Source organism: Sphingorhabdus sp. Alg231-15, assembly GCF_900149705.1.
GTDB lineage: Bacteria > Pseudomonadota > Alphaproteobacteria > Sphingomonadales > Sphingomonadaceae > Parasphingorhabdus.
This window is the reverse complement of sequence record NZ_LT703001.1, coordinates 1-57,671: the sequence shown is the minus strand read 5'-3', so window position 1 is coordinate 57,671 and position 57,671 is coordinate 1. Positions and strand designations below refer to the sequence as shown.

Annotated in this window: 54 protein-coding genes; 20 read left to right on the top strand and 34 right to left on the bottom strand. The window is 52.9% G+C overall.

Annotated elements, in window-relative coordinates; translation table 11 throughout:
• Positions 1 to 128: 128 nt before the first annotated feature.
• Positions 129 to 842 (top strand): metallophosphoesterase family protein, encoded by a 714-nt coding sequence (locus DG177_RS00275; protein WP_337658312.1) that lies wholly within the window; start codon positions 129 to 131, stop codon positions 840 to 842.
• A 58-nt stretch (positions 843 to 900) separates the two neighbouring features.
• On the opposite strand, the gene ctrA is transcribed toward DG177_RS00275, so the two are convergent.
• Positions 901 to 1,608, bottom strand: coding sequence for a response regulator transcription factor CtrA (ctrA, locus tag DG177_RS00270; protein WP_108809659.1), 708 nt, complete (start codon positions 1,606 to 1,608; stop codon positions 901 to 903).
• A 362-nt stretch (positions 1,609 to 1,970) separates the two neighbouring features.
• Here ctrA and arfB point away from each other — a divergent pair, with 362 nt between their 5' ends.
• Positions 1,971 to 2,372 (top strand): alternative ribosome rescue aminoacyl-tRNA hydrolase ArfB, encoded by a 402-nt coding sequence (gene arfB, locus DG177_RS00265; protein ID WP_108809658.1) that lies wholly within the window; start codon positions 1,971 to 1,973, stop codon positions 2,370 to 2,372.
• Positions 2,373 to 2,429: 57 nt separating this feature from the next.
• On the opposite strand, the gene DG177_RS00260 is transcribed toward arfB, so the two are convergent.
• Positions 2,430 to 3,068, bottom strand: a complete 639-nt coding sequence (locus tag DG177_RS00260; RefSeq protein ID WP_108809657.1) for a TetR family transcriptional regulator — start codon at positions 3,066 to 3,068, stop codon at positions 2,430 to 2,432.
• Between the two features lie 68 nt (positions 3,069 to 3,136).
• Positions 3,137 to 5,068, bottom strand: coding sequence for a DUF3604 domain-containing protein (locus tag DG177_RS00255; RefSeq protein ID WP_337658309.1), 1,932 nt, complete (start codon positions 5,066 to 5,068; stop codon positions 3,137 to 3,139).
• 233 nt (positions 5,069 to 5,301) lie between these two features.
• Here DG177_RS00255 and DG177_RS00250 point away from each other — a divergent pair, with 233 nt between their 5' ends.
• From DG177_RS00250 to DG177_RS17610, 3 genes are all read left to right on the top strand, one after another.
• Positions 5,302 to 7,479, top strand: a complete 2,178-nt coding sequence (locus tag DG177_RS00250; protein WP_337658307.1) for a TonB-dependent receptor — start codon at positions 5,302 to 5,304, stop codon at positions 7,477 to 7,479.
• 178 nt (positions 7,480 to 7,657) lie between these two features.
• The gene (locus DG177_RS00245; protein WP_108809655.1) at positions 7,658 to 8,143 is read left to right on the top strand and encodes a GAF domain-containing protein; all 486 of its coding nucleotides are present in this window, start codon (positions 7,658 to 7,660) and stop codon (positions 8,141 to 8,143) included.
• A gap of 160 nt (positions 8,144 to 8,303) precedes the next feature.
• Entirely contained in the window at positions 8,304 to 9,722 is a 1,419-nt protein-coding gene (locus DG177_RS17610; protein ID WP_337658305.1) for an RcnB family protein, read from the top strand.
• 106 nt (positions 9,723 to 9,828) lie between these two features.
• Here DG177_RS17610 and DG177_RS00230 read toward each other — a convergent pair whose 3' ends face one another.
• The 4 genes from DG177_RS00230 to DG177_RS00215 all read right to left on the bottom strand — a co-directional run bounded on the left by DG177_RS00230 (position 9,829) and on the right by DG177_RS00215 (position 13,801).
• Complete coding sequence (locus tag DG177_RS00230; RefSeq protein ID WP_108809654.1) at positions 9,829 to 10,587, bottom strand: arginyltransferase; 759 nt, start codon at positions 10,585 to 10,587, stop codon at positions 9,829 to 9,831.
• Positions 10,588 to 10,767: 180 nt separating this feature from the next.
• Positions 10,768 to 11,010, bottom strand: a complete 243-nt coding sequence (locus tag DG177_RS00225; protein WP_108809653.1) for a hypothetical protein — start codon at positions 11,008 to 11,010, stop codon at positions 10,768 to 10,770.
• Positions 11,011 to 11,212: 202 nt separating this feature from the next.
• Positions 11,213 to 12,880, bottom strand: a complete 1,668-nt coding sequence (locus tag DG177_RS00220) for an amidohydrolase (protein WP_337658303.1) — start codon at positions 12,878 to 12,880, stop codon at positions 11,213 to 11,215.
• Positions 12,881 to 12,925: 45 nt separating this feature from the next.
• Positions 12,926 to 13,801 (bottom strand): NAD(P)-binding domain-containing protein, encoded by an 876-nt coding sequence (locus DG177_RS00215; protein ID WP_108809652.1) that lies wholly within the window; start codon positions 13,799 to 13,801, stop codon positions 12,926 to 12,928.
• Between the two features lie 60 nt (positions 13,802 to 13,861).
• Between DG177_RS00215 and DG177_RS00210 the strand changes: the two genes are divergently transcribed.
• Positions 13,862 to 15,103: a threonine ammonia-lyase gene (locus DG177_RS00210; protein ID WP_108809651.1), complete on the top strand. Its 1,242-nt coding sequence runs from the start codon at positions 13,862 to 13,864 to the stop codon at positions 15,101 to 15,103.
• 20 nt (positions 15,104 to 15,123) lie between these two features.
• On the opposite strand, the gene DG177_RS00205 is transcribed toward DG177_RS00210, so the two are convergent.
• Positions 15,124 to 16,056, bottom strand: a complete 933-nt coding sequence (locus tag DG177_RS00205) for a hypothetical protein (protein WP_108809650.1) — start codon at positions 16,054 to 16,056, stop codon at positions 15,124 to 15,126.
• Positions 16,057 to 16,124: 68 nt separating this feature from the next.
• A complete protein-coding gene (locus tag DG177_RS00200) occupies positions 16,125 to 16,862 on the bottom strand; it encodes a hypothetical protein (protein ID WP_337658299.1) in 738 nt (245 codons plus the stop codon).
• 297 nt (positions 16,863 to 17,159) lie between these two features.
• On the opposite strand from DG177_RS00200, the gene DG177_RS00195 reads away from it, so the two are divergent.
• A complete protein-coding gene (locus DG177_RS00195; RefSeq protein WP_108809648.1) occupies positions 17,160 to 19,544 on the top strand; it encodes a molybdopterin cofactor-binding domain-containing protein in 2,385 nt (794 codons plus the stop codon).
• A 14-nt stretch (positions 19,545 to 19,558) separates the two neighbouring features.
• A complete protein-coding gene (locus tag DG177_RS00190; RefSeq protein WP_108809647.1) occupies positions 19,559 to 20,014 on the top strand; it encodes a 2Fe-2S iron-sulfur cluster-binding protein in 456 nt (151 codons plus the stop codon).
• A gap of 49 nt (positions 20,015 to 20,063) precedes the next feature.
• Here the strand turns inward: DG177_RS00190 and folP are convergent, their stop codons facing one another.
• Together folP and DG177_RS00180 are read right to left on the bottom strand one after the other, a co-directional pair.
• A complete protein-coding gene (folP, locus tag DG177_RS00185) occupies positions 20,064 to 21,182 on the bottom strand; it encodes a dihydropteroate synthase (RefSeq protein WP_108809646.1) in 1,119 nt (372 codons plus the stop codon).
• Positions 21,183 to 21,192: 10 nt separating this feature from the next.
• Complete coding sequence (locus DG177_RS00180; protein ID WP_108809645.1) at positions 21,193 to 22,341, bottom strand: DNA methyltransferase; 1,149 nt, start codon at positions 22,339 to 22,341, stop codon at positions 21,193 to 21,195.
• 364 nt (positions 22,342 to 22,705) lie between these two features.
• On the opposite strand from DG177_RS00180, the gene DG177_RS00175 reads away from it, so the two are divergent.
• The gene (locus DG177_RS00175) at positions 22,706 to 23,785 is read left to right on the top strand and encodes an acyl-CoA desaturase (RefSeq protein WP_337658295.1); all 1,080 of its coding nucleotides are present in this window, start codon (positions 22,706 to 22,708) and stop codon (positions 23,783 to 23,785) included.
• Here the strand turns inward: DG177_RS00175 and DG177_RS00170 are convergent.
• From DG177_RS00170 to glmM, 5 genes are read right to left on the bottom strand one after another with little or no spacing between them, the layout of a single operon-like run.
• The gene (locus DG177_RS00170) at positions 23,782 to 24,351 is read right to left on the bottom strand and encodes a ribonuclease HII (protein ID WP_108809643.1); all 570 of its coding nucleotides are present in this window, start codon (positions 24,349 to 24,351) and stop codon (positions 23,782 to 23,784) included. The two genes, DG177_RS00175 and DG177_RS00170, sit on opposite strands and share 4 nt — an antisense overlap.
• Complete coding sequence (gene thiD, locus DG177_RS00165; protein WP_108809642.1) at positions 24,348 to 25,100, bottom strand: bifunctional hydroxymethylpyrimidine kinase/phosphomethylpyrimidine kinase; 753 nt, start codon at positions 25,098 to 25,100, stop codon at positions 24,348 to 24,350. Before thiD ends, DG177_RS00170 begins: the two co-directional genes overlap by 4 nt.
• Complete coding sequence (locus DG177_RS00160; protein WP_337658292.1) at positions 25,097 to 25,279, bottom strand: hypothetical protein; 183 nt, start codon at positions 25,277 to 25,279, stop codon at positions 25,097 to 25,099. Before DG177_RS00160 ends, thiD begins: the two co-directional genes overlap by 4 nt.
• A gap of 2 nt (positions 25,280 to 25,281) precedes the next feature.
• Positions 25,282 to 25,509: a DUF1272 domain-containing protein gene (locus DG177_RS00155; protein ID WP_108809640.1), complete on the bottom strand. Its 228-nt coding sequence runs from the start codon at positions 25,507 to 25,509 to the stop codon at positions 25,282 to 25,284.
• On the bottom strand, positions 25,509 to 26,849 hold the full coding sequence (gene glmM, locus DG177_RS00150) for a phosphoglucosamine mutase (RefSeq protein WP_108809639.1): 1,341 nt from the start codon (positions 26,847 to 26,849) through the stop codon (positions 25,509 to 25,511). Before glmM ends, DG177_RS00155 begins: the two co-directional genes overlap by 1 nt.
• Positions 26,850 to 26,947: 98 nt before the next feature.
• Between glmM and DG177_RS00145 the strand changes: the two genes are divergently transcribed.
• Entirely contained in the window at positions 26,948 to 28,375 is a 1,428-nt protein-coding gene (locus DG177_RS00145) for an amino acid carrier protein (protein ID WP_108809638.1), read from the top strand.
• Positions 28,353 to 29,345 carry an aldo/keto reductase gene (locus DG177_RS00140; protein WP_108809637.1) on the top strand — a complete coding sequence of 331 codons (993 nt, stop codon included), beginning with the start codon at positions 28,353 to 28,355 and terminating at the stop codon, positions 29,343 to 29,345. Before DG177_RS00145 ends, DG177_RS00140 begins: the two co-directional genes overlap by 23 nt.
• A 195-nt stretch (positions 29,346 to 29,540) precedes the next feature.
• Here the strand turns inward: DG177_RS00140 and DG177_RS00135 are convergent, their stop codons facing one another.
• The 3 genes from DG177_RS00135 to DG177_RS00125 are packed head-to-tail and all read right to left on the bottom strand — an operon-like array spanning position 29,541 to position 33,858.
• Positions 29,541 to 30,836 (bottom strand): amidohydrolase family protein, encoded by a 1,296-nt coding sequence (locus DG177_RS00135; RefSeq protein ID WP_108809636.1) that lies wholly within the window; start codon positions 30,834 to 30,836, stop codon positions 29,541 to 29,543.
• On the bottom strand, positions 30,833 to 32,233 hold the full coding sequence (locus DG177_RS00130) for an amidohydrolase family protein (protein ID WP_108809635.1): 1,401 nt from the start codon (positions 32,231 to 32,233) through the stop codon (positions 30,833 to 30,835). Before DG177_RS00130 ends, DG177_RS00135 begins: the two co-directional genes overlap by 4 nt.
• 29 nt (positions 32,234 to 32,262) lie before the next feature.
• Positions 32,263 to 33,858 carry an oligopeptide:H+ symporter gene (locus DG177_RS00125; protein WP_108809634.1) on the bottom strand — a complete coding sequence of 532 codons (1,596 nt, stop codon included), beginning with the start codon at positions 33,856 to 33,858 and terminating at the stop codon, positions 32,263 to 32,265.
• Positions 33,859 to 34,019: 161 nt separating this feature from the next.
• Here DG177_RS00125 and DG177_RS00120 point away from each other — a divergent pair, with 161 nt between their 5' ends.
• Positions 34,020 to 34,610 carry a nitroreductase family protein gene (locus DG177_RS00120; protein ID WP_108812680.1) on the top strand — a complete coding sequence of 197 codons (591 nt, stop codon included), beginning with the start codon at positions 34,020 to 34,022 and terminating at the stop codon, positions 34,608 to 34,610.
• A 77-nt stretch (positions 34,611 to 34,687) separates the two neighbouring features.
• Positions 34,688 to 35,032 (top strand): GntR family transcriptional regulator, encoded by a 345-nt coding sequence (locus DG177_RS00115; RefSeq protein ID WP_108809633.1) that lies wholly within the window; start codon positions 34,688 to 34,690, stop codon positions 35,030 to 35,032.
• 8 nt (positions 35,033 to 35,040) lie between these two features.
• Here the strand turns inward: DG177_RS00115 and DG177_RS00110 are convergent, their stop codons facing one another.
• From DG177_RS00110 to DG177_RS00090, 5 genes are all read right to left on the bottom strand, one after another.
• Positions 35,041 to 37,044, bottom strand: a complete 2,004-nt coding sequence (locus DG177_RS00110) for a tetratricopeptide repeat protein (protein WP_108809632.1) — start codon at positions 37,042 to 37,044, stop codon at positions 35,041 to 35,043.
• A 4-nt stretch (positions 37,045 to 37,048) separates the two neighbouring features.
• On the bottom strand, positions 37,049 to 38,431 hold the full coding sequence (prsR, locus tag DG177_RS00105) for a PEP-CTERM-box response regulator transcription factor (RefSeq protein WP_108809631.1): 1,383 nt from the start codon (positions 38,429 to 38,431) through the stop codon (positions 37,049 to 37,051).
• A complete protein-coding gene (gene prsK, locus DG177_RS00100) occupies positions 38,424 to 40,538 on the bottom strand; it encodes an XrtA/PEP-CTERM system histidine kinase PrsK (protein ID WP_108809630.1) in 2,115 nt (704 codons plus the stop codon). The genes prsR and prsK overlap by 8 nt, the downstream gene beginning before the upstream one ends.
• A gap of 1 nt (position 40,539) precedes the next feature.
• Complete coding sequence (locus DG177_RS00095) at positions 40,540 to 41,928, bottom strand: TIGR03013 family XrtA/PEP-CTERM system glycosyltransferase (RefSeq protein ID WP_108809629.1); 1,389 nt, start codon at positions 41,926 to 41,928, stop codon at positions 40,540 to 40,542.
• 133 nt (positions 41,929 to 42,061) lie between these two features.
• Positions 42,062 to 43,453, bottom strand: coding sequence for a short-chain fatty acyl-CoA regulator family protein (locus DG177_RS00090; protein WP_108809628.1), 1,392 nt, complete (start codon positions 43,451 to 43,453; stop codon positions 42,062 to 42,064).
• A gap of 274 nt (positions 43,454 to 43,727) precedes the next feature.
• Between DG177_RS00090 and DG177_RS00085 the strand changes: the two genes are divergently transcribed.
• A complete protein-coding gene (locus DG177_RS00085; RefSeq protein WP_108809627.1) occupies positions 43,728 to 44,150 on the top strand; it encodes a hypothetical protein in 423 nt (140 codons plus the stop codon).
• A 28-nt stretch (positions 44,151 to 44,178) separates the two neighbouring features.
• On the opposite strand, the gene DG177_RS00080 is transcribed toward DG177_RS00085, so the two are convergent.
• The 4 genes from DG177_RS00080 to DG177_RS00065 all read right to left on the bottom strand — a co-directional run bounded on the left by DG177_RS00080 (position 44,179) and on the right by DG177_RS00065 (position 47,370).
• Positions 44,179 to 44,562 carry a hypothetical protein gene (locus DG177_RS00080; RefSeq protein WP_108809626.1) on the bottom strand — a complete coding sequence of 128 codons (384 nt, stop codon included), beginning with the start codon at positions 44,560 to 44,562 and terminating at the stop codon, positions 44,179 to 44,181.
• A gap of 3 nt (positions 44,563 to 44,565) precedes the next feature.
• Positions 44,566 to 45,894: an amidohydrolase gene (locus tag DG177_RS00075; RefSeq protein ID WP_108809625.1), complete on the bottom strand. Its 1,329-nt coding sequence runs from the start codon at positions 45,892 to 45,894 to the stop codon at positions 44,566 to 44,568.
• Between the two features lie 67 nt (positions 45,895 to 45,961).
• Positions 45,962 to 46,582, bottom strand: coding sequence for a DUF4893 domain-containing protein (locus tag DG177_RS00070; RefSeq protein WP_108809624.1), 621 nt, complete (start codon positions 46,580 to 46,582; stop codon positions 45,962 to 45,964).
• Positions 46,583 to 46,584: 2 nt separating this feature from the next.
• Positions 46,585 to 47,370: a 3-hydroxybutyrate dehydrogenase gene (locus DG177_RS00065; RefSeq protein WP_108809623.1), complete on the bottom strand. Its 786-nt coding sequence runs from the start codon at positions 47,368 to 47,370 to the stop codon at positions 46,585 to 46,587.
• Positions 47,371 to 47,497: 127 nt separating this feature from the next.
• On the opposite strand from DG177_RS00065, the gene ypfJ reads away from it, so the two are divergent.
• A complete protein-coding gene (gene ypfJ / locus DG177_RS00060) occupies positions 47,498 to 48,409 on the top strand; it encodes a KPN_02809 family neutral zinc metallopeptidase (protein WP_108809622.1) in 912 nt (303 codons plus the stop codon).
• 9 nt (positions 48,410 to 48,418) lie between these two features.
• Here the strand turns inward: ypfJ and creD are convergent, their stop codons facing one another.
• Positions 48,419 to 49,834, bottom strand: a complete 1,416-nt coding sequence (gene creD, locus DG177_RS00055; RefSeq protein WP_108809621.1) for a cell envelope integrity protein CreD — start codon at positions 49,832 to 49,834, stop codon at positions 48,419 to 48,421.
• A gap of 152 nt (positions 49,835 to 49,986) precedes the next feature.
• Between creD and DG177_RS00050 the strand changes: the two genes are divergently transcribed.
• Together DG177_RS00050 and DG177_RS00045 are read left to right on the top strand one after the other, a co-directional pair.
• Positions 49,987 to 51,114 (top strand): alpha-hydroxy acid oxidase, encoded by a 1,128-nt coding sequence (locus tag DG177_RS00050; RefSeq protein ID WP_337658281.1) that lies wholly within the window; start codon positions 49,987 to 49,989, stop codon positions 51,112 to 51,114.
• Positions 51,115 to 51,128: 14 nt separating this feature from the next.
• The gene (locus DG177_RS00045) at positions 51,129 to 51,644 is read left to right on the top strand and encodes a hypothetical protein (protein ID WP_337658280.1); all 516 of its coding nucleotides are present in this window, start codon (positions 51,129 to 51,131) and stop codon (positions 51,642 to 51,644) included.
• A 58-nt stretch (positions 51,645 to 51,702) separates the two neighbouring features.
• Here the strand turns inward: DG177_RS00045 and DG177_RS00040 are convergent, their stop codons facing one another.
• From DG177_RS00040 to sdhC, 4 genes are all read right to left on the bottom strand, one after another.
• Positions 51,703 to 52,518, bottom strand: coding sequence for a methyltransferase domain-containing protein (locus DG177_RS00040; RefSeq protein WP_108809619.1), 816 nt, complete (start codon positions 52,516 to 52,518; stop codon positions 51,703 to 51,705).
• Positions 52,519 to 52,590: 72 nt separating this feature from the next.
• Positions 52,591 to 54,423 carry a succinate dehydrogenase flavoprotein subunit gene (sdhA, locus tag DG177_RS00035; RefSeq protein ID WP_108809618.1) on the bottom strand — a complete coding sequence of 611 codons (1,833 nt, stop codon included), beginning with the start codon at positions 54,421 to 54,423 and terminating at the stop codon, positions 52,591 to 52,593.
• A complete protein-coding gene (sdhD, locus tag DG177_RS00030) occupies positions 54,423 to 54,812 on the bottom strand; it encodes a succinate dehydrogenase, hydrophobic membrane anchor protein (protein ID WP_108809617.1) in 390 nt (129 codons plus the stop codon). The genes sdhA and sdhD overlap by 1 nt, the downstream gene beginning before the upstream one ends.
• Positions 54,813 to 54,816: 4 nt before the next feature.
• Positions 54,817 to 55,215, bottom strand: a complete 399-nt coding sequence (gene sdhC, locus DG177_RS00025; RefSeq protein WP_108812678.1) for a succinate dehydrogenase, cytochrome b556 subunit — start codon at positions 55,213 to 55,215, stop codon at positions 54,817 to 54,819.
• Positions 55,216 to 55,455: 240 nt separating this feature from the next.
• Here sdhC and DG177_RS00020 point away from each other — a divergent pair, with 240 nt between their 5' ends.
• From DG177_RS00020 to DG177_RS00010, 3 genes are all read left to right on the top strand, one after another.
• Positions 55,456 to 56,175, top strand: coding sequence for an SDR family oxidoreductase (locus DG177_RS00020; protein WP_108809616.1), 720 nt, complete (start codon positions 55,456 to 55,458; stop codon positions 56,173 to 56,175).
• Positions 56,172 to 56,843, top strand: a complete 672-nt coding sequence (locus DG177_RS00015) for an MnmC family methyltransferase (protein WP_108809615.1) — start codon at positions 56,172 to 56,174, stop codon at positions 56,841 to 56,843. The genes DG177_RS00020 and DG177_RS00015 overlap by 4 nt, the downstream gene beginning before the upstream one ends.
• A gap of 133 nt (positions 56,844 to 56,976) precedes the next feature.
• A complete protein-coding gene (locus tag DG177_RS00010; RefSeq protein ID WP_337658275.1) occupies positions 56,977 to 57,360 on the top strand; it encodes a hypothetical protein in 384 nt (127 codons plus the stop codon).
• Positions 57,361 to 57,472: 112 nt separating this feature from the next.
• On the opposite strand, the gene DG177_RS00005 is transcribed toward DG177_RS00010, so the two are convergent.
• A partial coding sequence (locus DG177_RS00005) for a hypothetical protein (RefSeq protein ID WP_337658273.1) occupies positions 57,473 to 57,671 on the bottom strand: 199 nt, incomplete at its 5' end.

The following is a 57,671-nucleotide window of genomic DNA, read 5'->3' as shown; positions in this document are numbered from 1 at the left end:
AAAGAGGCAGGCGCCGATAATGGCGTCCGACTCTTGAACTATGAGCAAATGAAACGAAATACGCCGGCACGATGTTGAAGCGCCTATTTAGCAAAAAAACTCCCCCCCGCCCCCTGGACAGCGCAGCTGTGCCAGAAGGCCGTCGCATCTATGCCATTGGCGACATCCATGGCCGCAATGATTTGCTGCAACAGCTGATCGAGAAAATCATCGATGATGATGCGAAACGCGGTGATATCAACAGTGAGATTATCTTTCTCGGCGATCTGATCGATCGCGGACCGGACAGCGCTGGCGTCCTCGAAACTGCGATTCAGCTCAAGAATGAATTGGGCGATGTCCGTTTCCTGATGGGCAATCACGAGGAAGTCTATCTGGCCGCCGCTACTGGCAGCGAAAAGGCCACGCGCTTTTTCAATCGCATCGGGGGTAAGGAAACCATTCTCAGCTACGAAATCAGCATGCGGGAATATATGGATCTCGACAACGCCGCATTGGCGGAGCGATTACCGGATCTCATACCGTCGCATCATATCGATTTTGTCAAAGCCTTTGAAAATCAAATTGTCATCGGTGACTATGCTTTTGTGCATGCTGGCATTCGTCCAGGCGTGTCTCTTGATGAGCAAAAGCCAAAGGATTTGCGATGGATACGGGACGAGTTTCTGTCAATTGATGAACCGCATGAAAAAGTGATTGTCTATGGTCACACGATTAATGATGACGTGGTCGAAAAGGGGAACCGTATCGGGATTGATACCGGAGCCTATTATACCGAAAAGCTGACAGCCCTTGCGCTAGAAGGGGAACAGCGCTGGTATCTGGACACTGCCATAGCATAAAAAAACGGCGGAACCCGCGGGTCCCGCCGATATTTTTCTGGGTAGTGAACTAAAAGTCTTAAGCGACCTGTACCTCATGTCCGGCTTCTTCTTCCATATCACGAAGAACATAGCCACGGCCCCATACGGTTTCGATGTAGTTCTCGCCACCGCAAGCAAGAGCCAGTTTCTTACGCAACTTACAAATAAACACGTCGATAATCTTGAGTTCGGGCTCATCCATGCCACCATAAAGATGGTTGAGGAACATTTCCTTGGTGAGCGTCGTGCCTTTGCGCAGTGAAAGCAGCTCAAGCATCGCATATTCCTTGCCGGTCAGATGCACGCGGTTACCATCGACTTCAACAGTCTTGGCATCCAGGTTCACCGCAAGCTTGCCGGTACGAATGACCGACTGCGAATGGCCCTTCGAACGGCGCACAACAGCGTGAATACGAGCAACCAGCTCTTCCCGGTGGAAAGGCTTGGTCACATAATCATCGGCACCAAATCCAAATGAACGCACTTTGCTGTCCATTTCGCTGATACCGGAAAGAATGAGAACCGGTGTCTGCACCTTGGCGACACGCAGTTTTTTGAGGACATCATAACCATGCATGTCGGGCAGGTTCAGATCGAGACATATAATGTCATAATCATATAGCTTACCCAGATCGAGGCCTTCTTCACCCAGATCCGTTGTGTATACATTAAAGCCTTCGGTCGTCAGCATCAGCTCAATAGCCTTTGCAGTTGTTGGCTCATCTTCAATCAGCAGCACACGCATTGGGCAGCCCCTTTTCTTAGTTTACGCATTAGCATCGAGTACACTCCCGAAGCCCCTCGATCATTTATTAACCATAAGACAGATGAACGTAAAAGGTTAATTTTAGATTAATCTAGGATTCAGCACGAGTCGCGGGAGGCCTCTGACTCTGTAAGCCGCAGAAATGAGTCGTTTCAAGACTCTGATAAGCGACGAAAAAAATTTAACTTTTTGTCATGCAAATAGCCCAAAAATGATGCTCGCATGGTTTTTCAAACCATTTTTTCCATCAAAATTTCAGAACTGCGCTTATCATGACAAACGATTTGAGACTGAGCGAACAGCCTCTATGCCGTTCCTTTTTCATCGACTAAAGATATCTTATGACCTTCAACATTCCCGTTAGCGCGATCAGCGAGACATTTCTGGCGGCCTCTGGTCCCGGCGGTCAGAATGTTAACAAAGTCGAGACGGCCGTTCAGATGCGCGTTAACATTTATGCGCTGCGTCTGCCTCCTTTTGCGTTTCGTAAACTCCGCTCGCTGGCCGGGCGCAAAATGACCAGCAATGGGGAACTAATCATAACGGTTCGGGAACATCGCACCCGTGAAGCCAATCGTGCAGAAGCGCGCAAACGGATCGAGGACATGCTAGTCGAGGCCCATCAGCGCGACGCCCGCCGGATCAAGACCAAGCCGAGCCGAGCCGCCAAAGCGCGGCGAGTGGATTCAAAGAAGAAGAAATCTAATGTCAAAAAGATGCGCGGCAAGCCAAGCCTGGATTGAACACGCAGAACGCCGAATGCGAAAGAACAACTCGAACTTCCTTACAAAGAATTGATACTAGCGCTTCGTTCCAAGCAACGTTTTGACGGAATCGATAATCGGCCCCATGTTATCCAGCGACGGATGATAAAATGAGACTGTGTTCATCGCACCTGCTGTTATCGCCATCAACAGGTCGCCGGTTATGGCAATGTCTGTATCTTCCGGCAGATCACCGCAATCCACGCCTTCGGCAACAAGCGATCGGAATATTTTCGCAGATTCGTCGCGCAAATCACGGATCTCCTGGAATTTATCGGGTTCCCGCTGCAACCGATTTATGACGACGCTGCCGATCATAGGAAAACCGTAGGAAGCACGCCGCATCGGAGTAACGGCATCAACCAATCGATTGAACTTGTCTTTCCACGAACCAGAGCCAGAGACAGCATCAGCGATGGTTTCGTTGTAGAGGCGAATCCGGCTTGCAATGGTTTCTTGGAACAGCTCATCTTTCGAGCTGAAATAATTATAAATAGCCGCGCCGGTCATGCCTGCAGATTTGGCAACCTTCGCCATACTCACATCCGCATAGGCGTTGTCATTAAAATGTTTCTCGGCTGCCTGAAGTAAACGCCTGCGCGTGTCCTCAGCATTGCTGCCGAAAGGGCGTCCCCTTTTGACGGCCGGCTTTGGGTTATCTTGTCTCGTATTCATCGGTTACTGTTCGCAATTACGAACACATTGGTCAACAAAGACAATTGCCTGTGAACAAATGAACATCCTTATGATGGACTATACCAGATCGGAGAACTATAGGCCCGCTCCTGAGTGATCAATGGAACTTCCTTTGGCGGTTTCACCTTGTATCGAACGGCATCGTAAAGAGTCCAACGAGGCGTTGGAATTTCCAGTACACGGACATAATAGAACGCGGCAACTTTGGGATTGAAATCGGGATCACTCCAGACCGTGGCCAAAAACGGCTCACCGATATCGTTGGTATAAGTGGCATCGGTCAAGTTAACCGTTGAACCGATGGCCGGAATTTTACCCGTTGCAGGATCAACTATGCGTTCCCCGGCGAAACGGACTTCATAGATTTTTTCGTGCAGTTGGCCATCGCTACTGCGCCAGCCTTTTATCACCTGGACGCGATCAAGATTGGCACCGTTGGGATCTTTGGCCGCTGTAACCATGAAGCTAGGCGAACCTGCTCCCGGTTTCAGGATACCGCCCATGGGAACACCCTTGGCATATCCAAGGCCGGCAAAATCTGATTTTTCTATATCGCTTTTTTTGTAATCCCATCCGCCAAAGAAACGGACCGCCATGCGTGGTCCCGTGGTTGCATAAACCTCCTTGCGTTTGAAAGCGGCAAACAATTCTGCGCGGGTATTCGCGCGTGCCCACGCACCGACATATCCGGAACTGGTCAGCCGCCAGTTATCCCATAGTCGCCCGCCCATTTTTGATGTGATCCGCTCCTTGCCTGGCTCTGATTCAACAAACTTGCCCCAAAAATTATCATCATCGGCGGTCGCCAGGCCAGTATGGGTGTCGGTGCTGCCAATTAATCCATATTGATATGGATTGACGCCAAAACGTTCTTGCAATTCGAGACCCTGCTTCAGGCCTTCACGCGCATACTCACCACGCATGACCTCCCGCTTTTTATCCGGATCAGTGGGCCGGGGTACCATAGAAATATTGGTATCATCCCATGTTTCAAAATCAGCAAACTCATCGTCAGGGGAGAGTAACGGATGGGCCTCACCATCTCCTTTAACCTGAGTCGTTTCGTAAAGCGGCTCCCAGCGCGCACGCAGATCGACATATTCCTGATCAAAGGGTGTCCCATCACTTTGGATGTCGCCGAACATGTTGCCGTTGGACACATTACCATTATGGGCAATCGCCAGCACCTCACCGCCTGTAGTTTCCTCATAATTTGCCAGATAACGCCACAGGTCGAGCGGATTATTGCTGTCAGCGGCAGAAAATGGGATGGTTTGGAGCGTCTTGTCTTTGTCATCTTTGAAAACAACGACCCGATGCTGGTTGCCACCGCCGGGCATGGACGTCCATTCATAGCCGGCAAAAGTTGTGAACTTTCCGGGCTTATTATGCCGCTCTGCGGCTTCCACAAGTTCCGACCAGATTGTTCTCCGGAACTTTTCAGGCGGCTGTCTTTTGGCATTTCCTTCCTGTAACGATGCCACAACCTCGTTCATCGGGCCAACCGTATCCCCGGCTTCATTCATGGCGGCCCAGGCTTTGCCCAAAGGCGTGTCGGCAATGTCCGGATTACCCTTTTCCATTCCAAGAAACACGCCGGTAAACTCGGCATGGTCGGAGACCATTAGAAAATCCAGTGGCTGTTCCAGCTTCGCCTTCCTGCCCCCATGGGCATCGACTTCTTCACCCTGTGCAAAGCGATAGGCCTCGTCCGGCCCCAGTGTTTTGTTACCAAAATTATAGCTATCAAATGAATAAAGCGTGTGGAGGTGCAAATCGCCCCAATAGACCTGTTCGGGATATTCAGTGAGCGTAACGGAACTGTCGTCACCCCTTTCATTGTCAGATGAAGGCGCTCCGGAACAGCCAGTGATAAGAACCGCAGATGCCAATAGGAAGCTCGCTGAAATGCGAACCCAGATTCTTTTCAATCTGGCGGCATGTGGTCCATTTTCATTGGATAAGTAGTTCATTTTCATATTCTTTCTTTCACCCGATGCCCAGGGGTATTTGTCAGAAACATGCCTGAGCCAGCCATAGTTTGCAGCCTGTCAGTTTTGACTATGGAGTACAAATTTATTTAAACGTATGTTCATTTAATTAAAAAAGCAAACGGCCAAATTCAATAGGCCGGCAACTGGGGAGGAACATGATGGGACAGGTGTGTCTAAGATTCAGACGACAACTTGCAATAGGGACGGCGATTGGGATCTTGGGCGGATTTACCGTACCAGCGATGGCACAATCCGGTGATGAAGATTCAAGGATAAGTTCCGGTAATGCGGAAATCGTTGTTACCGCCCGAAAAAAAACGGAACGATTGCAAGAAGCACCAGTTGCGGTGACAGCCCTCGGCGGCGAAAGTCTCGAGCGGATCAATGCCACTGACCTTTCCGATCTGAGTGGCCGGGCGCCCAATGTGACCATCAACACTATCGGTAATTTTGGAAGTTCCGTCTCGGTCTTCATTCGGGGCATCGGCAATGGCGACCCCGACTCCACTGTGGACCCATCGGTCGGCATTTATGTCGACGGTGTCTATATTCCGCGAACCGCAAACAGTTCACTCGATCTGTTTGACGTTGAGCAAGTCGAGATACTGCGTGGTCCCCAGGGCACATTATTTGGCCGGAACACAACCGGTGGTGCAGTAAATTATCGCACGAAGCGACCCACTGGCGATTTCGATATTCGCGGAGCCGTGACACTTGGCGATTATGGCCAAAGAGATATCCGCTTCGCAGCCGAAGCCCCGCTGATCGATGATGTTCTGGCGTTCAAGGTAGCCGCGTTTTCGCAGCATCTTGATGGCTTCTACACCAACACATTTACCGGAATTCCTGGCAGAAGAGGATCTACTTCCGCTGGTGAGAGCAATACATTTACGTTTCGTCCTTCGCTGCTTTTCACACCGACAGACAATTTCGAGCTGACGATAATCGGCGAATATAGCCGTGAGCGGAGCGAAAATCTCCCGTCGATCAACGTTTCGCCACCAAACCAGCTTTTGCAGGTTTTCTACGATGTTCCTTCCTTCGGAAGGGATGAAAATGTCCGGTCATTTGCCTTTAATGTGCCGGGTCGCAGCGATATTGATGTCTGGGGTGTGACTGCAGAGGCAAACTGGCAAATTGGGCCAGGCACCCTGACGTCAGTATCCAACTATCGGGAGACGACAAAAGATATCAACAATAACGACACGGACGGAACAACGGCTCCGTTTTTCGAGACATTACGTGATCAACCACATGAGCAATATTCGAGTGAACTTCGGTATAATGCTGACGTCACAGACGATCTGAACGTCATTGCCGGTCTCTATTATTTCCGTCAGAAATATTTCCTCCGCAGGGACACGTTTCTGAACATTACCAATGGTCCTGTAACCGCAAGAAACAACGCCATTACTGGCCAGACCCACAAGAATTTCGCGATTTTCGGTCAGGCGGAATATAATATTACTCCCGAATTGCGGATTTCGCTTGGCGGACGCTTTACGACAGAAAAGAAAGACTTTTTTGCGACTCTGTTCACACCTTTCCCCAATCTTGGCCCTGTGTTTGAGCTGGATGAAAGCTGGTCAAATTTTGGACCATCCGTGGGTATCGACTATCAGGCCAGCGATGATATTCTGATCTATGCCAAATATTCGAAAGGTTTCAAAAGCGGTGGATTCAACGGACGCGGAGGCACTCCGGGTGCTCTGGGACCATTTGATGAAGAAAGCGTCGATGCATTTGAAGGTGGCATCAAGGCGGACTGGTTTGACAACCGTTTGCGGACCAATCTCGCAGTATATTATAACAAATATGATGATCTCCAGCGCACGGTCATTCGGACGCTAGAGAACCAAACGGGCGGCAATAACCAAGAGACTGTGACCGACAATGCCGCCAGCGCGACCGTCAGAGGGTTTGAGCTGGAAGTTTCCGCAGTTCCGATCGATGGTTTGAACCTCGATTTTTCAGCCGGGTATAATAATGCCAGCTATGATGAATATTCAGCCGACCTGAATGGTGATGGTATAATCACAGACAATGCGGATCGCGATATATCAAGGGCGCCAAAGTGGACCTTGGGTGGAGGCATCAGCTACGCCGCCGACCTCGGTGATGCCGGACTTTTGACCTTCCGGGGCGACTGGACCCATGTTGGCAAGCAAAATCTGCTGACCGCCGGCACGCCGAATGGCCGTATCTCATCCTATGATGTGATCGATGCCAGCGTGAAATGGGATGTTCCGGGAGATCAATTCTATGTCTCGGTCTTCGTCAAGAACCTCAACAATGAACTATATGAGGTATCCTTCACACCGGTTGGCGGATTGTTCAGCTTCCATAATATCAGTCCACCTCGACGCTGGGGGATCACATTGGGCTTTGACATGTAATCAAGTCTTCTTCGCGAAGAGAAGGGGCGTTCTCCCAACGCCCTTTTTTTTGACATTACCAACACCTGCTTTTGCGCCCTTTACGTTTCCTAGCGCAAACATATGCCCACCTCTTTTGGATCGATCTGCAAAGAAATCGGCTTGAACGTCGCCCCTAAGAACTGGTAGCGGGCTTATTATGTATGATTTCTCAATCTCAACCGATCAGTCTCCGGATATCTTATATGGCGACCTCATCACAGCTGCACTTGCGCTGACCGATGGCGAGCCTGATGCTATAGCCAATATGGCCAATATTTCGGCCTTGATCTGGCAATATATCCCAGATCTTAACTGGGCGGGATTTTACCGGGTGATGGATGATGAACTGGTTCTCGGCCCGTTTCAGGGCAAGAGTGCCTGTATCCGGATCGCAATGGGCAAAGGGGTTTGCGGAGCCGCTGCGGCAACCAATCAGGTACAACGTGTGGCTGATGTTCATGCTTTCCCGGGGCACATCGCCTGCGACGCTGATAGTCGGAGCGAACTGGTGGCCCCGGTTTGCGCGGATCAACGGGTCATAGCCGTGCTTGATCTCGACAGCCCCCTGCCCAATCGTTTCTCAGCCGACGATGAAGCCGGCATGACGAAACTGGTCGCAGCCATTGCGAACAAGCTTGGTTAACAGGCCGTAAACCAGATTGCCCCATTTCGAGACAGTCCTCGGAAACTCCCCTATTTTACAAGCTGCTAATGGCCAATCACCCCTCAAAATGATAACTATTGGTTAACCATTACACGGTGACCGTGCCTGGCGCACGGGTCATAACAGGGAGTTGTTAACCATGAAGACCCTTTTACTTGCTGGCTTGACTGGCGCTTTGGCGATGATGCCGGCAGCGGCATCCGCAGCCATCGACTCGGTGCCGGGCAGCGCTGCAGACCAGACACTGGTAGATATGTCTTTTGTTTCCGCAGCAGCGCTCGTGTCTGGTGTGGAAGGCGCAAAAAAGATGACGCGCATGGGTGGCCAAAAGATACACCGCATGGGCGGTAAACATATGCGCCATGCAATGCGCGGCGGGCGGCACTTCCGTGATGGCGCCAGAGTTCGCATGGGGCGCATTCACAATCGGCGCGGTTACAAGCGGCCGCACCGGGGTTTCCGTCTGCCCCGCACCTTTATCCAGCCGAGCTTCTTCATCGCGAACTATGGCAATTACGGCCTGAGCCGACCCTCCGTCGGCTATGGCTGGTCCCGCTATTATAATGACGCTGTGCTGACCGACCGCCGTGGCGTGGTTTACGACAGCGTCAATAATCTCGATTGGGATCGTTATAATCAGGGCTATAATGACGGTTATCGCGCTGGTCAGGCCAAATATGATGACAGCGTGTTCATGGAAGATGACCAGGTTATCGCTACCCCCTCGGGAGCACATGGCGGTTCATCAACCTATCAGGGCGACTGGAACGGTGCCTATCGTGAAGATGGCAGCTATAAAGGCGATTGGCAGGGCACCTATCGCGATGCCGAAGGCAAAGTTTATGAAGGCCAATATTCGGGCACTTTCATCGGCGACGGCAATGCGTCTCAGGTCGGTGCCAGCTATGCCGACAGCGCACCACATTGGAGCAATGAAGCCCCGGTGCGCGAGGCCCCACGCTACCAAGATCGACGCTATAGCGAACGCGACGAAGAGCTCGCCTATCTGGAACGCTGCAAGAAAAGCAGCGGCATTGGCGGCGCCGTTGTCGGTGGTGCCATTGGTACATTGGCTGGCAATCGGATTGCAGGACGCGGAAACCGGTTGGGCGGCTCTCTGATCGGCGGCGGCGTTGGCGCCCTGGCCGGAGCAGCAATTGACCAAGGCACCGACCGGTGTCGCAAATTGCTCAAAAAATACGGCCAGAATGAGCGGGCACATGGCGACTACACCCAAGCACCAGGCGTGGACTATCGCGCACCAGCTCCGCGCCGCCACTATCGGACTCAGCAAAGATATCCGAGCGGGTGGCAAGGCGGATATTACTATCCTGCCTATTACCAGCCGGCTGTGACAACCATTGTCATTCAGTCAGCGCCAGTAACGACGACCACCACGACGACATATATTGATGAGGAGGTCATCTACACCAAAGCGAAACCGGCCAAAAAACGCTGGAAGCCAGCTCCGAAGAGAGTCTGGAAGCCAAAGCCGAAACGGCATGCTCCGGCACCGGTCAAGGGCTGCCAACAGGAATGCTGCCTCTATTGCGATTGAGTAGCAGAGACACTTAATAAAACCCGCTGATCGGAGATGATCGGCGGGCTTTTTGTTTGTGATTTGGTCTCGGCTGGTCTGGGTCGGACAAGGACCGTGAGGGAAATTACTCCGGCGTTTTCAGATCAACTTTCGGATCAAATCGCCGCCATCCTTCTGGCCCCAATTGTTCGAGCGGCTGAAAACGGATTTTATATTCCATCCTGCTCGATCCATTGACCCAATAGCCGAGATAGACATAAGGCAATCCGGCTTTGCGCGCGCGCAGGATGTGATCCATAATGATGAAATTGCCAAGACCGGCCCGATTGGGGTGATCGGCATCAAAAAAACTGTAAATCATCGACAGACCGTCACCTTGCTGGTCGGTTAAACATGCACCAACCAAGCGGCCCTTAACACCGTTGACAGACGGTTCACGATATTCAACCACATAGCTCTTGACCGGCGATTGCTCGATCATGTCGGAATAGTCCATCTCGTCCATCTCGGTCATACCGCCGCCGGGATGCCGTTTGGAGAGATATTTCTGCAGCAATGAAAACTGCTCCTCTGTCGCCCAAGGCTCGCAAGCTTCGACGACTAGGTCCTGATTGCGCCGCAACAATTTGCGCTGGGTGGCATTGGGCTTGAATTCGTCGACCATAACGCGGACCGACACGCAGGCTTTGCAGTCGAGGCAACTTGGCCGATAGGCCACATTTTGACTGCGACGAAACCCTATGCGCCCCAGTGCATCATTCAGTTCATCCGTATGCGGACCGCTTAGTTCCGTGAAAACCTTTCGCTCGCTCTTACCTGGCAAATAAGGGCACGGACTTGGATTTGTCACAAAAAATCTTGGAAAACGGACCGGTGCAGTCACAGATGAACGCCTTATATTTGATAACTAAGAATCAGTAAACGCAATATGCCTCTTGTCAGCAGTAATGAAAAGTCAATTTACCACGATGTAAAAGTGCTACGATTTTCATCACAAATCATTTGTTCAGGCAAAAAAAACGGGACGATAAACGCCCCGCTCTTTTTAATATCTCTTCAAACCTCAAGGGCTTGTAGGCTCGTCATCGTCATCATCAGCAATGATGATAATACCAGCGATAACTGCTGCTGCAGCCAATACACCGATGATGATACCGGTGCTGCCTTCGAGCTTCTCAGCTTCTGTATCGACTGTCGCGCCAATGCGATCTGCAACTGGAGCTGTGCTCTGAACGGCTTGCGCCATTGCAGGGGCAGTCATGAGGGAAACGGCTGCTACGGAGGCGGCCAACTTGTTGAACTTCATTATATACTCCAATCAGAATATTAATCGATATCAAGGAACAAGCTAAAATTAGCTTTACCCCCCTGACAGGGCAATAACGCCGCGCGACTCTTTATGGTTGCATCCGCTATTGTCAATTCAATACGTTTGACGAGCGCTAAACGCAAGTATTAAACGGTAAATCTCGACTAACTGTTTTGGCCGCAAGATATTCAGACGGTCATCAATCCGCCTTTACATAGACCGGTCGTCCGGCAATCCATGTCTGCTCCACAATGAGTTCGCGAAGCGCTTGCGGTGATGCAAGCATGATATCAGCATCAATGATCAAGAAATCCGCCCGTTTTCCCTTTGTCAGACTGCCAATTCTGTCCTCGGCAAAGGAGGCATAAGCGGCACCTATGGTATAAGCCTGCCACGCCTCCTCACGGGTCAGACGTTCGCCGGGGAGCCAACCACCAAATGGTTCTCCATTCGCATCTTCTCGCGTTACAGCCGCGGCCAATCCGGCGAAAGGATTGGACGATTCGACGGGAACATCCGTTCCAAAGGCCAATTTCGCGCCCGATTCGAGTATCGACTTCCATGCATAAGCACCATCCAGACGATCAGGACCCAGCCTTGCTTCAGCCATCAGGCGATCTGATGTCTGATGGACCGGCTGCATTGATGCAATCGTTCCCGTCTGCGCAATTCTGGGCAAGTCTGCTGGATCAACAATTTGCGCATGCTCTATCCGCCAGCGCCGATCGCCCTTGAACGTATATTGCAGTTCTTCCACAGCGGATAGAATCTCGTCATTGGCCTTATCACCGATCGCATGAACCGCGGTTTGAAAACCATCCATCGCCGCTCGGCTCATCTTGTTCTTCAGTTGTGCAGAAGTCAGCAGAGCCAGCCCCTTCTCACCTGGCCTATCGGCATAGGGCTCTTTCAAAAGCGCACCGCGTGATCCCAATGCCCCATCAATGTAAAGCTTCACACCAGCCAGCTTGAGGCGATCATCATAGAGCCATGGCGAAGGCCCGGGTCCACCAATGGCAATCATATTATCTATTTCACCGGCATAGGAAATGATCCGGACTTTCAACTGTCCCTTATCGCCGGCCCGACGAAAGCTCTGCCATTGTTCAATGGACGTTCCCATGTCGGCTATGGTCGTCACGCCTTGCGACAACAATATTTCCTGCGCTTTCATCAGTGCAAGATCATTTTCTACCGGGCGTGGTGCTGGAATTGCCTTGGCAAACAGACCTTGCGCCTTGTCGACAAAGATGCCGCTCGGTTTGCCACCGCTCTTCTCAATTGCTCCGCCTGATGGAGCCTTTGTTGCAGCAGTGATACCTGCGGTTTTCATTGCAACGCTATTGACCCACGCAGCATGACCATCAACCCGCTCCAGATATACCGGGCGGTCAGGGATAACCGCATCCAGTTCAGCCGCAGTCGGAAAACGACCGAGCCCCCAGATTTCCTGATTCCATCCGCCGCCGATAATCCATGGGCGATTGGGATATTTTGCAGCATATGCGCTTAGTGCCGCTTGCGCTTCAGCGAGCGACTTTGTCCCGGATAGATCCAGGGTTAGTGCAGAGAAACCCAATCCCATAACGTGACCATGTGCATCAACGAACCCGGGTATCAGCGTCTTGCCTTTACCATCAAATTGGAATTCGACACCTTCTGGCCGCTTGTCTTTGCGATCCAGAAGCTTCTTTACCCGACCTTCATCATCAATAACCATGGCGGTGAAGCGGACAAGCTTGCCCCCATCATTAAGGGTCATGCCGTTGACATTCTCAATCAGGCTATCAGCGGCGGCGGGCATCTCGACAAACAGCAATGCCGCCCCAAGAACCATCGCCGCTTTCATCGTTGAAAAAATACGCATCACTATCCCCTAAACTCTCTTTACTTCAGACTTCCGCAAAGCGCCCTATGTTTTGCTCTTGGGCAATCGCGACACCAGCGAGCTGGTGTCATTGCGGCCGCCCCCGGCTGCTTGCACTTCTGCGTAAAACTGATCGACCAGAGCGGCTACCGGCAAGGTTGATCCATTGGTCCGTGCTTCTTCGAGCGCCAACCCCAGATCCTTGCGCATCCAGTCCACCGCAAAACCGAAATCAAACTCATCCTTTGCCATGGTGGCCCAGCGATTATCCATTTGCCAGCTTTGCGCTGCCCCTCCGGAAATCGATTCGTAGACTCTATCAAGGTCCAATCGACTGGCCTGCGCAAAGCGCAGGGCTTCAGACAATCCTTCCAATACTCCTGCAATTGCAATCTGATTGCACATCTTTGTCGTTTGCCCTGCCCCGGGTCCGCCAACATGCACAATACGTGCAGCATAGACATCCATGATGATCTCTGCAGCGGCAAAGGCCTCCTTGCTACCGCCACACATGATCGACAGCTTGCCATTTTCGGCACCGGCCTGTCCGCCCGATACCGGCGCATCGACGACATGGATACCGCGCGCCTGCGCCTCCACCGACAATTGCCGCGCAATCTGGGCCGACACGGTTGTATGATCGATGAAAAGACTCCCGCTCTGCATCGCTCCAAAAGCACCATCGCGGCCCATTGTCACCGCACTCAAGTCATCATCATTGCCGACACAGGTGATAACAATTTGCGCGTCTTTGGCCGCCTCTGCAGGACTAGGTGCAAATGTTCCGCCATGTTCAGACACCCAATTCTCAGCTTTTGATCTGGTCCGATTATAGACTGTCAGATCATGCCCAGCCCGGGCGAGATGCGCCGCGATAGGCCCACCCATTACGCCAATTCCGATAAATGCAATTTTTGCCATAGCTTACTCGCATAATCATTGTTTCCCTGAAAGACCAGATGGGTTAGGGCCTCTGGCATTATGACAGACCAAGATACCAGCTCGCTTCCATCCTTCACCTATGCCGATGTCCGTGCTGCACACGCCCGCATTCGCGACCGCGTTGTGCAAACGCCGACATTGAAGAGTATTACCTTGTCCGAGATGGCGGGTGCGGAAGTTTTCCTAAAGTTCGAAAACCTTCAGTTTACTGCGGCCTATAAAGAGCGCGGTGCGCTAAACGCGTTGCTGTTGATGGATGAAGACAAACGGTCTGCCGGCGTGATCGCGGCCTCGGCTGGCAACCATGCACAGGGCCTTGCTTATAATGCGAGAAATCTGAACATTCCCGCGACCATCGTAATGCCGACCACAACTCCGATGGTAAAAGTAGAGCAGACACGCGGTCATGGGGCGGAGATTGTCATGGCAGGCGGCAATTATGATGAAGCCTATTCGCACGCCATGGAACTCGCTAGCCAGCGGGGCCTCACCTATATCCACGCGTTTGACGATCCGCATGTGGCGGCCGGGCAAGGTACGGTCGCGATCGAGATGCTCGAAGCTGTGCCGGATCTCAATCGCCTGATCATACCCATTGGCGGCGGTGGTCTATTCTCCGGTATGGCAACGGCGGCGCATGCGATGAAGCCGGACATCAAAATGACCGGCGTGCAAGCCGCACTTTATCCGAGCATGTATGGCAAGCTCAATGGCAAGGATGTTACGCCTGGCGGTGACACTTTGGCCGAAGGTATTGCGGTGCGTAACCCGTCCGAGTTTACCGCAGCGATCATCCAGCAATATGTCGACGAGATTCTGCTGGTTGGCGAAGCACAGCTTGAAGGCGCGGTTAGCCTGTTGCTTCAAATAGAGAAAACTGTCGTTGAAGGTGCCGGCGCTGCTGGTCTCGCGGCTCTGCTCGGTAACAAGGATAAATTTGCCGGAGAAAAAGTCGGGCTAGTCCTATGTGGCGGCAATATCGACACGCGGCTATTGGCCAATGTGCTTCTGCGTGATCTGGCACGGTCCGGTCGCCTCGCCCGTCTCAGACTGCATCTGCGCGATCAGCCAGGCGCACTTTATAATGTCGTGAAGCAGTTTGCCGAGCATGAAGTCAATATTATCGAAGTCTACCATCAACGGGTGTTCACCAATTTGCCGGCAAAAGGTTTGATCACAGATATTGAGTGTGAAGCGAAGGACAAAGCACAACTGGATGGCCTGATCGCTGACCTCAATGAAGAAGGCTATGATGTCCGGCAGGTGGAATTGGCGGACTAGAAGACTGGGCCGCGTTTATTCTAGTCCTTCACCTTGCCGCTGATTTCTGACGCAATGCGGCTTGCCATTGCCGATGTTTGAGCGGATGCTGAGACATCGCTGATGGTGTGGTAGAGTGAACTTAACAGCATCAGATCCATCTCGCTCACCGATTGCGGCGCCAGATCGTCATCATCCGGCTGGTCAAATAGTGTCAAGATTGAATTGACCGGAATTTTTTTGTTTGCACCATCACGCGTGTCCAGGAGCGTCCGCATGGCCGCGTAGTCTGCAATCTGCACCGTAGTGAGATCTTTCAGCTTCTCCTTTTCGAGCAACAGAAAACTGTGGGTAACGTTCATGCGGATGGTGCGCTTCACCTTGGAATTGACCTGCGAATACATGACTGGCACCTCAGTATTCGAAGTGATTTTTGTTGTTTGATCCGAGTTTTGCAACGCTCCGGTCTCAGCAGACCCAGTTTGGATGCGTTTCCAAGCATATGCAGGTCCGTCGCTTTCGGCGAGACGGGCTCTCTCATATTTCGTCATATTCCCAAACAATCGCGGTCGCTTTTGGCGTAACGAGGAAATTGCATCCTCGCCGTTTTCTACAACCATCACCAGTATGTTGGGTTCACACATCTCACCCGCCAGCTTCAGTTCGGCAGCCAGCGCGACACCGCGCATCCGTTTTTCAACCTGACGCTTATTTTCGTCGGAAAGCCCTACGATCTTCGGGCAAACTGGTGCTGTCAGGCGCGCATGCTGACCGACAAAGCGCCCACCCGCCGGACGCGCTATAGTGATATTGATGATATCGGCAATGGCGGCCTTGGTTGTCTTATTACCGGTGACGATGATCTCTTCATTGTCCGTTCGCGGATCAGTGAAGGTTGCAAGCGCTGTTGCTGGTAGCAGTACCGCCACACTTATCGCGCCGCAGAGTTTTGCCATATGCCATTTTTGGATCATCTTCGTCTCCTTTAGCAGGCTAAGCTGGCACATGATCTCCAAAGAGTAAAGCTGGCCGGTCTAACGGATCATGACCCAGCTTGATATTTTAGCGTCACATTCGCGCACAGCCGATCTGCCTGTTGAATCGCCATCGAGACCGTATTGTCCGATCGGTCCTGCTGCTCCAGCTCGATAAGAAACGGGTGTCCCAGTTCGACATAGCGCTTGAATTGCATTTCACCGCCACTGACCGTCAGCGATTCTGCGCCAGTCAAGAGATGGACAAATTGTCGTGCGACGTCGGCAAGATGGGTGGAATTCACATGATCACCGGAGCCACTGAGATTGGGGTGCACGGGCGGAAAGCCGCTTTCCTTTGTGATCAAAGCCAGCGCGCAGGGATTATCATGGCCGATCAACGGAGAGAGAAAGCTCTGTCCCTGCGTCGCCACACCGACCGCACTTGCAGGCGCAAACTGGAAATCACTGGTGTCAGGCAGCTCCGCCATCCCCTTCTTTGCTTTCTCCCGCCAGGCTTCAAAATCTCTGGTCTGAAACACCACGCCTACACCGCTCATGCTATAGACCAGCGCGCCATCGCTATCGAAAAAGGTCAGTCCGAAACGGGGCGCACCCTCTTCGCCCATCACACTAGCGACGCCATGGGTTGCATGACCCGCTCCCGGCTCTCCGCAGGTCCATTCGGTCTGAGTCAGAGCGGACCATTTCGTGGGATCAAATGTGCCGCGCGCCGCGCCGGTCTCCACCGAGGTCCAGAAATTTATCGTCTGGACCACAATCGGATCAAATGCAGGCAGCGCCAACCACGGCCATAGATCTTTATCCGACGAACATCTGAAAGCGACCGTCCCGTCCTTCAATACGATATGGGAATGCGTGAAGGAATTTGCGGAGGCTTGCGACATACGACTGTGATTGCAGAAGTTAGCTGCTTTGACAATTGCCCCGCGATGTTATTGCTTCGGAGCTCCCGATGGGCATTGCTGCCATTTAGTCTGTGTTGTGAATCATGGTGATATGTTATCGGGCCATGTCACCTTCGATTGCTTCTCGATCAAAACTGAGGCAATCATGCCAAACAAGCGATTGGGAGATTATTGATGTTTCTGCATGATATTGGGATCATTCCTGGTGGAGATAATAAATCGGAACCCAATCCGGATGCTTCCAAAATCACCAATTTGACACGGCGCGGTTTTGTAGTGGGATCAAGCCTGTTTGTGGTTGGTGTTACACTTGCCGGTTGTTCCCGATATGAAGAACCCAAGATCGATCCTGATAGTCTCGATTTGCCCGCTGCTGGACCCAGCCCACTGACCGAGGTGAAGGGCGGTGATGCGACTCCCGCCTTGTGGATAGCTATTGAAGAAGATGGCACGGTCAAGATCACCTGCCATCGCTCCGAAATGGGCCAGCAGGTTTGGACCTCCATGGCCCAGATCGTGGCCGATGAGTTGGACGCCGATTGGGAAAATGTCGAGATTGTCCAAGCGGTTGGCCATGAACGTTATGGCGATCAGAATACCGATGGATCGCGATCCGTGCGTTATAACTTCCATCGTTTGCGTCTGGCCGGCGCCGCGATGAAACAAATGTTGGAACAAGCCGCTGCAATTTACTGGAAGATGGAGCCATCCGAATGCGAAGCGTCACTCGGCAAAGTTGGCAACAGCCAGAATAGCGATACGTTATCCTATGGCAATCTGGCAAAGGTAGCAGCGAAACTGCAAGTTCCCGAAGAAAAAGATATTGCGGTCAAAGATCCCAAAGACTGGCGCTACATCAACAAGGAAATCGCCTCTCTCACCATCCCCAAGATCACCCGCGGCGAAGGCACGTTCGGCATTGATGTCGATATCCCAGAAATGGTCTACGCCGTCATCGCCAGACCGCCGCAGTTGTTCGGCAAGACAGGAGCGGTGCGTGACGAGAAGGCACTGGCCATTCCGGGTGTCATGCAAACCGTAAAATTGCCGGATGCAACCCCACCTGCCCTGTTCAAGGCACTGGGCGGCGTGGCGGTCATTGGATCTGATACCTGGGCCGCCATTCAGGGGCGCAATGCTCTGGAGATTGATTGGGTCGACGGCCCCAATGCCGGCTATGATTCCGAGACATTTGCCGACCAGATGATCCAAACGGCCAAACGGTCTGGAACGGTCAGACGGAAGCGTGGAGACGTCGCTGCCGGATTATCCGGCGCCGACAGCCGTGTGGAGGCGGAATATTATGCGCCGCACCTATCGCAATCACCGATGGAGCCACCAGCCGCCACGGCTCGTTGGGATGGTGACAAGCTTGAATGCTGGGCCTGCGTACAGGACCCTCAGGCAACGCGGCAAACCCTGTCGGACTTGCTCGAGATCGACAAGGAAAATATCACCGTAAACGCGACCTGGCTGGGCGGCGCTTTTGGTCGCAAGTCAAAACCGGATTTCGTGGTGGAGGCGGCAATTATCGCCAAGGAAGTGGGCCGCCCGGTCAAGGTGACCTGGACCCGCGAAGACGAGGTTCGCCACGGCTATTATCACTCGGTTAGCGCACAACGAATGGAAGCCGGACTGGATGCAGATGGCAAATGCACATCCTATCTTCATCGCACGGTCTTTCCGCCAATAGCGTCGACATTCGCGCCGGGAATGGATGTTCCGACCGATGGCGAAATGGGACTGGGCGCGACCGATGTGCCATTCAACATGCCGAACCTGCAGGTTGAGTCCGGCAATGCCAAGGGCCATTTGCGGATCGGCTGGCTGCGATCGGTTTCCAACATCTATCACGCATTTGCGGTGCAGAGCTTTGCCGCAGAAATGGCGCATGCTGCTGGCCGGGATCAGAAAGACTATTTGCTAGAGCTGATCGGTAACGCGCGCAACATAGACCCCGCTGACGAAGGGGCAACATATCCCAATTATGATGCATCAATCGAGGAATATCCGATTGAAACGGCGCGGCTTTCCAATGTCGTCAATGTCGCTTCGGAAATGGCCAAATGGGGCCGATCCATGCCTTCGGGTCATGGATTGGGCATCGCCGTCCATCGATCATTTCTATCCTATATTGCCACGGTGGTCGAAGTAGCGGTCAGCCCGGAAGGAGCGTTGACTATCCCGGGCGTCTGGCTGGCCGTCGATGCTGGAACGGTTATAAATCCGCGCCACACACGGGCGCAGATGGAAGGCGGAACAATTTATGGCCTCTCCAACGCCCTATTTGGCGAAATCACCGCGAAAAATGGCGCTGTTGTGCAAGATAATTTCCCGTCATGGCGGGTATTGCGCATGGGCGAAGCACCGCGCGCTTTCGAAGTACAGATTGTCCCGTCAAACAGTGCCCCTGCCGGCGTTGGCGAACCCGCCACACCGCCTGCAGCGCCGGCGCTCACCAACGCGATATTCAATGCAACCGGTCACCGGATCCGGAAGCTACCGATAATCGGGGCATCGGGAAGCCGGTTGTCTTTGCCCACTGAAGAAACCGCATAAGTCAGGAACAGGTCATGACCATAACACTTAATATCAATGGAAAAGACGAAACCGTGGATGCGGCTGCCGGCACGCCGCTGCTCTGGGTTTTGCGTGATCATCTGAAAATGACCGGGACCAAATTTGGCTGCGGTATTGCGCAATGCGGCGCATGTACGGTCCATGTTGATGATGCACCAACCCGTGCCTGTATTACCCCGCACGACACGCTGGAAGGTTCAAAAATCACAACCATCGAAGGGGTGACGGGCGGCGCAGCAGACGCGATCCGTTCGGCGTGGATTAAAAATGACGTACCGCAATGTGGCTATTGCCAGTCAGGCCAGATCATGGCGGCAACGGCATTGCTGGATGAAAACTCCAACCCAAGCGATGAGGATATCGATGCAGCGATGAGCGGGAATATCTGCCGCTGTGCCACTTATATGAGCATACGCCGCGCCATCAAGGAAGCGGCCGGAGATCTCTAGATCGAGGCTTTTCTCTAGCTTGCTTGTAAGATAGCGCCGACCAGTTGGTTTAAACCCGCGCCGTCACTCCGGCATCACGCATACCGCGCCAGATTTGCGCCGCCTGAACAGTTTCTGGCACATCATGCACTCGCACAATCTGTGCGCCCTGCTGGATCGCGTGATGTGCAAAGGCAATCGAACCACCAAGCCGTTCATCCACCGGCGCTTCCTTGGACAACGCCCCGATCATTCGCTTGCGGCTGGCACCGATAAGCAAAGGTTGCCCCAGGGCGTGGAACACCGCGATATTGTTCATCAATGCCAGATTGTCGGACAGTGACTTACCGAAACCAAGACCGGGATCGACGATAATTTTCTCCCGTTCAAAACCTGCTTCAACAACATCAGAAATACGCTGTTCCAGCCAGTCAAATGTATCGGTAACGACATTTCCATAACCGTTACCCTTATGCGGATCCTTGCCACTTGATGGGGCGTGCATCAGCACCACTGGCCTGCCCGACACGCCAGCCACTTCCAACGCGCGTTTGTCATGCAGCAGCGCCGATACATCATTGATAATATGCGCGCCCGCTGCAATTGCAGCCTCCATCACCGCTGCCTTGCGCGTGTCGATCGACAAGGCTGCACCACATTGCGTGAGTTTCTCAATCACCGGCACAACCCGTTTGATCTCATCGCCTTCCCATACGGCCTCGGCACCCGGGCGCGTTGACTCGCCACCTATGTCGATGATCGATGCCCCTGCTGTCGCCATATTAAAACCGGCATCCGCCGCGATTTGTGGGTCGCCCTCATGTTTGCCGCCATCGGAGAAACTGTCCGGCGTCATGTTGAGGATACCCATCACATGGGGTTGATCAAAACGAAGCACCCGGTCGCCACATTGCAGTGGCGCATGGTCCTTGGCGAGATTGGCAATCAGAACCGCAGCGCGTTCTTGCAAGGGTTCCGGCAATTGCGATGCAATCTTGTCCCACTGTTCCACCGGAACGAGGTTTCTGATCGCCGGTCCATCGCCATCAAATATCGTATATTCAATCTGAGAAAACCATATTAAACTATTGTTTAAATGTTTATTCTGGTCATCAAAATATTGTGGGCTGTCGAGAAACCCAACAGGCTTCAGATAGAGTTTTGCATCCGGGCCGACAGCATCCACCATGTCCGTTTTCCTAAGGCTCCGTCGCTAACAAATAGGTCTGCCGCAAGGCATCGACCGGTTTCAGTTCTTTACCATCATCATAATACCAATAGGTCCAGCCATTACAGCTCGGTGCATCCTGCACTGTCGCGCCGATTTTATGGATGGATCCCTCATGGCCATTCCAGACCAGCGAGCCATCTGCGCGGACCTTGGCCTTGAACTTGCGGTTCTTGCTGCACAATTCCGTACCCGGTTTCAGATAGCCGGTTTCGACCAACGTCCCGAAAGCTACCCGCGGTTTCGCCTTGGGCGATTGCATGGTTTTTAACTCGCTTTCATCCAATGGCAGCGCCGCTTCTATGCGCTCTTCGGCTACCTCACAGTAATTATCTTCCTTTTCGCAGCCAATCCAGTGGCGACCCAGGCGTTTCGCGACAGCGCCAGTGGTTCCGGTTCCGAAAAACGGATCGAGCACAACATCACCTTTATTGGTGGTGGCTAGCATCACTCGGTAAAGCAAAGCCTCTGGCTTTTGGGTTGGATGTGCCTTGACACCGTTGCGTTTCAGACGCTCCTGCCCACCGCAGATCGGCATGACCCAGTCGCTGCGCATTTGCAGCTCGTCATTCAGATTCTTCATCGCGCGATAATTGAATGTATATTTCGCCTTCTCGCTCTTCGACGCCCAGATCAGCGTTTCATGGGCATTGGTAAAGCGTGTACCCTTGAAATTCGGCATTGGGTTGGCTTTACGCCAGATGATGTCGTTCAATATCCAGTAGCCGAGATCCTGCAGTGACGCGCCGACCCGGAAGATGTTGTGATAGCTGCCAATCACCCAAAGTGAGCCATTGGGCTTCAGGATGCGCCGCGCTTCTTTCAGCCAGGCCTTTGTAAAAGCGTCGTAAACGGCAAAACTGTCAAACTGGTCCCAGGCATCATCGACAGCATCGACCTGCCCGCCTTCGGGCCGGTAGAGATCGCCGCCAAGCTGTAGATTATAGGGTGGATCAGCAAAGACCATATCGACGGATTCATCGGGCAGTGATTTCATTGCCTCAACACAATCCATCTTCAAAATCTGGTTTAATGGCAGGTCGACCGCGGGCTTTTTCGCTCCGCTGGTTTTTGCCTTCGTTTTAGTTTTGGGCGCGTCGATACGCTCAATGATACCCATGAATTTTTCGCCTTTTTGACTGAAGTGGCGCTTAGGGTGAGTCCTCAGCGGCCTGCGGTCAAGGCCGTTAACTTAGGTTAAAGGCGTGTCTTTATGATTAACAGAAAATTGAAAAGGAGAACGAAACGAGTCCCCCACCAGATATGGAGTCTTCGCACAGTCGGTGGACTCAATCCCTAGTGGTGTGTCCCAAAGGACTCGCTTGTCGACCCAATTTGGACAAAATAAAATTTTCGTATTTCACAAAGACTAACCGCCAATTTTGGTTGCGCATTGGTTAACTTGATTGCCGGATTTCGCAGAATATGGTTATGTCTGCCCAGTATTTCAGCGGATGCTGGCATTTGATCGTACGGGGCGCGTAATGACAATCGACACCAATGTTGAGAATTTAACCGAGACTGGCCAAGCACAGGCTGAAAAAAATCTCTTCGAGGCAACAGCCAGCGTAAGCGAAACCGAACTCCTCAAGACTGAAGATACTTCGATAACCGTACCTTTTGGGGCGAAATTTGGAGGCAGGGCCGCTAAGGCCAAGCTCCGCGAACATGCGATTTTGTCGACCACCAAAATCGGCGGCTCGATCGCAGCGATATACTGGATGTTCGCATATGGATCCGGTTGGGTGGAATGGTCGGCTTTTCTGGTCGGCTATTTCCTCTCGATGGTTGGCTGTATCGTCGGCTATCACCGCTATTTCTCGCACCGCGCCTTTGAAACATCCAAGCCGATGGGCATATTCATTGCGATATTGACCCAGTCGGCGGCGCAAGGCTCTGCGCTGCACTGGGCAGCCAATCACCGCCGCCATCACGCGATGACAGACAAAGTCGGAGACGCCCACAGCCCGCATTTTGACGGCTATGGCAAACCCTTAAAAGGTTTTGCAAAATTCCATCACAGCCATGTCGGCTGGCTGTTTGACCGCACGACGACCGATCTCAGTATTTATGGCAAGGGCCTGGTTGATGACGAGATTGTGATGTTCGCGCATCGCACACGCTGGTTCTGGTACTTTGTTTCCGCCATTGTTTTCCCAACCCTATGGGCGCTGGCCTTTGCTGGCCCCGAAGCCATTATCGGGACGATTTTGATCGCTGGATTGTTGCGGATTTTTGTCGTGCTAACGGTGTTGCAAAGCGTAAACAGCATCTGCCATCTTTTCGGCACGCAGCGCTTTCATGACCATGGCACAGCGAAGAATAACCTGCTGATCAACATTCTGACCATGGGGGATGGCTGGCATAACAACCATCATCAGCACCCGCGTTCGGCGACCTCTGGTGTGGTCTGGTGGGAATTTGATCTCTGCGCCAGTATCATCCGCATGTGGGAAAAAATGGGACTGGTCTGGAACGTTAAATGGGCGCCGCGCTATACCAAGAATGATAATGGCGAGTGGGTGCAGGAAAAACCCGCGACAAGCGGAAAACAAGCCGCCTAAAGCAAGGAAAACTGCGCCACGGGTGCAAAGCTTTTGCGATGCAATGGCGTCGGTCCATATTTTCTGAGCGCCGCCATATGCTCTGCTGTTCCATAGCCCTTATTCCGTTCCCAACCATATTCGGGATATTTCTCCGCCGCAGCGATCATCATGCGATCGCGATATTCCTTGGCCAGAATCGAGGCTGCTGAAATACACGGATGGATGGCATCTCCGCCGATCACGGCTTGGGCCTGAAAGCTCCATTGGGGCAAGCGATTGCCGTCGACCAAGATATGATCTGGCTCTTGCGATAATCCTTCCGCAGCGCGTGTCATCGCGGTCATGGTTGCCTGCAATATATTGATAGAATCAATCTCAGATTGATCGCATAGTGCTATATTATATATAGTTTTTTCTAGTATTTCGGTTTCAAGCATCGCCCGCTTTTTCGCGGTGAGTTTCTTGCTGTCATCGAGCTCCTGGATCTTGTGGCCATCGGGCAAAATCACCGCTGCCGCGACCACCGGCCCAGCAAGCGGCCCCCTGCCCGCCTCATCAATACCGGCAATGATTTGCGTCGTCATGCTTTCGGTACACCCATAGGACCATGTCCTGCGCCATAGCCTGGTGCAGCTTCGAGACTGGCTCTTACATAGTTGCGCGCTTTGCCAATCGCGATGCTTAAGCTGTCACCACCGGCAAGATAAGTGGCAATCGCAGCCGACAGGGTACAGCCGGTGCCATGGCTGTGCCGTGTATCAATCCGGCGCCCTTCCCAGCGTTCCAGTTCGCCATCGGGGCCCACAAGCCGGTCGATCAGCATATCCTCTTGGCCATGGCCACCTTTGACGAGAAACGGCACATCATAGCGGGAAAGATCTTCTTCCCCTCCCAGCCGCTCCATTTCATCGAGATTGGGCGTAACCAGGCTGCTTAGCGGAATGATTTTCTGGAAGGCTGTTACGGTGCGATCATCTGCCAGTGTCGCGCCGCTGGTCGCCACCATCACCGGGTCGAAGATAATCGGTGTGTTGCGCAGAGATTTCAAGAAACTGGCAACGGCCAACGCAATTTCCGGCGATCCCAACATGCCGATCTTGATCGCATCTGCGCCGAAATCGTCCATCACCGCCCATATCTGGGCCAGCACCATATCAGGCGTCATCAGCTCCACCGCCGTGACACCCGCACTATTCTGGGCTGTTACAGCGGTTATCGCGGTCATCGCATGACCACCCAGATTGGTGATCGTACGGATATCCGCCTGAATCCCTGCCCCGCCGCCGCTGTCGGAACCGGCTATGGACAGGACACGCGGGCAATTGGCCGTCATACAGCCAGGAACAGAACGGCTATCGCCGCGAACATCAGAAAGTCAGCAATGCCCACGCCTATAATTACAGCATTGCGATTGGCCTGGAACCAATCCGGCGCAATAAAAAATATCATCAATCCGACCGCAATCGGAATAAATAATATCATTACGACGATAGCCAGAAATATCACACCCATGATCATCCCTTATATTTGCGCTCCGTAGAGGCCGGAAATTTCTGAAGCAGTTCGGTTGAACGTGTCGGCCTGAGGAGCAAGATACCACCGCAATTCGGGCATGTGCCGTTATGACTGGTCGCATTGCATTCATCACAAAAAGTGCATTCGAATGAACAGATATGCGCGCCGCTCAGATCAGCGGGCAAATCCTTGCCACAGCTTTCACAATCGGGGCGCATGTCGAGCATCAGGCGGCAACCTCTTCGACTACATTGCAGATGCGGTCGACGACTTGATGGACCTGGTCGCTATTATCGCCCTCTGCCATGACCCGTATCAACGGCTCAGTGCCCGAGGCCCGGATGACCAGCCGACCGGAGCCGTTCAGCTCTTTCTCTGCCTCGGCAATGACCGACTTGACGCTTTCGTGATCCAGCGGGGCTCCGCTGGAATACCGGACATTTTTAAGCAATTGCGGGACTGGATCAAAGAGATGCAAAAGCTCGCTGGCCGGCTTTCCGCTCTCGACCAATTCACGCAAGACCTGCAACGCGGCGATTGTGCCATCACCAGTTGTGCCGTGATCCAGCAAGATCATATGGCCCGATTGCTCGCCGCCGACATTAAAGCCGCCCTTCTTCATCTCTTCCAGCACATAGCGGTCACCCACTTTGGACCTGACAAGATCAAGTTTCTGTGATGCCAGGAAGCGTTCCAGCCCCAGATTCGACATCACCGTTGCAACAATCCCGTCACCGCGGAGCAGACCATTGCGGCTCCAGCTTGAACCGATCAGCGCCATCAGCTGGTCACCATCAACAATCTTGCCCTTTTCATCGACCACAATCAGCCGATCCGCATCACCATCCAACGCAATCCCGATATGCGCACCGCTTGCCACGACGCTTTCTTGCAACGCTGCAACATCCGTAGACCCGCATTTGTGATTGATATTTTTGCCATTGGGATCGACACCAATGGTGATCACTTCCGCACCCAGTTCCCATAAAGCCGAAGGTGCGACCTGATAAGCGGCACCATTGGCGCAATCGACCACCATCTTCAGTCCATCGAGACGGATGTGATCAGGCAGAGACATCTTGATCGCGTGAATATAGCGGCCGCGTGCGTCTTCGAACCGTTTTGCGCGGCCGATATCCTCGGCAGGCGCCAGCTTGGCATCTTCCGAAAGATACCCCTCAATCTTAAGTTCATCCTCATCCGACAGTTTGAATCCATCAGGACCGAACAGCTTGATCCCATTGTCATAATAGGGATTATGACTGGCAGAGATCATTACCCCGAGATCCGCGCGCATCGAGCGCGTGAGCAATGCAACGGCGGGTGTCGGCATAGGACCAACCTGCACGACATCCATTCCGACGCTGGTAAATCCTGCGACCAAGGCATTTTCCATCATATAGCCCGACAGTCTGGTATCCTTGCCAATAACAACCCGGTGGCGATGATCGCCCCGTAAGAAGTGACGGCCCGCCGCCTGCCCGACTTTCATTGCTATTTCAGCGGTCATCGGACGCTGGTTGGTTAGTCCGCGTATTCCGTCGGTCCCAAAGAAATTTTTTGTCATACTCTACCGATCAATAAAACTAGTCACATTAAAATAGAATTTGGTTTTGATCGAACCTTACACTAGGCACAGTGAAGTCCAAGGGGGATTAAGCGCACATGATAGATTTTTTAAGCGACTTGATCGGCAGTATCGCTACGCTCGTTTTCTCTAAAATACCATTTTTTGGCGCTGAAATTCCCTGGATCGTTCTTTGGCTTGCGATTCCAATGGTGCTTTTTACGCTGTGGATGGGTTTTATAAATATCCGCGCATTGCCGCTGTCGATCCGGATTGTCCGCGGCAAATATGATGACCCGGATGCGCCCGGGACAATTTCCCAGTTTTCTGCACTGACGACAGCGCTTTCTGGGACTGTGGGTCTGGGAAACATCGCTGGAGTAGCAATAGCCATTGCTACTGGCGGACCGGGAGCAGCATTCTGGATGTTCATAATCGGATTTTTCGCCATGACGCTGAAATGTGTGGAAGTCACCTTGTCCTTGATGTTTCGCGAAGTCGATCCATCGGGTGCCGTGCGGGGCGGCCCGATGTACAATCTGAAAAACGGGTTCAAGCAAAAAGGATGGCCAAAATTGGGACTTGTCCTTGGTGGCATTTACGCTGTCCTTGTCATGTTTATTGCCATACCCATGGTGCAGGTAAACCAAAGCCTTGCGACTGTCAGTGAAGTTTCCGGGTTTCGATCCAATTTCGATAACAACCTTACATTCGGCGTCATTATGGCCTTTTTCGTTGGGCTCGTCGTCATTGGCGGTGTCAAATGGCTGGGCCGTGTTACATCCATAATGGTGCCGCTCATGGCGATAGTTTATCTGTCCGGCGTTTTGACTATAATCGCTTTCAACTTCGCGCAAATTCCCGACGCCATCGCTTTGATTGTCGGCGATGCCTTTTCCGGACAGGCCGCTGGCGGAGGTTTGATTGGTGCTTTTATTATCGGCATGCAACGCGCCGTCTACTCGTCAGAAGCAGGTGTCGGTTCAGCTGCTATCGCCCATTCCCAAGCGCGGACGAAAGACCCTGCCTCGGAAGGCCTCGTTGCCTTGCTGGAGCCCATGCTGGACACCGTTATCATCTGTTCACTCGGCGCTATTGCAATAGTTCTTGCGGGCACATGGCAGGGTGTCGATCAGGATATACGGATAACAGCCGCCGCTTTTGCACAAATCTCAGACTGGTTCCCGTGGCTGTTGACCATCGCGGTGCTGCTCTTCGCGCATAGTACCTTATGCTCGGTCGGCTTTTACGGACAAAAGGCTTATGAATATCTGTTTGGCGAAGGGCCAATCCGGGCGATGATATACAAAGTCGTCTATATCGGAATATTACCCGTTGGAGCGTTGCTGGAAATAGCAACGGTCATAGATCTCGTCGATAGTGCCTTCTTCCTAGCCTCCATTCCCAACGTCATAGCCCTTTATCTCTTTGCACCAGAGATCAAACGAGAGCTATATGGGTATCTGAAGCGCCAAGCGGAGAAGCAAGAGTCGGAGACCCAAGATGAAATATCGCAAACTCGGTAAAGAGCTCGAAGTATCAGCCTTGGGCCTTGGCTGTATGCCAATGTTCGGCATTGGCAACGGGATGTATGGCAAGGCCGATATGACCGAAAGCCTCGCGACGCTAGATCGCGCCATAGAATTGGGCGTGACTTTTTTTGATACCGCAGAGGTTTATGGCCCTTACAAGAACGAAGAGCTGCTTGGTCAAGCGATCAGAGGACGGCGCGAGCGTCTGATCATCGCTACAAAATTCGGGTTTGATCTGACTAACCCGGGAAAGATCGGGACAGACTCCTCACCAGCCAATGTCCACCGTGCTTGCGATGCCTCTCTCCAACGACTGGGCATTGATGTGATCGACCTGTTCTACCAGCATCGCGTTGATCCCGATGTGCCTATCGAAGACACTGTCGGCGCGATGGCAGAGCTCGTGCAAGCCGGCAAGGTCCGGTATCTCGGCCTGTCAGAGGCCGGTGCCGATACGATTAAGCGAGCGCACAAAACTCACCCGATTGCCGCGTTGCAATCGGAATATTCGCTTTGGGAACGCAGTATCGAAGACGAAATCCTGCCGCTCTGTCAGGATCTCGAGATTGGCTTTGTGCCCTACAGCCCCCTGGGTCGCGGCTTCCTCACCGGTCAGATTACCAGCCGTGATGATCTGGATGCCGATGATTACCGCCTCCGTGACCCGCGCTATTCCGAAGAAAATTTCGACCAGAATCTGAAAATGGTCGATGTGGTCAAACAGGTTGCCGGTCGCCATGGCGTTTCGCCGGCTCAAATTGCACTGGCATGGCTATTGGCGCAGGGTGATTTTATCGTTCCGATACCCGGATCCAAACGCCGTGCAACACTGGAAGACAGCATGGCGGCTGTGGATGTCAGCTTGACCGATACGGATCTCGACGAACTCGAAAAAGCGGCACCGGTAGGCGGGACATCAGGCCCCCGCTATGGTGAAGCCATGATGGCGATGGTCCGGCTCTAAACGCGCACCAGTTCAGACCCAAAACCGCTTTTCTACAAGGCCCCTGATAGTCCATGGTTATTGCGGTTTTTCTCGGTGTTGAATATCGGTTTTTAGGTTTCGTTGCGCGCGTTTCATGTCCCTCTAAAATGGGGTGTGAATTGTGTGAACTTTGGCTCGGCCATCAAGACACAATATCCCGACGAGCCGGCTGCTCTACCGATCATAGGCTTTCGGCAATGCGCCGGGAGCGGGATTGCGATAGCGTTCGCGCAGCCGTTGCTGACGGTTGGTAAGCGACTGCTCCACACCATCGATAAACACGCTCTCGACCCGCGTGGAAAGCTCCAACGGATCGCCCGTCCAGATGACCACATCGCCTCTCCGGCCTGCCTTTAGCGAGCCGAGCTGCGCGCCCATGCCCATGATCTCAGCCGGCTTCGAGCTGATCGCGGCAAACGCCTCGTCCCAGCTCAGACCGGTTGCGCGTGGGACCTTGTTCAGCGCCACGAGATTGCCCGCATATTGCATGGAATAGCGTAATTGGTGGGCATCACGGTCGTTGATCATGCCAATTGCAACTTCGACCCCGGCCTGCTTCATCCGGCCGATATTGGATTGCGTCGCAGCCAGATCTTCAAAGCTGTACGGCAAATCACTCAAAGCAGAAGCCAATACCGGAACTTTCGCTGCGGCAATGGCATTGGCAACACGCCAGCCTTCATTAACCCCGACCAGTACCAGTTTCAGGGACGGAAAGTCCTTGCGGAGATCGAGCACCTTCAAAATATCATTGGCACTTTCGACATGCACCAGCAGCCGGGTGGAACCATTGATTACCGGTAATAGCGCCTTGGCATCCGATGCCTTCATCAGATCGCTGTCGAACAATGAAGGATTGCGGGAATAGGTCCGTGCTTCGTTCAGCATCGCCCGAAACATTATATGGGCTGCCGCACGGCTGCCCCCTGCCCTGCGATGGCCGGTTTCGCCCAGTTCGACAAACTGAAAAGCGCGCGCCTTGGTGATCGGATTGCTGTCCTGGCCGAGATCGACAATCGCGCCATAGCCGCCAAAGATAGACTTGGCAGTGCTTGGCGATACCACCGCACGGGTGACACCGGCCGCCCGGTTCACCGCGACGGGCGCTGCGAACGGGTTCACCGCATATTGGACGTCCAGCGCTGCTGAGAAAACAGAGTCGGCCGCATTGGTATCGTTGGTCGCTCGGACGGCATTGACCTCAATCAGGCCAATCCGGCTGAAACCGGCGAAAACACCCGGCGTTACCCATTTGCCCGACGCGTCAATCCGACGCGCATTGGCTGGCACGGTGACGTTGGTGCCGGCGGCGACCACACGGCCATTGCGAAGGACCACGGTTGCTCCATCCATCGGCGCACTGCCGTCGCCGATGACAACTTTACCGCCAGTAATGGCGATGGTTTCGGCGCCAGCTGAATTAGCCATCAGAGCAAGGGCAGAAACGAGAGCTGTTGCAAGATGCTTCATTTCACGTCTCCTTCACCGGGTTGGCCGAGCTCGAAATCACTAACCGGCCGGCGGCTTGGATCATTGCTATCGTACATCATCGCCCCGTCGATCCAGACCTTTTCGGGACGGGAATAGACGCTCAGCGGATTATCGTTCCAAAGAACCACATCGGCCATCTTGCCGGGTTTCAGGCTACCGGTCTGATCGGCAATGCCCATCGCTTTGGCGGGATTATAGGTGATCCACTGGATCGCTTGGGCATCGCTGATTTCGATCCCCATAGCGCGGCCATCGGCGAGCGCCTTCGAGGCCTCCTGATTGAGCCGCTGTATCTGGTTCTCGTCATCGGAATGGATGATCACGCAGGCACCGGCCTGCTGCAACAGTGCTGCATTTTCGGGGATCGCATCATAGGCTTCCATCTTGAAACCCCACCAGTCCGCCCAGATTGCCGAGCAAATGCCTTCCTTGGCCAATATGTCGGCAATCTTGTAGCTTTCGACAGCATGGTGGAATGCGGTCACCTTATAGCCGAATTCCTTCGACATATCGATAATCTGGTTCAGCTCGTCCGCCCGATAACAATGGTTGTGCACCAATATATCACCTTCCAGAACACCAACCAGCGTGTCCTTGCCAAGATCACGTTTGGGTGGCTTCGCACCGTTCCGCTTTTTCTGATAATCTTGCGCATTAATCCATGTCTGGCGGGTCAAAGACAGGCTGCCCATCCGTGTGGACGGCTTTCTGTTGCGTCCGCCATAGACCCGCTTGGGATTTTCACCGCAGGCCATTTTCATCCCATAAGGCGCACCGGGGAATTTCATCGCCTGGACCGTACGTGCCGGCACATTTTTTAGGGTCACCGCCCGTCCGCCGAACAGATTGGCCGAGCCGGGAAGGATTTGCAGCGCAGTCACCCCGCCATTGGCCAAGGCCCGCGAGAAACCCGGATCCTGCGGCCAGACACTATGCTCCGCCCAGACTTCCGGTGTCACCGGCGACGTCGCCTCGTTACCGTCATTATGCGCCGCGACACTTGGCGTTGGATAGTCACCCAGATGGCTGTGGATATCGATAATCCCCGGCGTCACATATTTACCGGTTCCGTCAATGATCGTGCTGTCCGTGGGTATCACCGTTTCCGAGCCACCAACCGACACGATCTTGCCAGCTGACATGAAAACAACGCCATTATCAAAACGCTGCCCCTCACCGTCAAATATCGTGGCGCCTGTGATCACGACATTATCCGCAGGATAGGCTTTATAGGTTGAAGGAAAAGCCGTCTTTGCCGGGCTTTTACTCGCGCTGCTTGCCGATGCACTGACCGTTTCGGTTTCAGCTGCGGTCGCCGCGCAGCCCGTCACAAGCGCTCCGGCAGCGACAACTGCCAGCAAGTCCTTCAATTCCATAATTGTCCTCTAATCTATGATTTATCCATTCAAGATTTTGTTGTCGGGTGAATACCGGCAGCTGCTGGTTCACCAATTTCACGCTGACCTTCAAGATCATCACCGACATTGTCGTCCTGAAGCGTGTCGAGATGCATCAGCTTCTTGATTAGGGGTGAAATGACCAGAACACCGACTCCGACGACAACAGCCACCCAACCAACAGTGGAATAGACGTCGAGAACAACCTGTTTTCCAGCCTCTTCTCCCACGCCTTCTGCGCCCGTCGCCGAGGCGATCAGACCGGCAGCGAAGTTACCGGTTGCCGAAGCGAAAAACCATGTGCCCATGATCAGGCTGGCCATGTGAGCCGGTGCTAACCTGTTCATCGCCGACAGACCAACTGGCGAAAGACAGAGTTCGCCGGTGGTGTGCAGCAGATAGATCAGGAAGATAAAGATGACTGGCGTAGCATTTTCAAGTCCAGCCGCTTGCGCACCCCAGACAAGGACAAGAAAGCCCAGTCCAACCTGCACAACACCAAGACCGAATTTGAATGGAGCGGACGGCTCCATGCCCTTCCGCCCAAGTGTCGTCCAGACAGTTGCAAATATTGGAGCAAGCAAGATGATATAGATCGCATTGATCGACTGGAAAGTCGAAGCAGGCACACCGGCCCGATCAACATGCCGGTCGGTGAACAGATTCAGAGACGAACCCGCCTGCTCAAACAGCGCCCAAAAGATAATCGATGTGACAATCAGGAACATCGCAGCAAAGATGCGATCCCGCTCTTCAGATGAGAGCTTAGAAACTGCGGTATAAAGAACGTAGATGACTAGTCCGCCGCCGAAGATCCCCAAGACATAGCCGACGAGATCCTGGAACTGAATCGCCAGCCAGCAGATTCCAACCATCGCAAGACCTGCAATGTACATCCACCATTCCAGCTTGATACCCGCCACAGGTTGCTTCAGCTTTTCGGGATCTGATGGTTCGCCACGACCGAGCAAAAGAGGTTTGCCCCAGATGAAAACGATCAGACCAAGCAGCATACCGATGCCGGCAAGACCAAAGCCATAGGCCCAGCCATAGGTCTCACCAATATAACCGCAGAGCAAAGAGCCTAGCGCCGCGCCGAGGTTAATACCCATGTAGAATATGGTGTAAGCACCATCCCGGCGGACATCTGTCCGAGGGTAAAGTTGACCAACAATCACCGAGATATTGGCTTTCAGGAAGCCCGATCCGACAATGATCAAGGCGAGGGCTAGCCAGAAAATACTGATGACAGGATTATCAACATGGCCGATCCCTGCATCACCTTCGAAAGCCATAAAAAAGTGCCCCAAGGTGAGCAATACGGCCCCAAAAAGAACAGCTTTTCGCTGTCCCAGATATTTGTCGGCTAAATAACCACCAACGACCGGGGTGATGTAGACCAATGCCGTATAAGCGCCATAAATTATCCCGGATTCGCTGTCAGAAAACAGCCAGTGCTTCGTAAGATAAAATATGAGCAGAGCCCGCATGCCATAGTAGGAGAAACGCTCCCACATTTCCGCAAAAAACAGGACAAACAAACCTTTGGGATGACCAAGGAATGTCCCTTTGGCATCTCCGGATTCTTGATACGCACTAGCCATTACAACGGCCTCCCCGATATAGATGTAGGCCGTCCAATGCGGCCCTATTGAACCGCACCCTAGTCAAAAAATGTCGCGTGTGAAGCATATTGTTGCGTTTGTGACCGGTTTATGGGCAAATGCCGCTTGCAATGACCGATAGGCCACACAAGATAATGTCGATGTTCAATGACCTTTCCAGCCTGAATAGCTACCTGCCTTCTCGCCGCTCCGGTCGGCCGCGCAATATGACGGCACCCGGCCCAACCGACGAACAAATAGAGGATATCGTCGCAACCGCGCTGCGAACGCCGGATCATGGTAAGCTGGCGCCGTGGCGGGTCGTCTCGGTAGACACATTACAGCGAGGCACCCTGGCGGCGCAATTGGTGCAAGCCTATCTGAAGGAAAAACCCGATGCTGGCCGGCTCGAGCTGGAGGCATTGGAACTCATGGCGCATCAGGCACCAACATTGCTGGTGGTGTTGTTCTCACCGGTCAGCTCGACGAAAATACCCGTCTGGGAACAGGAACTTAGCTGCGGTGCCTTTTGCATGAATATCATGCACGCCATTCACGCGCAGAATTATGTCGGCGGATGGATCACGGGCTGGCCATCATATAATGATGATGTCCGCGATCTGTTTGGAAAGGCACCCGAGCGGATTGCTGGTTTTATATTTGCCGGCACCGCAGATGGCGAACTCACCGAACGACCACGGCCTGAGTTGGCGCAAATTTTGACCAAATGGAAAATTCAATCGGCCGAATAGCGGCGTTTGAATGAGTAAATATAAGAAAAAACAGACTTTCCCTTGCCTGCATCGCTGTATTATGGCAGTGATGCAGTATGAACAACGCAAGCAAACCTGTCTATTTGAAATTACGGGATATTATCTCCGAATCAATCCTTGATGGTGAATATGCCGAAGGTGACATGCTTCCATCAGTCCGTGCTTTTGCGGTTGAACAGGGCGCCAACCCCTTGACGGTTGCCAAAGCATATCAGGGCTTTCAGGAAGATGGCCTGGTCACGGTAAAGCGCGGTGTCGGGATGTTCGTGGCTAGCGGAGCAAAAGCCAAGTTGCGTGATGCACAGCGTGCCGATTTCATCAAAAATGTCTGGCCTCCAGTGGAGCGTCAAATGAAACGGCTCGACATCCAACTGGATGAGTTGCTCGAAAATAATAGCTGAATTTCAAGCTAGGACTCTTTGGTTCCCTTTTCTTGATCAAGGGCCTGCCGCGCTTTTGCCAGACTTCTGCGATAGAGACCACTGTCCGGTGTGATTGTCACAGCTTTCTTGATCAGATCATAAGCATCTTTGTTGCGCGAGCCATCGGCCAGCAAAGCGAGACCATAGAGGTGTGATACGACCGGACTGGACGGTTGCACCCGATAGGCGATACGCCCTGCCCTGATAGCTTTTTCCGATTGCCCCAGTCCGGTATAGGCCTGCGCGAGACCGGCCATGATCAGCGCGTCATTTTCACCGATCCGCTTGCGCAGACTTTCCAATATCCGCCTCGCAATATCCCAGTTTTCTGTCTCAAGATGTTCATAAGCCATCCACCGTAACCCGGCCACGTTGTTGGGATTATAGTTCAGATATTCCGCGAGCACCTCGCCTGATTGCTGCAACGCTCCTTTGGCTCGAAAGGCCTCAACGAGACGAAGCATTACCGATTCCGAAAAGTGGATTTGCTTTGCCAGCCGAAGCGCTGCCAAAGCCTCGTCATAATTACCCAGAGCCATTGCCGTATCAGCAACCAGAATGTGGGCATCGCTCGCTCCGGGGTTTCCGGCTTGCAGACGTTTGGCTTTCACAAAGGCATTCGCAATGTCGCCATTGTCATAAAGTGCCCGGATATAGGGGATAACAACCGGCGCGCTGTTTGGTGCCCGTTCGGCTTCAGCGCGCAACACTCCCAAAGGTATGGCAGGAGCAAAAGCAGTTTTCTTGCCTATATCATGATGGGCCACACGATTGAGCACGCGAACGGCCTGTCGGCGCTCACCAATGGCTTCCAGTCCACGGCCAGCCAACCAGAGCGCATAGGGATCAGCCCCGCTTCTGTTGACCTGAGGCTTCAGTAAATCAACCGCCTCCTCAGCATCACCCGCCAGATATAGGGATCTTGCCAGAAGGTTCTGCGCTTGCCGATTATTGGGCTGCAGCGACACCAGACGCTGAAATTTGTCAATCGCAGCATTATAGTTCGCATCACCATGTTCGATGATAGCTTGCACCAACAGAACCGCTGGCACGTCGTCCAATTGCCCCTCTGTCTTTTGCATCAGCACACGGGCAAGATCATATTTACCGGCACGAGCGGCCAATACCGACTGCATGAAGAAAGCCCGCGGGTTTCGCCCATCAAGCGAAATAATCTTGCGAGCGATTGTCAGCATGTCGGTCATTCGGCCCATATCGCCAAGCGTCGCCGCATATTCCGTGAGGACCGCAACATCATTGGGATCGATCTGCAAGGCTCTTTCAAACCATGGCAAAGCTGCTCCCAGGCCAAATTGAAAACGCAGCAGCTCACCGCGATATTGCAAGGCCCGGATATTATTGGGATCTAACTTTACCGCTTCGTCAACGGCGGCGATCGCGCCCGCCTGATCACCTGTTCCAGAGCGAAAACGCGCGATGTCCACCCAAAGATCAGCATCGCTGGAATCCAGTTGAATAGCACGATCAAATGCCCGGGTTGCCAAGGCATCGTCACCGGTTTGCAAAGCCACCCGGCCCAGTATCCGGGCAGCATAAGCCTGATGAGCCCCTGCTATATCAGAAGCAAGAAGCTCATTCTTGGCGGCATTCCAATTGCCCTGAAGTTGCAGGGCATGACCATATAGATGCCGCACCTCGGCCCGCTCCAGACCGAGTTCGAAAGCGCGCTGCAACTCCGCCTCAGCGCCCATCCCGTCCCGCAGCTTCAGCAGAGTCTCGGCTTGCATGACCCTCGCCTTGACCCACTGAGGATCGGCTTTGATCGCATTCATCAGCTCTATCCGGGCAGACCTGGCATCGCCGCGTGAACGATGCTCTACAGCTTTTGCCAGCGAATTTTGCGCGTCTTCGTTACCGCCGCTGGTTGCGTAGGTTGCGGAGGACAGCCCGATGAACGACACACCAAGCAAGGCGGCCAGCCCGACTATTCCGGGTCTATATATTCGCAATATCCGCATCAGCGACCGCATCCACCTAGCTGGCTTGTTGCAACTGATATTGTTTCAGCAAGTCATAAAGTGTTGGCCTGCTAATACCCAAAAGCTTGGCGGCATTTGAAATATTGCCGTCTGTTTGAGAGATCGCTCGGATAATGGCAGCCCGGTCCGCTGCTTCTCTCGCCGCTTTCAGGTTCAGAAGATCGGTCGTCTCTTCATCGCTTTCGCCCATATCCAGATCCTTGGCAGCGATCATCTTCCCGTCTGCCATGATGACGGCGCGCTTTATGCGATTTTCCAGTTCTCTTACATTACCTGGCCAATCCCACGCCTCGAGAGCCGCCAGCGCATCGGGGGCAATACCTTTGACCGCTGGGTTAATTTCCTCGGCGAATTTCTTCTGGAAATGACGCGCGAGCAAACTGGCATCGCCTGATCGCTCGGCCAAGGCCGGTATCTTGATCACGATTTCAGCAAGGCGGTAATATAGATCTTCTCGGAAACTATTGTCGGCGATCATTTCGTCCAGATTTTGGTGCGTGGCGCACACGATCCGCGTATCCACGGGAATGGCTTTACGCCCCCCGATCCGTTCGATCACCCGCTCCTGAATGAAGCGCAGCAATTTAACCTGAAGCGGAAGTGGTATGTCGCCCACTTCATCAAGGAATAATGTGCCACCATTGGCTTGCTCGATCTTGCCTTCCGTGGTTTTCACGGCTCCGGTAAAGGCGCCCTTCTCATGACCGAACAGTTCCGATTCCAATAGGTTTTCAGGGATTGCGGCGCAGTTGATTGCCACAAACGCATTGTCTCGGCGATTGCTGGAATCATGTAGTCCGCGTGCAAGCAGCTCTTTGCCGGTACCGCTCGCTCCCAACAACATCACCGACGCATTTGTATCGGCAACCCGTTCGATCATTTGTGCAACCTTGAGCATTTCCGGAGCACCGGTGATGATCTGGCCGAGCACCTGATGGTTATCATCATGTTTCGCCGAAAGAACCGAGTTTTCGATCTCCAGCTTCCGGACATGAAATGCACGGCGGACAATCAATCCAAGTTCGTCAATATCAACCGGCTTCTGGTAAAAATCCCAAGCGCCGCTTGCAATGGCCCGCAGCGCACTGTCTTTCTCACCATGCCCGGATGCGACGATGACCTTTGTATCAGGTTTCAGGCTGAGTATTGCGTCCATCGTTGCAAAACCCTCAGTCGTACCATCCGGATCAGGCGGCAATCCAAGGTCAAGTGTAACCACATCTGGTTCCTCGGCGCGCAACATATTGATTGCGGTCTCGCGATCACCGGCGACGATCACTTCAAAGTCCTCATAGGCCCATTTGAGTTGTTTCTGCAGCCCCGGATCATCTTCAACGATCAGAAGTTTTTCTAGAGGTTCTTTACCTTTATCAGGCATTTTGTGCGGCCCTTTCTTCTTCGGTTTCATCTTCTGACAAATGGCTGGCGAGCGGCAATATGAGGGTGAAGCGGCTGCCCGAACCCTCTTTGCTCTCCACCTCTAATCGCCCGTTCATTGCCATTGCCAATGATCGCGCTTCAAATGCACCAATGCCGAACCCACCATCCTTGCTCGACGCAAAGGGTTTGAACAGCTGGCTGCGTATAAATTCACTCGACATGCCTTCACCGCGATCGAGAACTTCGATGGCAACGCTAAGATCGCGGCGGCGGGCGTTTAATAAAATCGGCTGCCCATCCGGGCTGGCATCAATTGCGTTCTGGATCAGATGTCCCAATATCTGATCAACACGTGCGGGATCCGCCATCGCAGTCAGATCATCAATCTGGGTACTTTCAATGGCGTGTAGTAGCCGCTTTTTCTCAATGATCGACTGGAGCAAGGCCGCTACTTTCACGGGTTTCGGCTCTTCCGGCTTGGCTTTATTATGCTGGGACAGGCGCTCAAGCAGGCCGTTCATTTTGTCCGCAGAATCCTGCAATGTGGCGATCATATCCGTTTGAAATTCTGGATTATCCGCGTGTTTTTTGGCATTGCGAGCCAGCAAACTCAGCTGACTGACAAGGTTTTTAATGTCGTGCATGATGAAGGCCATGCGGCGATTAAACTCGTCAAACCGCTGCGCTTCCGACAAGGATTCCTGGCTGCGTGCCTCAGCCAGGTAGCTTGCCACCTGACGACCCACTACGCGAAGCATATCGAGATCTTCCCAATCCAAGGTACGGTTGACTCGCGGCCTTGCCAGCAACACAATTCCGGCAAGCCGATCAAAATGAACCAGCGGCACTGCTGCCCAAGTTTGCGGGTCGTTGGTCATCCATTCCGGAATCGCGCCCAGATCGATCTGCTCTGCCAGGTCTGACTGGTCTGCACGCAAGGCATCAAACTCGATGATATGACCGGTTTCTTCAAAGAACGGCACAGTACGGGAGGTGCAAGCGCGAGCAGGGACCTGAATGGTTGGCCAGTTCCATCGCGATTGCAAGGCTAGTCGACCGGAGTCATCGGGCATCAACAATATGCCAGCTGGAGAATCCGTGATATCTGCAATCGCCTTGACAACCCGCTCGTGAAAGGGAGCGCTATCATTGCCCGGGCGACCAATGGTATCAGTAAATCTTACCCATTCTGCCCGGTAGTCATAGCGATGCTGAAAGAAATTTTTTGCAAGCTTTACCTTAAACCACGCGCGGAACTTCCCTGACGGCAGTAGCAACAGCGCAGCTATCGAAGTCCCGAACAGAAAACTGATTTGCGCCAGTCTTGCATAATCACCACCAATAATTTCCAGCGCAGTCGCTATGACGATCATCATCAACAAATAACCGCCAATTGCGACCAGTGATAAGGAGCGAAACGCGACGCTGCGCGACAGTTTCAATTTCCACTCGGTGTTGCGGACGGACGCCAGGGCAAGAATAGGTGCGATACAGGCCATAGCGGGACCGCGCATGGCGGTCAGCTCAACGGAAAATTGCTGGGTCAGATAGGTGATGGTGAAAAGGTTCAGATCATAGGTCCAGATGGCCGCCAGTGAGGCCATCGGCAAACGGATTCCCCAACGGGTCTCCGGCGCTGAAATGGAATATAGATTGTGCACCAAGACCAAGGCACCGACCGCGAATAGCATGCGAAGCACCAGCGAGGTATAGGCAGCCATGCTGCCAAGGCGCGGGCTGCCCTCAAAAATCGGGATCAGAGAATCCACACCAACCTGACTGATCAACACCAGCGCGAGAGCTACGTAGATCACATTGATCGATTTTGGTTCGTTGCGGCCTTCGCCGGTTCTGAGCAACACAAACATGAACGTCAGCCACCCCAGATTTCGAAGGGATTCGCTGAAATTGGAAATTGCCGAGAACGCGCCTTCCACGGAAACTGTGAGCGCCCAAAAACTGGTCATCGCCAGAGCGATCACCAATGAAATTTGAACGCCGTTTCGCTCTCCCTTTCTTTGGAATTGCCAGATGGCAATCATCGCAAAAAGGACGGCGGCCAGGCCATGTCCAAAGGTACTAATCTGAGCCAATAGTGCCAACATCTTACCGCGCACCTTCCGGCCAAAGAACAACGCGAATAGTCTGAAGCAAAATTAAGATATCGAGAAACGGCGTATAGTTTTTGGCGTAGTAGAGATCATATTCCAGCTTATGACGACTATCTTCAATCGACGCACCATAGGGATAGTTGATCTGCGCCCAACCGGTAATGCCAGGCTTTACCATATGCCGCTCTGCATAGAATGGCATTTTGGTCTGGAGATCATCAACAAATTGCGGCCGTTCCGGGCGAGGACCGACGAAACTCATCTCGCCTTTTAATACGCTCCAAGCTTGCGGAAGCTCGTCGATACGGACTTTTCGAATGAAGTTGCCAACTTTGGTGATCCGCGGATCGTTTTCACTGGCCCAGACTGCTTTGCCGCCAATCTCAGCATCAGCACGCATTGATCGCAACTTCAGAATATTGAATTTTTGACCATAGAGACCAACCCGTTCCTGCCGGAAAAAGGCACCACCACGGCTTTCCAATTTGATCAATGCGGCAAAGATCAAGATGATAGGCCCGGTAAAGATCAGCATGAGCAAACTTAGGGCAATATCGAAACTGCGTTTGAAAACCGTTGATATCCGGCGCCCGGCTGAAAACCCGTCCGAAAAGATGAACCAGCTTGGGTTGACGCTATCCAGATCAACCCGCCCTGTTTCGCGCTCCAGAAAGCTGGACATATCATTCACATGGACACCTGTTGTTTTGATCGTCAACAGGTCCGTCACGGGTAATGAATTTCTTCGTTCCTCAAGTGCGAGAACAACTTCGCTGACCTCAAGATTGATAACATGCTGCGGCAGATCATCGATATCAGACCGCTTAACCGCTGCTTTCACCGCGGCCGGACCTTCGTTCATATTGACATAACCCCGCACAACGAAACCGCTTTCCGGTTTAGCGGCAAGCTCCGCTATACGATTGGCCCTTGCACCCGCGCCAAGTATCAACAGACGACGCTTGAAAACGTCGCTGTCCAACAATGTACCAAGCATGACCCGAAGGATCATAAGTAGGCAGATGGAGAGAAGCATCGCATATAGGGAATTGGATCGCCAAAGGGTTATTCCTGGCAGAATGAAGGCTGTGATAGACAGAAATATAACGCCCAATGAAATGGCAACCAGTATCCGTGCAGCCGCAAAGCGTAGCGATTGAAGGGCTTCTGTTCCGTAAACGCCTACGGCAATCAGAGCTACTTCAAGCGCAATGGCAAAACTGATAATCGGCGCGGGACGATCAAAAATCGAACCGGCGCTCATTCCAATCTGGCTGGCACGAAAAACCCAACTAATCTCTGCGGCAACAACCAGCAGAAACATATCCAAGACCCCAAGGAAAAGGAGTGGATAAGGGATATAATGTTTAAACAGTCTGATCATTAAGCGCGCAATCTTTCGGTAGTGCGCCTACGCGATAGACATAATTCGTAAGCTGTCGGTTAATTTTACACCTTGGAATTGAAAAAATCCCACGAATTCATGATCAATGTTCAGTTTTCCGACAGTTTGACGATCAATCCCGGACAAATTTATAGGCAGTCAAGCCGGTTTCCCGCTCATCAAACTTTAAGGTCCTGTTTTTGGGAGGCATTGATCTTTGAGGACATTGATCTCTGGTGCATACCGGACAACCCAAGCCAATTGGAACCGCATTATCGGGAGAAATATCCTGCCCTCTTGCATGATAGAGAGAGGCTCCGTGATCTGCAGACAGTCCAAGACCGACAGCAAACTCGGACGTCTCCCCAGCAAGTCCGGTACCTATGCCTTGAATTGCGCGCGAAAAAGTGAACCACATTGAATTGTCTTCCAACTCAACCAATTGTGTGTCCAACTCGAATGGACGATCAAAAACCCGATGAATATTCCAGAAAGAGCAGCGGTCTGCACTTTCGACCATCGGTGAGTGACTGGCACCCGAGAAACGTTTCGACACCAATCCGGAACGATCGATGCGGATCATGAAAAACGGCAAGCCACGCGCTCCAACACGCTGTAATGTCGTCAAACGATGAGCAACCTGTTCGAAACTAGCACCGAACCGGCGTTCAATAACCTTGAACTGGTAACCTGTTTGCTCACATGATCTCAAAAACCGGGCGTAAGGCATCATCAAAGCAGCGGCAAAATAGCTCGAGAGATATCGCCGGTAAAAGGAGCGTGCGGCGTCATCCTTGAAGTGCGCACCAGAGACCAGCCCGTCAATTTCTGCTCGAGCCTCTATTTCAGCAAGCAACAATGCCGCCTGAAACGTGCGAGAGGCCGGATCCAGTGTTTCCGACAGTTGCAGCTGGCGTGCGTGTAAATCCAAGCGCCGAAGAGTTCCTGGCAGTACCGTCTCAGGCAGGACCCGTATCATCAGCTGGTGCTTACTTCTCAGTCTCTCGCCAATGGCACCATAGAGATCGGCAGATATTAGTCGCAATTCGTCGGCCAACGTTTCGGCCATAGAGTCCAGATCGGCAAAATGGTTTTGCCAACGATCGATCTCTCTTCGAACGAACTCAATCGGATCTACCATTTCTTGTTCACCTGGAAACTGGCTCGCCGGTCGATTGTCAAAAAGCCTCACAAACGCCGCCGCTGTATTGGGCGAAGCCGTGAGCCATTCCTCTAACTCTGATTTATCAATTGTCAGGTCATCAAACATCGGATCCGCCAGCCGTCGTCTTATTCCAGCCAACCCGCCTCCGGGTTCATCCGCAACCAATTGACGTGGATCGAAATCAAATCGATCCGCCAGCAATAGCATCAATCGTGCACTTAACGGACGTTGATTGCGTTCGATCAGGTTCAGATAGGATGGGGATATATCGAGCGCATCAGCCAGGGCCACTTGAGTCATATTTGCCCCGCGCCGCAGACGCCTTATAGCCGCACCTACAAAGAGCTTTCTGTCCGTCATAGTGAGCCTTTTTGTAAACTAATTTACAAAATTACAACAAAATAGTGCATTGCTCAGCTAATTTACAACTTTTTCTGTAAATTTTTGTAGCGTGAAACTGCCCAATTGCGCTAGCCGAGAGGATATCAGAGATTAATAGTAAGTTTCCTGGGGAGGAAAAGCTATCCGTCGGAGCCTTGCCGCTCCGGCGGATTTTTTGTGCCCAAGGTGTAAGCATATTTTAAGGGCAAGCCAGTAAAGCAATCATATGAAAATCTAAAACTAGGTGCTCTTGATGATTAAAAAGGCAATTCTTTTCGTTGTTTCCACTGGAACACTCATCTACTTCATCACGCCCGTTGATGACGAGAAAGCTGCGGAACCGATTCCAGAAGAGACTTCCACGACGAAGCCCGCAGTCGACGCGGATGCTTCCGATCAATGGAGTTATGACGATGACGAGGGGTCCGACGAGTTTGTTTTTGGAGAACCACTGGCATATTCAGACGATGATGACGCTCCAGTCGGCAACAATGGTGAAGTTGCGGGAGCTCCGGGACCAACACTCAGCGAACCTAAAAGGCCGATTGCTCGAACGAACTATATCAGTCCGGCCGTCTACTCGAAAGCGCCCAAACCCGGTGAGCTAGGCAGCAAGGACAATCCGATCGATATGACACCGCCAAGTGGCAGGACACCACCGCCGTCCAAGCCTTAAGCATTGTAAACTGAGACACATTAACGTTTTATTGGCAGCGTTTCATGATATAGCTATCAGGTTCTATATTCAGGATGAACTGGTCTGGTCCAGATATCATAACAGGTCCCTCCATCTGGAAACGGCCTCCTGCTTCGCCTGTTTCTTCATCTTCCGCCAAATCAGTCAAATTGAGTTTCAACTGACCAGCCATCCATTGCCAAATGCCGGTCAAGTCTTCCGATATGAAATTGCCACCAGCCAATAGCGTCCAGTTTGTCGGTTGATCGCAGGTTTCTTCCGAAAAGGCCCAGCGCCCTTCGAAATATGAAGCTTCAACAGTCTCTCTGAACCGCGGTACTTCGACATTGGCAATAGACACGGTTGCTGCGACAGCAACACCGACGGCGCAGATTGCCTTGGTCTCAGCCATCTACTAACCGCCCTTTTTCATAATATCGAGCGCTGCAGCTGTGAGCGCTTCTGCACCTGTTGCCACGACTTTTTCCGCATCTGGTGCCCAAAGCGGACTATGGAGTGATGGCAATTTCTTTCCCTCTTTTTTGGCTTCCTGATACTCGTCCATCGGAACACCGCCAACCCAGAAGATCATGCTTTTTATCGTTTCATCAGCCCGGCGATAGCGGCTGAAATCCTCACCACCCATAACCGGCTTGGATTGAACAACCCGCTCCTTGCCAAATCGCGCCTCAAACAGCTTCGCCACTTCCATGCTGAATTCCGGACTATTATAGGTTGATGGGGTAAACTCGTCGTCGCGCACCCGGATGACCGGCATCCTGTCTTCCGGAAGGCCAGCGGTTACCGCCTCCCCTTTGGCAATCCGCTTGATCCCGTCGAGAAGTTTAGCGCGGGTTTCGTCGGAATAGCTGCGCACCGTCAGCAAAAGGTTCGCCTTGTCGGGAATGATATTATGCTTGTAACCGGCCTGAAAGCTCCCAACGGTCACTACCGCGGGATCCTGCGGATCAATCTCACGGCTGACCAGGGTCTGCAGGGCGCCAACAATACGCGATGCGACCACAATGGGATCCTTGGTTGTGTGCGGATAGGCGCCATGACCACCCACACCCTTAACTTCAATGTCCACGCTGTCGACGTTGGCAAGCGCATAACCTGGCGCATATCCGATAAAACCAGCAGGCACGCCGGCCGCATCATGAAAGGCCATCACATAGTCCGGCTTAGGAAAACGGGTGTAAAGACCGTCTTCCAACATTGCCTTGGCCCCCTCGCCGGTTTCTTCAGCCGGCTGCAGGATCATCACCAACGTGCCCGACCAATCGTCCTTGCGCGCAGCCAGCTGGCGGGCCGTTCCGACCCAGCCGGTCATATGGGTGTCGTGGCCACAAGCATGCATTACGCCCGTGTCATTGCCTTCCCGGGTTTTGGCACGCACTTTTGAAGCAAAAGGTAATCCGGTTTTCTCAACCAATGGCAAGCCATCCATATCCGCCCGGATCATCACTGTGGGGCCAGCACCGTTTTTCATCACAGCGACCACCCCGGTGCCACCGACCTTTTCGGTTACATCAAAGCCAAGTCGCCTGGCTTCGGCGGCAAGCTTTGCTGCCGTCCGTACTTCTTCACCACTCAGTTCAGGATTGGCGTGCAGATCACGATATATTTCCATCAGAGATGGCAGGTCTGCCTTGATCGCATCTTTTAGAGAGTCAGCCTGCGCTGGTGTCCAAAACAAAACCGTACTGGCCGCAATCAAAGCGGCTTTCGAAATCATACGCATCACTATCCCCGAGTTATTTCACGTGACTGTGAACCTAACTGCTCAATCACCGCTTGTCAGGCACAATCTAATCACCAATCGGTGTCAGCTCCATGACATTCACAACCGACTCATAATAGGGATAGGGAAAAACCATTCGCCAACGCTTGGCCCCAATGCGCTCTACAACCGCTGCCTGATCTCGCTTTTTGGTTTTTCCATAGGACATGACCTTATCTTCATAGCCATAGAATGATGTACCGAGATAAATGGAATGGCGCGTGCCCGCCTCGTACAGCCAACCCGCCGTGCGTTGTGAGCCCGTCAATTTGGTGAAATGGCGCCGATTGCCATCGACGGTGATCCGGCATCGAAAAGCCGGATAGGCTATATAAGGCAAACCGCCGCTCGCATCGCCATCAAGTTTTGTAACCGAACAGGCGTAGAGCCCCGCCGGAACCGTGCTGTCCGGCAAAGAAGCATCCTTGTCGAATAGCCGTTTTCTTGTAGCCAGCTTGTCACCCTCACCTCCTCGAACGGCGCCGACAACGCCTTCCTGCAGGGCTTTTTGCCAGTCATCGATTCGCTTTTGGTCCGCCGCAGTAGCCTGTTCGCGCCACTGTGATTCCGGGTGGGATACGTCTGCCGCCAACGCGATCGATGCTAGGCCGGATAGAATCAGGCCTATTACTGCTTTGGCAGATGACATGCTCACTGCGCCGTCCACCCGCCATCAATGGAGAGATTAGCGCCAGTAATCGCACTGGCTTCATCCTTGCACAGGAAAACCGCTAGCGCCGCGATCTGATCGATCTGGACAAATTGTTTTGTCGGTTGCCCGGCCAGAAGCACATCATTCATAACCTGTTCGCGGGTCATATTCCGCGCTTTCATGGTATCGGGAATCTGGTTTTCCACCAGCGGCGTCCACGCATAACCAGGCGATATTGTGTTCACCGTAATTCCCTGTTGCGCAACCTCAAGCGCGACCGTCTTGGAAAATCCGGCAATCGCATGTTTTGCGGCATTATACGCAGATTTATAAGGGCTAGCGACCTTGCTGTGCATGGATCCTGTGTTAATGATCCGCCCCCAACCACGCGCTTTCATCCCCGGCAAAACCGCTTTGGTGGTGTGAAAAGCACTGTTGCAGATAATGTCCATGATCGCGTTCCACTTGTCTTCGGGAAACTCATCGACCGGGGCAACATGTTGAATTCCTGCATTGTTAACAAGAATATCAACTTCTCCCAATTGCTCGGCACAGTCTGTTGCCATTTGCCGAATTTCATCGGGTTTGGTCATGTCAGCGTTGCTATAGGCGGCCTTCGCTCCGCTCAGCTTTTCGAGTTCCTGCCTCAGCGATTCAATTTCACCCTCATCGCCAAAGCCATTGATCATGACGGCAGCGCCCTCTGCAGCCAGCGCTTTTGCGTAGCCACCGCCAATGCCAGAGGTCGACCCGGTCACAAGAGCGATTTTACCCTTCAGAAACATGCATTTTCTCCTTTCGGTAACCTTAAAACAGTCCGGAATGACTGCAACGGATTTTTGTAAAAGAAATGCTGGATGCTTGCGCTTTTCTTCATTTCAGGCGAATTGGGGTCGAATAGGAGATGAAGCCATGCGTTTAGATGATCTGGATCCCAGCAAAAATGCCCGCGACCACGGACGTGGAGGTGGCCGCAGAGGATTTGGCGGCGGCGGTGGTGGAGGAGGCGGACTTGGTCTGCTCCTCAGTTTTCTGCCCATGTTGCTAGGCCGAAAAATGGGTTGCGGAACTATCTTGCTCATTGGCGGCGCGGCTCTGGCCTTCATGTATTTTGGTGGCGGCGCGGGGATGTTGACGGGCGGCGGGACACAGGCTGGCGGTTCCGGCAATGCCGTTGCTTATGATACTCAGGAAGAACGCTTTGCCGGTCAGGTTCTTGCTTCTACCGAACAGACGTGGTCAAAACTGTTCCAGGCCAATGGTTCGCGCTATCAACCGACAACAATCAACTTCTATCAAGGCGGGGTCAGCTCCAATGGCTGTGGCTCAGCCAGTTCTGCCGCAGGACCATTTTATTGCCCGGCCGATAAGGGGATATATCTCGACACATCCTTTTTCAACGAGCTGGAAACCAAAATGGGTGCGCGCGGAGATTTTGCCAAAGCCTATGTCATTGCACATGAGGTCGGCCATCACATCCAGACTTTAAGCGGCGTTTCCAGTCAGGTCCGTCAAGCACAGGGCCGGGCTAGCAAGGCGGAAGGCAACGCGCTTCAAGTGCGGATGGAATTACAAGCAGATTGTTATGCCGGTGTCTGGGCCGCACAAAATGCGGATCGCATGGAACCCGGTGATGTCGAGGAAGGTCTGACGGCCGCCCATGCTATTGGCGATGATACTTTGATGCGCGGCGCAGGACGGCGACCGGTGGAAAGCATGTTTACCCATGGTAGCTCCGAACAGCGGATGGCTTGGTTGAAAAAAGGTATGCAAACCGGCGATCCGGCCGCGTGCGATACTTTTGCACGCGGCGCGGTTCGTTAGCCGGTTCGCTTAGGTTGCAGGTTCTTTCTGCAATGACCGCGACCAGTCCAGCCGCCGGGTGACGAACATCACCCCGGCCAGAGCAGCGAAGATCAACAATGATCCGATGAGCAGCGAATATGCCTCTAGGCTCAGTAGGATATAGATCACCCCGTATAGCGCGGCGAGTAAGCCGCCGATGATCGACGCTCTTCGCCAACTGGACAGAACCGATGCCGCATAAGCGGTAATCAATCCGATTGTTGCTATCGATGCAACGACATAGGCCAGTGCAAAGCCGATAATTTCGGCAAAGGCGAGCAGCAGGATGAAGAACAACACCAGTGCAACACCAACCAGAATATACTGCACGGAAGAGATACGCACGCCGCCGATCAGATCGAACAGCAAAAAGGCGACAAAGGTAAATCCTATGAACAGAAAGCCATATTTGGTCGCCCGACTAACCTGATCGTAAAGATCAACTGGTTGAATCAGGTTCACGGTCACGCTGGAAGAACTGCCAACACTGCCGCCATCATAGGAGTTGTATGACCGATCTCCGCTCTCTGGATAGATTTGTTGCCCAGGTTGCGTCGAGGTCAGCGAAGTTCCCAGCGCCAGATTGGAGATTCCATATTTCGCAGTAAAGCCGGTTTCTTTCACTTCATTGTCAGGGAGGAAACCGCCAGTGAAACTGGGATGTGGCCATTTTGAGGTGACGGACCAATTGGTTTGTCCCGCATCTGGTACCATTGTCAGACTTTCGGTTCCGCGGAACTTCACGTCAAATTTGACCGCGATTTCACCGTCTTCCAGTGCGGTTGCATCCAGCCATGAGAAAAAGCCGGTATTGCCGGTTTCACCCAATCCTTTACCGGGCTGCAGAACCAAGGACTGGTCATCAACCGTTAGCTTGTTATCTGCTGACAGACCCCTCGCATCCGACAAACCGAACCGAATCTCCGCGCGGGCAAAATCAATATCCGCTCTATCAATGCCAGACCGATCAAAATCTTCCGGCAGCTTGAAGGAGGCCGAACCCGTCACATTGGTATTATAGATAACCACCTCATAGATGGAACGGCTTTTGACTTCTGTCTGGATATCACTGTCGAAAGTCATGACTTCCGGTGAGACATAAAGCTCTCTTGTCACAACATTGGTGCGGGTAACCGTTTTACCGTCCTGCTCCACCGATTCCTGCACTTTTGCTTTGTAAGGCAGAACAATTTTGGGCCCGGCAAAAACCTGCTTGCCGCCCCAACCGGTGACGATGGACTGTTCGGCCTGATTACTTTGGTTTTGCCGATCATAAATAAGCAACCAACTTGCGAACAGCGGAATTGCCAGCAAAAAGCCCGTCAACAGCACCAACAGGAACTTGGCGCCTGGCGACCGTTCCGGCCGCTGCGGTTGTAGATTGTCTTCGTCGGTTTCAGTCATAATGAATTTTCCCTCTAAATCCCTGTATTTGCTGGACCGTGGCTCTTGCAAGCCGTGGCCATTGCTCTAATCATAAACCCCAAGCTCTTCCATCAGAGCGACGAATCGAGGCTTACGTGCGACGAATTACCACAATTGCGGATTGCCATAACGTGAACGACTTCCGTTCTTTGGCCAAAAAGCGTCTACCTTTTCCAATATTCGACTATATTGACGGTGCGGCTGACGATGAGATCACCCGACGGCGCAATACCGAAGCTTATGAAGCATGCGATCTTGTACCCAATGTCCTTGCCGGGGTCGAGGATATCGACATGACTATTTCGGTCATGGGGCAAAAACTCGCAATGCCGCTGTTCCTGTCTCCCACTGCCCTGCAGCGACTTTTTCATTGGCAGGGCGAACGCGGTGTAGCGAGAGCGGCCGAGAAGTTCGGAACCTTTTTCGGGATATCCTCGCTGGCCACGGTTAGTATCGAAGAGATCGGCGAAAGCATCAGTTCGCCAAAAATGTTCCAGCTCTATGTCCACAAAGACAAAGGACTTAACAAGTCGATGGTCGAGCGCTGTAAGGCAGCAAAGTTTGATGCGATTACCCTGACCGTCGACACTATTGTCGGCGGCAATCGTGAACGCTGCCTGCGCTCTGGATTCACCAGCCCACCCAAGATCACGCCCGCCAGTTTCCTAAGCTATGCAACCAAACCAGCCTGGGCGCTCAACTATATGCTTCGCGAGAATTTCGAATTGTCCAACCTTAAGGATCATGTGGCTGAGGGCACCAATGTCGCTCTGTCGGTGGCGGAATATTTCTCAACCATGCTTGATCAGGCGCTCGACTGGACGATGGCAGAAGATATTCGCAAGGACTGGGGCGGTGAATTTTGCCTGAAAGGAATTATGTCGGTTGAGGATGCCAGACGTGCTGTCGATATCGGTGCCACCGCCATCATGGTCTCCAATCACGGCGGTCGACAATTGGATGGCTCCCGCGCTCCATTCGATCAGCTTGCTGAAATTTGCGACGCAGTGGGTGACAAGATTGATGTGATTTGCGATGGCGGCATCACACGGGGCAGCCATGTCCTGAAAGCTCTTAGCGTCGGTGCCAAAGCCTGCTCCGGAGGTCGGCTTTATCTCTATGCGCTGGCAGCCGCCGGACAGGCAGGGGTTGAACGGAGCCTCAGCTTGTTGCAAGCTGAGATCGAACGGGACATGAAACTGATGGGCGTGACATCCCTTGACCAATTGAACCGTGACAATTTGCGGTACCGGACTTGAACAGGAACAGGGAAATGATGATGCGAAACTCAACGAAATTGGCAATAGGTTCAGCGGCAGCTGCGCTTCTCCTGACGGCACCTGCTCAAGCGCAAAGAGCCGATCCCGATCAATCAGCGGAAGAACATGCAGAGGATGCAGCAACTACTCCGGCCAAAGATGTCGGCCTGAAAAAGACCAAAATTCCCGCAAAGCTTATCGCCATTCAAGATGATCCCTATTCGCTCGACGGTCTGCGTCGCTGTGCTGCGATCATCAAGGAGGTCAAGGAACTCAATGCTGTGCTCGCGGCCGATGTCAATGAGGAAGTCGACAAGTCGAGAGCTGAAAAACGTGAGGAAACTGCGGGCCGTGTCGGCGGCGGCCTTCTGGGCGGGCTAATCCCCTTTCGCGGTGTAGTACGCGAAATATCTGGCGCGGCAGGCGATGAACGCAAATATAATGCAGCGGTTTATGCCGGTGTTGTCCGGCGCGGATTCCTGAAAGGTGTTGGCCGGGAACGAGGTTGCAAAGCCCCTGCCCGTCCTTAGGCTAACCTAACGAGAGCAAAGAGCTGGTTCGGAGAATGGTAACGCAAAGGCCGGGCGCTTAGCGCGCCCGCACAATCCAGATACCCCCGGGCAATGCAACCCGACCGCCATCATCATGAGGGGCAAGCGCATCCTTCAAGGCAATCAGAAGCTGGGACCGCAGTTCATCATCGACCTCGCCTAGCGCCCTTGATGCCGGTCCGATTTGGGATGAGAAATAGACCGCATCGTCGACCCCGCCCGATTGAGACATGCATATTTCAACCGCATGCGATGTCATCGAGACATCATCAAAACCCGCTTCGGTCAAAATTCCTTTCAGCCGCGCGTCATCCGCAAATGCGAAGGGACCGGGCGCATGCGGATCCGTTTCCGGCGCTTCAGGCAATAATGGTTTGATCGCCGCCATCGGGACCATCACCCACGAATTCACCTTCGGACTCTGCCAGCAAGCAAAGACCATCCTGCCGCCGGGCTTCAGATTGGCTTTGATGTTGGTAAAGGCCGCAACCGGGTCTTCGAAAAACATCACTCCAAAGCGCGACATGATGAGATCGAAACCTTCGTCAGACCGATATTCGGCGGCATCAGCCAGCACAAGCTTTCCACGCCCATTTGCCCTTGACCGCGCCAGTTCCAACATCGGTTCAGACACATCTACACCGGTGACATCGGCGCCTGCATCCATCGCAATTATCGACGTCTCACCGGTGCCACAACCAATATCCAAAACACGTTCGCCCGACGCAATCGCGGCAGCATCCATCAACAGCGAGGTCACCGGTGCCAGCAAGGCATCCATGACATCCTGCTGTTCTGTCCACTTCACACCGGCATTGTCATTCCAATATTCGATCTGCTCTTCATTGGACATGACAGGTGCGAAACTCCGTTAAGGTAGGTGAAGACGGCGACTAGTGCATCAGGTTGTAGCGAAGGCAGCCAATCAGTAGACCCGCTTCTTCGGCTTCACATATTCCGCTTCATCGGTCAGTGTAAAGTCATGAACCGGGCGATAGTCGATATCGACTTTGCCGGTGCCGCGCGCCTTATCGGGGCCACCCCAGCCGTCAAATGTCGCAACCGTGTGCTTCATCCATTCCTTGTCATTCCGATCTTCATAATCTTCCTGCATATGGGCACCGCGGCTTTCCTTGCGGTTGGCGGCGCTTTCCATGGTCACAACCGCCTGTGCCATCAGGTTATCAAGCTCCAGCGTTTCGATGAGATCGGTATTCCAGATCAACGAGCGGTCAGTGACGCTGACATCGCTCAATTTTTCATTCACCGCCCGCATTGCCGTCACGCCTTCGGACAGCAATTCATCATCGCGGAACACAGCACAGTTTTTCTGCATTGTTTTCTGCATTTCCGTGCGCAGAGCAGCGGTCGTTGTGCCGCCTTTCGCATAACGGAAATGGTCCAGACGGGACAGGGACAGATCAGTTGAATCCTTCGGCAATGGCTTGTGGGATTCACCCGGCTTCAGCTTCTCTTTGAGACGCAGGCCGGTTGCGCGGCCAAAGACCACAAGATCGATCAGCGAGTTGGAACCCAGTCGGTTTGCACCATGGACGGAAACACAGGCCGCTTCACCGACCGAATATAGTCCCGGGACCACAGCATCGGGATCATCCTTGGTCGGATTTACGACTTCGCCATGATAGTTACAGGGTATGCCGCCCATATTATAATGGACCGTTGGCACCACGGGTAGCGCCTGACGCGTCAGATCAACACCCGCAAAAATCTTGCCGGTTTCGGTAATGCCCGGCAGGCGTTCTGCCAATACGTTGGGGTCGATATGATCGAGATGAAGATAGATATGATCTTTCTCTGGCCCAACACCACGGCCTTCGCGAATTTCGGTTGCCATGCAGCGCGATACCACGTCGCGAGACGCAAGATCTTTTGCGCTTGGCGCATAGCGTTCCATGAAACGTTCGCCTTCGGAGTTGGTCAGATAACCGCCCTCCCCGCGTGCGCCTTCGGTAATCAGCACGCCCGCACCGTAAATGCCTGTGGGGTGGAACTGAACAAATTCCATATCCTGCAAAGGCAGGCCAGCGCGCAATACCATGCCGCCGCCGTCACCAGTACAAGCATGGGCAGAGGTCGCACTATAATAGCAGCGGCCAGAGCCGCCGGTTGCGAGAACAACTGCATGTGCGCGGAAGCGATGGATAGAACCGTCTTCCAGACAGATTGCGATGACACCGCGACACTCGCCGTCTTCCATGATTAGATCGATGGCGAAATATTCGATGAAGAAATCCGCGTCATATTTCAGGCTCTGTTGATAGAGCGCATGGAGCATCGCATGACCGGTGCGGTCAGCCGCTGCGCAGGTGCGTTGTACCGGAGGACCATCACCCATATTCTGCATATGACCGCCAAAGGGACGTTGGTAGATGGTGCCGTCTTCATTGCGTGAGAATGGCACGCCCGCATGTTCCAGTTCGTAAACCGCTTGCGGCGCTTCGCGAACAAGATATTCAATCGCGTCCTGGTCACCCAGCCAGTCAGAGCCCTTTACCGTGTCATACATATGCCAGGACCAGTGATCCGGCGTATTGTTACCCAGCGAAGCGGCAATACCGCCTTGCGCCGCAACCGTGTGTGAACGGGTTGGGAAAACCTTTGTAATACACGCGGTTTTCAGGCCGGCTTCGGCAGAACCCATGGTCGCGCGCAAACCGGACCCACCGGCGCCCACGACGACTGTGTCGAACGTGTGATCGATAATCTTGTAAGCGGGTTTTGAATCTGTGTCAGTCATTAAGCGACCACTCCGGTAAAGGCGACCTTGGCGACAGCGAAAATTCCTAGCGCTGCTCCACCAATGGCGAAAAAGTTAAGCAAGATGATGAGGCCGAATTTCAGGCCATGATCGGGAACATAATCCTCAATCAAAACCTGCAGACCAAGCCGCAAGTGCCAGAAGATACTGACCAGCATCAACATCATCGGAACCGCAACCAGCGGTGAGGACAGCCAGCCGATCAGCAGCTCATGCTCGTAATTGGGCAGTCTCAGCAAAGAGATCAGCAGCCATGCAATTAGCGCGAGATTACCGACGGCGGTAACCCGCTGAATGATCCAATGATGGGCGCCTTCCTGAGCAGAGCCAAGACCGCGAACCTTACCAATATTTGTTCCTGATCCCATCGTCTTATCCAATCAGCTTTGAAGAGATGAAAGCCCAGAGCCCAGCGGTCGAAAGCAATGCCAGCACGGGCACCACTGCGGACCAGAGCTTGTTGGTCTGGAGTTCATAACCTGCGCCTGCATCAAGCACGAAATGGCGAAGGCCAGAATATGTATGTTCGAACAGGGCAAAGGTCATACCGATCATGACAATGAAACCGGGGATAGTTGTCATGATACCAACGAAAAACTCATAGGCCTCTGGTCCAGCAGAAATGCTGTACAGCCACCACACCAAAATTGGCGCGCCCAGCAGCGCAAGTGCGTCACCGGTGGCACGGTGCAGGATGGAGACCAGCATGTGCGGACCCCATTTATATATTCCCAAATGCGGCGATAATGGCCGGTTCGTTGGCTTAACCAATTTTTGTCCCCTGATCACGGACCCCGGATCTTGTTCGGAGTCTTTGTAAACGAACCAGTGCTTTAGCGAAAACACGGCATCATGCAAACAGGATAGCAGGGTTTTTATAGCTTATCCGTCAGGTTTTTAGATGCAAAATGCCACCCGGCAGCTGCAAATCACAAAAGTGCTGTCAAATTTATCAGGCTTTTGACATCTCTTGTTGGACCTTTGGCGATCCTCGCCCTATTCGTGCGCAATATGGCAGATACAAAAACACATATTTTGGTAACCGGCGCCAGCCGCGGTATTGGCAAGGCGATATTGGACGGTTTTGATCCGGATAAAACCAAAGCTTTGGGGCACAGCACTTCCGGCGAAACCGGTCTTCTGAAGGCGGATTTTGCAGTCTCAGAAGAGGCCCCGCAGCTCTGGCAGGATGCATTGGCACGGCTGGATGGCCGGATCGATGTCCTGATCAACAATGCTGGTATTTTTGATCCCAACCCCATTGCCGATAGCGACACGGACTGGCTGGAAAACTGGAGCCGGACGATGCAAATCAATCTCACGGCCTCAGCGCAGCTTTGCCGATTGGCGGTGCAGCATTTCCAGGAACGTGAGGGGACAGGCCGTATCGTAAATATCGCCAGCCGTGCCGCCTATCGCGGGGATAGCCCAGACCATTGGCATTATGCGGCATCAAAAGGCGGGATGGTGGCGATGACCAAGACCATAGCCCGCGCCTACGCCAGCGAAGAGATATTGGCCTTTGCCATCTGCCCCGGCTTCACCATGACCGGGATGGCGGAGGATTATCTGGAAAGCCGCGGTGGAGAGAAGCTGTTGCGGGATATCCCCTTGGGCCGCGTCGCGCAGCCAGAGGAAATTGCGTCCATGGCCAAATATTGCGCGCTGGATGCACCGCCATCGATGACCGGCGCGGTGCTCGATGCCAATGGTGCGAGCTTCGTCCGGTGACACCGCGCGTTCTTTTAGACACAGCGAATATCCCCAATGGCGGGGGCGAGCTTCGGCTCTTCCAGCGGGGACAGGAATTTTCGATCATGCTGGGCAGCAACGAGCTGATGAACAGCCGGTTGAGCGGTTCGGAAGAAGCGCTCGCCACCCTGCCCTGCCAACGTTTGACCGACCGCACCGGCGCACGCATTTTGATTGGCGGCCTGGGCATGGGCTTTACCCTAAGAGCCGCCTTGCCTTTATTGAGCGCAAAGGCAGAGATCATCGTGGCAGAACTGGTGCCCGCCGTCGTTCAATGGGCTCAGGGGCCGATGGCAGAGATATTCGATGGCAGCCTCGACGACCCGCGCGTTACCATCGAAACCGCAGATGTGTTTGATCTAATCTCTCAAAATAACGGGTCATATGACGCGATCCTTCTGGATGTGGACAATGGCCCCGATGGCATTACCCATGCGTCGAACGACAGATTATACACAGCGGCCGGCTTAAAAACCGCGCAAAGGGCGCTGCGCCCTGGCGGGATACTGGCAGTCTGGTCATCCGCACCGGATGCAAAATTCACCAGACGATTGGCAGACGTCGGATTCATGGTTGAGGAAGCCCCCGTCCGCGCGCGAGGCAAACGCGGGGCGCATCATATAATCTGGCTGGCGACGCGGCGATAGTATTTTGCTAGTGTCCGCTTTGGGCGCAAAAGCGGACATTAAGAAAATGCATTTGTCGTTGCTGCCAAGATTTAACTCTGCCAACAACATATTCTAAAGCTATTGGGAGTTGGACAGCATGTTTGTGACGTGTGTGAGAAATAATTCCAATGACTTGTCCTACGAACGGAAAGCAGACCTTCTCCGGCACATCCACTATGAAAATGCTGAATTGCAAGGTCTTGATGTTGGCAAGACTTATCAGGTATTTGGATTGGTATTTCGGGACAATGTTCCGTGGTACTATTTGGATGCCGATAGCTCGGGGTATCCAACACCTTACCCATTTCACTATTTTAAACCGACGGAGTTAGCCATTCCTTCAAATTGGCGCATGGTTGTTCGGCAACTTGATATATATCGCTTCGAGACTTCAATCCTTCCAGAATTTTGGGCGGAAGACTCAAGTGTCTACGAACGGGTTTTGGATGACGACCCAGATGCTATTGAAAAATTCAAAGCTCTTATGGATGATTAATGCATTCCTACTAGTGTCCGCTTTCGGGATAAAGCGGCCATGACTGTTGAGACGCAAATGCGGACGATAGGATATTCGACTTTGAGAACTTAGATCAGCTGCTACGTTAGCATTAAGGCAGTTCACCTAAGTAGGGGAACGCGCACCAAGACAACAGTGTAAAGAGGGAGAAGTTCGCCAGAAGAGTTCCAGTTCGAATTTTTCTCAAATGTGCGTAGATCGCTAAGCCGGTTACAATAGCAAATGATACAATATTCTCGATGGCGACGATTTGGGTATGTAACTCACCTTGATAACGTATTCCATAATCC

Bases quoted from the DNA above. Each gene is read 5' to 3' on its own strand.
- ctrA (WP_108809659.1), bottom strand. From the start codon at position 1,608: ATGCGTGTGCTGCTGATTGAAGATGAGCCAACAACTGCAAAGGCTATT.
- arfB (WP_108809658.1), top strand. From the start codon at position 1,971: ATGACCTTCAACATTCCCGTTAGCGCGATCAGCGAGACATTTCTGGCG.
- DG177_RS00260 (WP_108809657.1), bottom strand. From the start codon at position 3,068: ATGAATACGAGACAAGATAACCCAAAGCCGGCCGTCAAAAGGGGACGC.
- DG177_RS00255 (WP_337658309.1), bottom strand. From the start codon at position 5,068: ATGAAAATGAACTACTTATCCAATGAAAATGGACCACATGCCGCCAGA.
- DG177_RS00245 (WP_108809655.1), top strand. From the start codon at position 7,658: ATGTATGATTTCTCAATCTCAACCGATCAGTCTCCGGATATCTTATAT.
- DG177_RS17610 (WP_337658305.1), top strand. From the start codon at position 8,304: ATGAAGACCCTTTTACTTGCTGGCTTGACTGGCGCTTTGGCGATGATG.
- DG177_RS00225 (WP_108809653.1), bottom strand. From the start codon at position 11,010: ATGAAGTTCAACAAGTTGGCCGCCTCCGTAGCAGCCGTTTCCCTCATG.
- DG177_RS00220 (WP_337658303.1), bottom strand. From the start codon at position 12,880: ATGCGTATTTTTTCAACGATGAAAGCGGCGATGGTTCTTGGGGCGGCA.
- DG177_RS00215 (WP_108809652.1), bottom strand. From the start codon at position 13,801: ATGGCAAAAATTGCATTTATCGGAATTGGCGTAATGGGTGGGCCTATC.
- DG177_RS00210 (WP_108809651.1), top strand. From the start codon at position 13,862: ATGACAGACCAAGATACCAGCTCGCTTCCATCCTTCACCTATGCCGAT.
- DG177_RS00205 (WP_108809650.1), bottom strand. From the start codon at position 16,056: ATGATCCAAAAATGGCATATGGCAAAACTCTGCGGCGCGATAAGTGTG.
- DG177_RS00195 (WP_108809648.1), top strand. From the start codon at position 17,160: ATGTTTCTGCATGATATTGGGATCATTCCTGGTGGAGATAATAAATCG.
- DG177_RS00190 (WP_108809647.1), top strand. From the start codon at position 19,559: ATGACCATAACACTTAATATCAATGGAAAAGACGAAACCGTGGATGCG.
- folP (WP_108809646.1), bottom strand. From the start codon at position 21,182: ATGGTGGATGCTGTCGGCCCGGATGCAAAACTCTATCTGAAGCCTGTT.
- DG177_RS00180 (WP_108809645.1), bottom strand. From the start codon at position 22,341: ATGGGTATCATTGAGCGTATCGACGCGCCCAAAACTAAAACGAAGGCA.
- DG177_RS00175 (WP_337658295.1), top strand. From the start codon at position 22,706: ATGACAATCGACACCAATGTTGAGAATTTAACCGAGACTGGCCAAGCA.
- DG177_RS00170 (WP_108809643.1), bottom strand. From the start codon at position 24,351: ATGACGACGCAAATCATTGCCGGTATTGATGAGGCGGGCAGGGGGCCG.
- thiD (WP_108809642.1), bottom strand. From the start codon at position 25,100: ATGACGGCCAATTGCCCGCGTGTCCTGTCCATAGCCGGTTCCGACAGC.
- DG177_RS00160 (WP_337658292.1), bottom strand. From the start codon at position 25,279: ATGGGTGTGATATTTCTGGCTATCGTCGTAATGATATTATTTATTCCG.
- DG177_RS00155 (WP_108809640.1), bottom strand. From the start codon at position 25,509: ATGCTCGACATGCGCCCCGATTGTGAAAGCTGTGGCAAGGATTTGCCC.
- glmM (WP_108809639.1), bottom strand. From the start codon at position 26,849: ATGACAAAAAATTTCTTTGGGACCGACGGAATACGCGGACTAACCAAC.
- DG177_RS00145 (WP_108809638.1), top strand. From the start codon at position 26,948: ATGATAGATTTTTTAAGCGACTTGATCGGCAGTATCGCTACGCTCGTT.
- DG177_RS00140 (WP_108809637.1), top strand. From the start codon at position 28,353: ATGAAATATCGCAAACTCGGTAAAGAGCTCGAAGTATCAGCCTTGGGC.
- DG177_RS00135 (WP_108809636.1), bottom strand. From the start codon at position 30,836: ATGAAGCATCTTGCAACAGCTCTCGTTTCTGCCCTTGCTCTGATGGCT.
- DG177_RS00130 (WP_108809635.1), bottom strand. From the start codon at position 32,233: ATGGAATTGAAGGACTTGCTGGCAGTTGTCGCTGCCGGAGCGCTTGTG.
- DG177_RS00125 (WP_108809634.1), bottom strand. From the start codon at position 33,858: ATGGCTAGTGCGTATCAAGAATCCGGAGATGCCAAAGGGACATTCCTT.
- DG177_RS00120 (WP_108812680.1), top strand. From the start codon at position 34,020: ATGTTCAATGACCTTTCCAGCCTGAATAGCTACCTGCCTTCTCGCCGC.
- DG177_RS00115 (WP_108809633.1), top strand. From the start codon at position 34,688: ATGAACAACGCAAGCAAACCTGTCTATTTGAAATTACGGGATATTATC.
- DG177_RS00110 (WP_108809632.1), bottom strand. From the start codon at position 37,044: ATGCGGTCGCTGATGCGGATATTGCGAATATATAGACCCGGAATAGTC.
- prsR (WP_108809631.1), bottom strand. From the start codon at position 38,431: ATGCCTGATAAAGGTAAAGAACCTCTAGAAAAACTTCTGATCGTTGAA.
- prsK (WP_108809630.1), bottom strand. From the start codon at position 40,538: ATGTTGGCACTATTGGCTCAGATTAGTACCTTTGGACATGGCCTGGCC.
- DG177_RS00095 (WP_108809629.1), bottom strand. From the start codon at position 41,928: ATGATCAGACTGTTTAAACATTATATCCCTTATCCACTCCTTTTCCTT.
- DG177_RS00090 (WP_108809628.1), bottom strand. From the start codon at position 43,453: ATGACGGACAGAAAGCTCTTTGTAGGTGCGGCTATAAGGCGTCTGCGG.
- DG177_RS00085 (WP_108809627.1), top strand. From the start codon at position 43,728: ATGATTAAAAAGGCAATTCTTTTCGTTGTTTCCACTGGAACACTCATC.
- DG177_RS00080 (WP_108809626.1), bottom strand. From the start codon at position 44,562: ATGGCTGAGACCAAGGCAATCTGCGCCGTCGGTGTTGCTGTCGCAGCA.
- DG177_RS00075 (WP_108809625.1), bottom strand. From the start codon at position 45,894: ATGCGTATGATTTCGAAAGCCGCTTTGATTGCGGCCAGTACGGTTTTG.
- DG177_RS00070 (WP_108809624.1), bottom strand. From the start codon at position 46,582: ATGTCATCTGCCAAAGCAGTAATAGGCCTGATTCTATCCGGCCTAGCA.
- DG177_RS00065 (WP_108809623.1), bottom strand. From the start codon at position 47,370: ATGTTTCTGAAGGGTAAAATCGCTCTTGTGACCGGGTCGACCTCTGGC.
- ypfJ (WP_108809622.1), top strand. From the start codon at position 47,498: ATGCGTTTAGATGATCTGGATCCCAGCAAAAATGCCCGCGACCACGGA.
- creD (WP_108809621.1), bottom strand. From the start codon at position 49,834: ATGACTGAAACCGACGAAGACAATCTACAACCGCAGCGGCCGGAACGG.
- DG177_RS00045 (WP_337658280.1), top strand. From the start codon at position 51,129: ATGATGATGCGAAACTCAACGAAATTGGCAATAGGTTCAGCGGCAGCT.
- DG177_RS00040 (WP_108809619.1), bottom strand. From the start codon at position 52,518: ATGTCCAATGAAGAGCAGATCGAATATTGGAATGACAATGCCGGTGTG.
- sdhA (WP_108809618.1), bottom strand. From the start codon at position 54,423: ATGACTGACACAGATTCAAAACCCGCTTACAAGATTATCGATCACACG.
- sdhD (WP_108809617.1), bottom strand. From the start codon at position 54,812: ATGGGATCAGGAACAAATATTGGTAAGGTTCGCGGTCTTGGCTCTGCT.
- DG177_RS00020 (WP_108809616.1), top strand. From the start codon at position 55,456: ATGGCAGATACAAAAACACATATTTTGGTAACCGGCGCCAGCCGCGGT.